Annotated in this window: 45 protein-coding genes and 1 pseudogene (1 of these 46 running past the window's edge); 13 read left to right on the top strand and 33 right to left on the bottom strand. The window is 45.7% G+C overall.

Annotated features, from left to right (window positions below; genetic code table 11):
* The 7 genes from ACU1JV_RS25095 to ACU1JV_RS25065 all read right to left on the bottom strand — a co-directional run.
* Positions 1-93, bottom strand: partial view of a hypothetical protein gene (locus tag ACU1JV_RS25095; protein ID WP_064963667.1) — the 5' end (the start) only. It extends 438 nt beyond the left edge of the window; 93 of the gene's 531 nt are visible here — the first part of the coding sequence; its start codon is at positions 91-93; its stop codon lies beyond the left edge, outside the window.
* A gap of 139 nt (positions 94-232) precedes the next feature.
* Positions 233-1,108 (bottom strand): N-carbamoylputrescine amidase, encoded by an 876-nt coding sequence (gene aguB, locus ACU1JV_RS25090; protein ID WP_013371044.1) that lies wholly within the window; start codon positions 1,106-1,108, stop codon positions 233-235.
* 29 nt (positions 1,109-1,137) lie between these two features.
* Positions 1,138-2,169 carry an agmatine deiminase family protein gene (locus tag ACU1JV_RS25085; protein ID WP_413986100.1) on the bottom strand — a complete coding sequence of 344 codons (1,032 nt, stop codon included), beginning with the start codon at positions 2,167-2,169 and terminating at the stop codon, positions 1,138-1,140.
* Positions 2,170-2,287: 118 nt separating this feature from the next.
* A complete protein-coding gene (yfcE, locus tag ACU1JV_RS25080; RefSeq protein WP_413986099.1) occupies positions 2,288-2,839 on the bottom strand; it encodes a phosphodiesterase in 552 nt (183 codons plus the stop codon).
* A 102-nt stretch (positions 2,840-2,941) separates the two neighbouring features.
* On the bottom strand, positions 2,942-3,160 hold the full coding sequence (locus ACU1JV_RS25075; RefSeq protein ID WP_413986098.1) for a maltose acetyltransferase domain-containing protein: 219 nt from the start codon (positions 3,158-3,160) through the stop codon (positions 2,942-2,944).
* A 152-nt stretch (positions 3,161-3,312) separates the two neighbouring features.
* Entirely contained in the window at positions 3,313-4,728 is a 1,416-nt protein-coding gene (locus ACU1JV_RS25070; RefSeq protein ID WP_025721091.1) for a glycoside hydrolase family 1 protein, read from the bottom strand.
* Between the two features lie 259 nt (positions 4,729-4,987).
* A complete protein-coding gene (locus ACU1JV_RS25065) occupies positions 4,988-5,896 on the bottom strand; it encodes an ROK family protein (RefSeq protein ID WP_013371039.1) in 909 nt (302 codons plus the stop codon).
* A gap of 320 nt (positions 5,897-6,216) precedes the next feature.
* Here ACU1JV_RS25065 and ACU1JV_RS25060 point away from each other — a divergent pair, with 320 nt between their 5' ends.
* From ACU1JV_RS25060 to ACU1JV_RS25050, 3 genes are all read left to right on the top strand, one after another.
* Entirely contained in the window at positions 6,217-6,552 is a 336-nt protein-coding gene (locus ACU1JV_RS25060) for a ribosomal protein L7/L12 (protein ID WP_413986097.1), read from the top strand.
* A gap of 15 nt (positions 6,553-6,567) precedes the next feature.
* Entirely contained in the window at positions 6,568-7,047 is a 480-nt protein-coding gene (gene ybaK, locus ACU1JV_RS25055; protein ID WP_025677847.1) for a Cys-tRNA(Pro) deacylase, read from the top strand.
* A gap of 89 nt (positions 7,048-7,136) precedes the next feature.
* Positions 7,137-8,327, top strand: a complete 1,191-nt coding sequence (locus ACU1JV_RS25050; RefSeq protein WP_040101399.1) for an oxalate decarboxylase family bicupin — start codon at positions 7,137-7,139, stop codon at positions 8,325-8,327.
* A gap of 13 nt (positions 8,328-8,340) precedes the next feature.
* Here ACU1JV_RS25050 and ACU1JV_RS25045 read toward each other — a convergent pair whose 3' ends face one another.
* From ACU1JV_RS25045 to ACU1JV_RS25030, 4 genes are all read right to left on the bottom strand, one after another.
* On the bottom strand, positions 8,341-9,201 hold the full coding sequence (locus tag ACU1JV_RS25045) for an NmrA family NAD(P)-binding protein (protein ID WP_013371035.1): 861 nt from the start codon (positions 9,199-9,201) through the stop codon (positions 8,341-8,343).
* Positions 9,202-9,273: 72 nt separating this feature from the next.
* Positions 9,274-9,702 (bottom strand): nuclear transport factor 2 family protein, encoded by a 429-nt coding sequence (locus tag ACU1JV_RS25040; RefSeq protein ID WP_013371034.1) that lies wholly within the window; start codon positions 9,700-9,702, stop codon positions 9,274-9,276.
* A 164-nt stretch (positions 9,703-9,866) separates the two neighbouring features.
* Positions 9,867-10,451, bottom strand: coding sequence for a TetR/AcrR family transcriptional regulator (locus ACU1JV_RS25035; RefSeq protein ID WP_013371033.1), 585 nt, complete (start codon positions 10,449-10,451; stop codon positions 9,867-9,869).
* Positions 10,452-10,621: 170 nt separating this feature from the next.
* On the bottom strand, positions 10,622-11,341 hold the full coding sequence (locus tag ACU1JV_RS25030; protein ID WP_014599726.1) for a YebC/PmpR family DNA-binding transcriptional regulator: 720 nt from the start codon (positions 11,339-11,341) through the stop codon (positions 10,622-10,624).
* Between the two features lie 218 nt (positions 11,342-11,559).
* Between ACU1JV_RS25030 and ACU1JV_RS25025 the strand changes: the two genes are divergently transcribed.
* Positions 11,560-12,324 carry a spermidine synthase gene (locus ACU1JV_RS25025; RefSeq protein WP_113050622.1) on the top strand — a complete coding sequence of 255 codons (765 nt, stop codon included), beginning with the start codon at positions 11,560-11,562 and terminating at the stop codon, positions 12,322-12,324.
* Here the strand turns inward: ACU1JV_RS25025 and ACU1JV_RS25020 are convergent.
* From ACU1JV_RS25020 to ACU1JV_RS25005, 4 genes are all read right to left on the bottom strand, one after another.
* A complete protein-coding gene (locus ACU1JV_RS25020; protein WP_413986096.1) occupies positions 12,321-14,066 on the bottom strand; it encodes a proline--tRNA ligase in 1,746 nt (581 codons plus the stop codon). The genes ACU1JV_RS25025 and ACU1JV_RS25020 overlap by 4 nt on opposite strands.
* 322 nt (positions 14,067-14,388) lie before the next feature.
* Entirely contained in the window at positions 14,389-15,084 is a 696-nt protein-coding gene (locus ACU1JV_RS25015) for an adenylate kinase (RefSeq protein ID WP_165083659.1), read from the bottom strand.
* 97 nt (positions 15,085-15,181) lie between these two features.
* Positions 15,182-16,225, bottom strand: coding sequence for a carbohydrate kinase family protein (locus ACU1JV_RS25010; protein ID WP_165083681.1), 1,044 nt, complete (start codon positions 16,223-16,225; stop codon positions 15,182-15,184).
* 234 nt (positions 16,226-16,459) lie between these two features.
* On the bottom strand, positions 16,460-17,749 hold the full coding sequence (locus ACU1JV_RS25005) for a glycoside hydrolase family 27 protein (protein ID WP_165083660.1): 1,290 nt from the start codon (positions 17,747-17,749) through the stop codon (positions 16,460-16,462).
* A gap of 210 nt (positions 17,750-17,959) precedes the next feature.
* Between ACU1JV_RS25005 and trhO the strand changes: the two genes are divergently transcribed.
* Together trhO and ACU1JV_RS24995 are read left to right on the top strand one after the other, a co-directional pair.
* Positions 17,960-18,853: an oxygen-dependent tRNA uridine(34) hydroxylase TrhO gene (gene trhO, locus ACU1JV_RS25000; protein WP_165083661.1), complete on the top strand. Its 894-nt coding sequence runs from the start codon at positions 17,960-17,962 to the stop codon at positions 18,851-18,853.
* A gap of 207 nt (positions 18,854-19,060) precedes the next feature.
* A complete protein-coding gene (locus tag ACU1JV_RS24995; protein WP_129549220.1) occupies positions 19,061-19,987 on the top strand; it encodes an AEC family transporter in 927 nt (308 codons plus the stop codon).
* A 16-nt stretch (positions 19,988-20,003) separates the two neighbouring features.
* On the opposite strand, the gene ACU1JV_RS24990 is transcribed toward ACU1JV_RS24995, so the two are convergent.
* The 4 genes and pseudogenes from ACU1JV_RS24990 to ACU1JV_RS24975 form a co-directional block, all read right to left on the bottom strand.
* Positions 20,004-20,783: an ABC transporter ATP-binding protein gene (locus ACU1JV_RS24990; RefSeq protein ID WP_058711079.1), complete on the bottom strand. Its 780-nt coding sequence runs from the start codon at positions 20,781-20,783 to the stop codon at positions 20,004-20,006.
* 384 nt (positions 20,784-21,167) lie between these two features.
* Complete coding sequence (locus tag ACU1JV_RS24985) at positions 21,168-21,518, bottom strand: cupin domain-containing protein (RefSeq protein WP_238791126.1); 351 nt, start codon at positions 21,516-21,518, stop codon at positions 21,168-21,170.
* Positions 21,519-21,551: 33 nt separating this feature from the next.
* Positions 21,552-21,638, bottom strand: a pseudogene (locus tag ACU1JV_RS24980) (hypothetical protein); the annotation flags it as partial.
* A gap of 146 nt (positions 21,639-21,784) precedes the next feature.
* Positions 21,785-22,660, bottom strand: coding sequence for a YheC/YheD family protein (locus ACU1JV_RS24975; RefSeq protein WP_413986095.1), 876 nt, complete (start codon positions 22,658-22,660; stop codon positions 21,785-21,787).
* Between the two features lie 209 nt (positions 22,661-22,869).
* Between ACU1JV_RS24975 and ACU1JV_RS24970 the strand changes: the two genes are divergently transcribed.
* Both ACU1JV_RS24970 and ACU1JV_RS24965 read left to right on the top strand, forming a co-directional pair.
* A complete protein-coding gene (locus ACU1JV_RS24970) occupies positions 22,870-23,706 on the top strand; it encodes a DUF6492 family protein (protein ID WP_413986094.1) in 837 nt (278 codons plus the stop codon).
* Between the two features lie 71 nt (positions 23,707-23,777).
* Positions 23,778-25,121 carry a sugar phosphate nucleotidyltransferase gene (locus ACU1JV_RS24965; protein ID WP_413986093.1) on the top strand — a complete coding sequence of 448 codons (1,344 nt, stop codon included), beginning with the start codon at positions 23,778-23,780 and terminating at the stop codon, positions 25,119-25,121.
* A gap of 127 nt (positions 25,122-25,248) precedes the next feature.
* On the opposite strand, the gene ACU1JV_RS24960 is transcribed toward ACU1JV_RS24965, so the two are convergent.
* Both ACU1JV_RS24960 and ACU1JV_RS24955 read right to left on the bottom strand, forming a co-directional pair.
* The gene (locus tag ACU1JV_RS24960; RefSeq protein ID WP_025677872.1) at positions 25,249-25,974 is read right to left on the bottom strand and encodes a succinylglutamate desuccinylase/aspartoacylase family protein; all 726 of its coding nucleotides are present in this window, start codon (positions 25,972-25,974) and stop codon (positions 25,249-25,251) included.
* Positions 25,975-25,979: 5 nt separating this feature from the next.
* On the bottom strand, positions 25,980-27,014 hold the full coding sequence (locus tag ACU1JV_RS24955) for a glycosyltransferase family 4 protein (protein WP_064963653.1): 1,035 nt from the start codon (positions 27,012-27,014) through the stop codon (positions 25,980-25,982).
* 353 nt (positions 27,015-27,367) lie between these two features.
* Between ACU1JV_RS24955 and ACU1JV_RS24950 the strand changes: the two genes are divergently transcribed.
* Complete coding sequence (locus tag ACU1JV_RS24950) at positions 27,368-27,841, top strand: C40 family peptidase (RefSeq protein ID WP_058711074.1); 474 nt, start codon at positions 27,368-27,370, stop codon at positions 27,839-27,841.
* Positions 27,842-27,922: 81 nt separating this feature from the next.
* On the opposite strand, the gene ACU1JV_RS24945 is transcribed toward ACU1JV_RS24950, so the two are convergent.
* Together ACU1JV_RS24945 and ACU1JV_RS24940 are read right to left on the bottom strand one after the other, a co-directional pair.
* Positions 27,923-29,299, bottom strand: coding sequence for a sensor histidine kinase (locus ACU1JV_RS24945; RefSeq protein WP_413986092.1), 1,377 nt, complete (start codon positions 29,297-29,299; stop codon positions 27,923-27,925).
* Positions 29,296-30,009 (bottom strand): response regulator transcription factor, encoded by a 714-nt coding sequence (locus ACU1JV_RS24940; protein WP_413986091.1) that lies wholly within the window; start codon positions 30,007-30,009, stop codon positions 29,296-29,298. Before ACU1JV_RS24940 ends, ACU1JV_RS24945 begins: the two co-directional genes overlap by 4 nt.
* Positions 30,010-30,156: 147 nt before the next feature.
* On the opposite strand from ACU1JV_RS24940, the gene ACU1JV_RS24935 reads away from it, so the two are divergent.
* Positions 30,157-30,807 carry an undecaprenyl-diphosphatase gene (locus ACU1JV_RS24935; RefSeq protein ID WP_413986090.1) on the top strand — a complete coding sequence of 217 codons (651 nt, stop codon included), beginning with the start codon at positions 30,157-30,159 and terminating at the stop codon, positions 30,805-30,807.
* A gap of 38 nt (positions 30,808-30,845) precedes the next feature.
* Here the strand turns inward: ACU1JV_RS24935 and ACU1JV_RS24930 are convergent, their stop codons facing one another.
* The 5 genes from ACU1JV_RS24930 to nadA all read right to left on the bottom strand — a co-directional run bounded on the left by ACU1JV_RS24930 (position 30,846) and on the right by nadA (position 34,948).
* Positions 30,846-31,517, bottom strand: a complete 672-nt coding sequence (locus ACU1JV_RS24930) for a phosphatase PAP2 family protein (protein WP_058712334.1) — start codon at positions 31,515-31,517, stop codon at positions 30,846-30,848.
* A 108-nt stretch (positions 31,518-31,625) separates the two neighbouring features.
* Positions 31,626-32,402, bottom strand: coding sequence for a GNAT family N-acetyltransferase (locus ACU1JV_RS24925; protein WP_137078440.1), 777 nt, complete (start codon positions 32,400-32,402; stop codon positions 31,626-31,628).
* A 195-nt stretch (positions 32,403-32,597) separates the two neighbouring features.
* Complete coding sequence (yidC, locus tag ACU1JV_RS24920) at positions 32,598-33,431, bottom strand: membrane protein insertase YidC (protein ID WP_040101411.1); 834 nt, start codon at positions 33,429-33,431, stop codon at positions 32,598-32,600.
* Complete coding sequence (locus tag ACU1JV_RS24915) at positions 33,397-33,726, bottom strand: hypothetical protein (RefSeq protein ID WP_240664155.1); 330 nt, start codon at positions 33,724-33,726, stop codon at positions 33,397-33,399. Before ACU1JV_RS24915 ends, yidC begins: the two co-directional genes overlap by 35 nt.
* A 115-nt stretch (positions 33,727-33,841) precedes the next feature.
* Positions 33,842-34,948, bottom strand: a complete 1,107-nt coding sequence (nadA, locus tag ACU1JV_RS24910; protein WP_413986088.1) for a quinolinate synthase NadA — start codon at positions 34,946-34,948, stop codon at positions 33,842-33,844.
* A 166-nt stretch (positions 34,949-35,114) separates the two neighbouring features.
* On the opposite strand from nadA, the gene ACU1JV_RS24905 reads away from it, so the two are divergent.
* Positions 35,115-36,269, top strand: a complete 1,155-nt coding sequence (locus ACU1JV_RS24905) for an IscS subfamily cysteine desulfurase (RefSeq protein WP_040101414.1) — start codon at positions 35,115-35,117, stop codon at positions 36,267-36,269.
* Positions 36,266-36,805 (top strand): transcription repressor NadR, encoded by a 540-nt coding sequence (locus ACU1JV_RS24900; RefSeq protein WP_013371006.1) that lies wholly within the window; start codon positions 36,266-36,268, stop codon positions 36,803-36,805. Before ACU1JV_RS24905 ends, ACU1JV_RS24900 begins: the two co-directional genes overlap by 4 nt.
* A 128-nt stretch (positions 36,806-36,933) precedes the next feature.
* Here ACU1JV_RS24900 and greA read toward each other — a convergent pair whose 3' ends face one another.
* Complete coding sequence (gene greA / locus ACU1JV_RS24895) at positions 36,934-37,413, bottom strand: transcription elongation factor GreA (RefSeq protein WP_013371005.1); 480 nt, start codon at positions 37,411-37,413, stop codon at positions 36,934-36,936.
* A gap of 370 nt (positions 37,414-37,783) precedes the next feature.
* Between greA and ACU1JV_RS24890 the strand changes: the two genes are divergently transcribed.
* Positions 37,784-38,131, top strand: coding sequence for a hypothetical protein (locus tag ACU1JV_RS24890; RefSeq protein WP_013371003.1), 348 nt, complete (start codon positions 37,784-37,786; stop codon positions 38,129-38,131).
* A gap of 250 nt (positions 38,132-38,381) precedes the next feature.
* Here the strand turns inward: ACU1JV_RS24890 and ACU1JV_RS24885 are convergent, their stop codons facing one another.
* The 4 genes from ACU1JV_RS24885 to ACU1JV_RS24870 all read right to left on the bottom strand — a co-directional run.
* Positions 38,382-41,417 (bottom strand): chitinase N-terminal domain-containing protein, encoded by a 3,036-nt coding sequence (locus ACU1JV_RS24885; protein ID WP_413986087.1) that lies wholly within the window; start codon positions 41,415-41,417, stop codon positions 38,382-38,384.
* A gap of 101 nt (positions 41,418-41,518) precedes the next feature.
* Complete coding sequence (locus ACU1JV_RS24880; RefSeq protein WP_025677894.1) at positions 41,519-43,420, bottom strand: serine hydrolase domain-containing protein; 1,902 nt, start codon at positions 43,418-43,420, stop codon at positions 41,519-41,521.
* A gap of 265 nt (positions 43,421-43,685) precedes the next feature.
* The gene (locus tag ACU1JV_RS24875; RefSeq protein ID WP_413986086.1) at positions 43,686-54,932 is read right to left on the bottom strand and encodes an amino acid adenylation domain-containing protein; all 11,247 of its coding nucleotides are present in this window, start codon (positions 54,930-54,932) and stop codon (positions 43,686-43,688) included.
* Positions 54,933-55,105: 173 nt separating this feature from the next.
* The coding region (locus ACU1JV_RS24870) for a condensation domain-containing protein (protein WP_446724696.1) at positions 55,106-57,671 on the bottom strand (2,566 nt) is incomplete at its 5' end.

The raw sequence follows: 57,671 nt of genomic DNA, 5'->3' as shown, positions 1-57,671 counted from the left end.
CATATCTCTTGCACGCGAGTCTCCCCACTCTTGATCTTCTTCGGCCGAAGTTTGTAAGTGTGTGAACGTTTGGTCTATCCGCTTATGCCTCATTGCTATTCTCCTTCCTCCTATTTATCACAAGATGTATTCCATTTAGAAACCAAAAATCCCTTGCTCGAAAAGCCGTGTGAGTTCAGAAAAGAAACATCACGGCTTGACGGCAAGGGAAATATACCTATCTGTATACAGATTATACTTTTAGATCACCATCATAGGTAGCAATCATTTTGTATAGTTCGGGACGCCGGTCACGGAAAATGCCCCATTCGATCCGCCCTACTTCGAGCTCGTCCAGATCAAATTCAGCAGTAAGCACTTCTTCATCAGTACGACTCGCTTCTGTGATTTTGTTCCCCTGAGGTCCGGCGATAAATGATGAGCCGTAGAAATTGATACTGGATTCTTCATCTGTTTCCATTCCGATGCGGTTGGAAGCAATGACTGGAATCAGATTGGATGCTGCATGACCTAGCATGCAGGTCTGCCAGTGGTCCTTGGAGTCAATGGAAGAATCCTGTGGCTCAGAACCAATCGCTGTCGGATAGAACAAAATCTCTGCGCCCATAAGCGCCATACAGCGGGCCGCCTCGGGATACCATTGATCCCAGCATACGCCTACCCCAATTTTGGCATAACGTGTATTCCACACTTTAAACCCAGTATCGCCCGGATTAAAATAAAACTTTTCCTCATACCCAGGACCGTCCGGAATGTGGCTTTTACGGTATTTACCCAACACTTCACCGTCTGCATCAATGACAGCAAGACTGTTGTAACGAGCATAGTTTTTCTTTTCGTAAAAGCTGATTGGCAGCACAACCTGCAATTCTTTGGCAATCTTCTTGAAATGATTAACCGCTTTGTTGTGCTCCAGCTCAGTTGCATATACATAATAGTCAGACTTTTCCTTCTGGCAGAAGTACGGAGTTTCGAACAATTCCTGCAGCAAAATAATTTGCGCGCCTTGGGCTGCCGCTTCACGTACCAGTTTCTCTGCTTTGCTGATATTTTCTTCAATATTGGTAGAACAGCTCATTTGAGTTGCTGCCACTTTTACTTTTCTCACCTTAGTCCTCCTTATGAATGTTGTATCGTTTAACGCTTTACAGCAGGCATCTGCTGGGTTGTACAGTGTACGTTACCGCCTTCACGGATAACTGCCATACCATCTACAGTGCGGATCTTGCGATTCGGAAATACTTTTGCTAGTACTTGCTGGGCTGCAAGATCGCTCTCAGCGGCAGTTCCGCCAAACACTGGCAAAATAATGCCGCCATTCACAAAGTAGAAGTTAATATAGCTCAGTGTCAGTCGGCTGTCTTCATAATCCACACGCGGAGGTTGGCCGATCTGAATCACTTCCAGCTTACGACCTTTGGCATCCGTTGCTTGCTCTAAGATGCGTAGATTTTCCTGCGTGATTTCGTAATTTTCATCCTCAGGATCATCACATACTTGCATAATGACCTTGCCCGGAGCAGCAAAGCAAGCAATATTGTCCACATGACCATCCGTTTCGTCGCCACTGAGTCCACGTTTTAGCCATATAATTTTCTCGGCACCTGTATATTCGCATACGTACCGTTCTATTTCTTCTCTGCTTAGTTCCGGATTGCGATTGGGATTAAGCAAGCACTCTTCGGTTGTAATCAGGGTGCCTTCGCCGTCTACGTGCAGTGAACCGCCTTCCATTACTAGTGGTGCATCTAACCGTGGAACTCCAAGTTGGTCCAGAATTTGCGGCGCAACCTGGTCATCCAGATCCCATGGAGCATATTTGCCGCCCCAGGCATTAAACTTCCAGTTTACACCTGCCAACTGACCATGTTCGTCTGTCAGAAAAGTTGGACCGTTGTCACGCAACCACGCATCGCTATGCTCTATCGGCAGCAGTTCTACCCGTTCCCCAAGTTCAAGCGCTTTAACGCTCTCCAGATCATCTGGATTTACGACTACGGTAACTGGTTCAAATTCCGCCATGGCACTTATAATTTCGGCATAACCCTTACATACCTCGGCATGCATCTCCGGGTAAACCATTGAAGATTGTACAGGCCAGGAAATATACGTACGTTCATGTGGCGCCCATTCAGGCGGCATCTTATAATGTGAATCCTTAATTTGCATGTATTGAAGCTCTCTTTCTTTTCAAAATGTAGACTCCGCTCCTATCATACAATAATATGATCTTTGTCTCAATCGAAGCGGAAAAGTTTTAATAATTCACATTGTAATTTAAAGAAAATTACTTTGAAAAGGTGATTGTTTTTACTGTACTGCCATCAAAATCCTTCACAGTAAATTGTGCTCCCTCCAGCACACCATAAGAGGATGGGTAGTTTTCTTTTGGCAATGCGATCGAACCAGGGTTCAGTACAAAGACCCCATTTTCCACATCTGCTACCGGAATATGAGTGTGTCCCTGGATGAACACATCCCCTGCTTCCAGTGGCGGCAAATTTCCGATACTAAAACCATGTCCGTGCGTGACAAAGATTCGCCGTCCTTCATGATACAGCAAAGCATAGTCACCCATCATTGGAAACTCTAGCAACATCTGATCCACTTCTGCATCGCAATTCCCGCGCACCGCCACTGCAATGTGGGATTTGTATTGGTTCAGCATAGCAGCCACTTCCGCCGGGTTATATCCTTCCGGTAACGGATTACGCGGTCCATGGTACATATAATCTCCAAGCAAGACAATACGGTCAGCTTTCTCCTCCTTGAATTTTTCCAGTGCTAATTGCAACCAGTACAGCGAACCGTGAATATCTGATATAAACATTAATTTCATATTTTTTCCTTCCTTTCTGAATAGACCATTGTAATTTAGAAATGTTCCTCTTACGTTCATTATTACACTATTCCCTGAACAAATCTGTGCTAAAATGTTTCTTTACCCATAGTCACACACAAAAGGTTGCTCAATCAAGAATCTGTCGGTTGTCTTTCCTAATAAAGTTTTGATGAGTGCTTCTCGTTCTTCAATATTTCTAGGATGGAGCTGATTGTACTCGTAGCAGAGACCTTTGGCGTATAAACGTTCCTCAATCAATTCTTCATCATAATTAGCATTGTATAGGAGCCCTAATTGTGATTTTTCTTTTTCTGTCATAGCTTGTCCGCACTCCGTTTATGTAGCTAGATACTTGTCGTAAATGACGCTCATGAAAAAAATTAGCGACCGCTTCCCCCGTAATAAAGCAGAAGCGGTCGCCACGTAAAACCATCATTATATTTTACAACTTAATTTAATTATATTATAAATTAACGCTTCAAGCTTTCACCGTTCGTAGCAATAACTTCTTTGTACCAGTGGAACGATTTCTTCGGATATCTTTCAAGTGTACCGCTGCCATCATCATGACGATCTACGTAAATGTAGCCATAACGTTTTTTGAGCTGAGCAGTCGACGCGCTGACAAGATCAATACAGCCCCAAGATGTATAGCCCAGAACCTCTACTCCATCTTCAATCGCTTCCCCAACTTGAACCAAATGATCATTCAGATAGTTGATCCGGTAGTCATCTTCAACCGTTTTTTCACCTTTTTCATTGGTGATAAGCTCGTCCACAGCGCCCAGACCATTTTCAACGATGAACAGTGGTTTTTGGAAGCGATCATAAAATGTATTCAGCACATAGCGCAGACCTTGCGGATCAATTTGCCAGCCCCACTCACTTGCCTCGAGATGCGGATTGCTAACCCCACCGAGGATGTTACCTTCACCTTTGACTTTTTTAGCTTCGTCAGCCGTCTCACAAGTACTCATATAATAGCTGAACGAGATAAAATCAACCGTATGCTTCAGATCTTCAGCATCACCTGGCTCAAAATGAATAGAGATTCCGTTTTCTTTGAAGAAACGTTTCATGTAACCTGGATACTGACCTCTTGCATGAATATCGGCAAATGCCATGTTTCTGTGATCAAATTCCATTGCTGCAATCACATCGTCTGGATTAGGTGTCAGCGGATAAGTAGGCATACTCAGTACCATACAACCAATTTTGAAATCAGGGTTAATCTGATGACCGATTTTTACTGCTCTTGCACTCGCTACCAGCTCATGGTGAATAGCTTGATAAAGGTCTTGTTCACTAAGTTGATCCTTTGGTGTGCTAATCCCGCCACTCATGAATGGTGCTTCAAGAATGGAGTTGATTTCATTGAACGTCAACCAGTATTTAACTTTATCTTTGTAGCGATTAAATACAGTTGTTGCATAGCGCTCATAGAAATCAACAAGCTTACGGTTCACCCAACCATCGTATTCTCTGGACAAATGTAAAGGTGTTTCATAGTGAGATAATGTAACGAGTGGCTCAATACCATATTTATGAAGTTCATCAAACAAATCATCATAAAATTGCAAGCCTTTTTCATTAGGCTCAAGTTCGTCACCTTTAGGGAAAATACGTGACCAAGCAATGGAAGTACGGAACACTTTAAAGCCCATTTCCGCAAAAAGTTTGATATCTTCTTTATAATGATGGTAAAAATCAATACCGATCAACTTCATATTATCTTCAGTTGGTACATCCGTAACCGGCCCCCAACCACCCCGAGGAGTTACATCCTGGATGGACCAGCCTTTTCCGTCTTCTTGATAAGCACCTTCGAGCTGATTAGCAGCAACTGCTCCACCCCACAGGAAATCTTTTGGAAACTGTGTACTCATATTTTCTCCGCCTTTGCTGATGTTTTTTCATTAACTAGGACATAAACACGTTACCTCTACGCTAATGTTTATAAAGTACTTCTAATTGAATCTTAAGGTTTGTAACGCGTTTCATGTCAAGTATTATTTTAAAAACTTGCAGAGTCTATAATCGTATTATCTCCAATACATACTTCCCTATTTATAACAACGTCCCCACCCATCCATCCGTTAATTACCAATTGTAACTTGGGTGAGCCCTTCTTCTATAAAATGGTCTCTATTTTCTTTTTTCCACCAATTGCAAATTGTAGGTCAGGCTTTCAAGGGTAACTGAAATCAACCCATACATGTATTCATCGTGCGTATCGTTTTTCACAAAAATCTCAGGCATATGTTCTTTGGGTACATCCTTTAGACAGCCGTTATAAATATCATCCAGCAGTGCTGGCTTAGATAACTCTCCTGTCAAAGCGATCGATACAGGGTCTATAATCGCAATAATGGATGTTATCGTTTTGATCGCCAAAAAAACAAATTCCTGTGTGCTATTTAACTGTTTAAGCTGTTCCTCTCTCGTTATGCCAAAGGGTAAAAAGGAAACTTCCCCGGCAAATTTGGTATTTCCTTTTAACAAATGTCCATCGACAATAAAACCCGCTCCCGGAAAATTATCCTTGGGAAACGTAACAATAGCGAAGGTTTTGTCCTCATCATAATTTTGCATGTTATAAAATCCATAGACGGTCAGATGCATATCATTTTCAATGGTGACTTCTACCCCGTATTTATCTTGAAGGCGTGGTCCTACAGGGACTCCTATCAGCAGATCAAGATCGCAGACATCAATAACCCCTTGATGAACAACCCCCGGGATGCCAATACCAATCGCTTTAACGTTTTCGTAGTTGTTAATCAGCTCTTCAATTTGGTGATCTATTACTTCATAATCAATATGAGGCACAACGGATGTGTTCTCTGCAATAATATCGCCAAGCATATTGGCAACAGCATAAGTAAGAGAATCTACTCCGCCTTCCGTTTTCACAGTTAAACAAATAATATAGGAATAATCAGCGTTATATTTGTAACGTCTAGCCGGACGCCCACCGTTCGATTCTTCCAATTCCATCTCTAATACTTCTCCGGTTTGAAGAAGCTCATTTAGAATATTTCCGCAGGTTGCCACACTAAGTCCTGTAATACTGGCTATAGACGACTTGGTTGCATATTCCTTGGATTTCAGTGTGTTTTTAACTAGCTCTACATTAATGTGTTTGACCCGAATGGTATTATTGGAAACTGGTTGTATTTGAATACACTCCTTTTGAAGTGATTATAAAAAGCTTAATAATAAGCTGTAATATAACGCTCGGTCTGCAATAAGTCAATTTGCACTACCCGTACGCAAAGAATATGATTCTCAATTCGATTAGTCAATCATCATGATATACTATGTTTAAGGGACAAAAATTTAGTGATAAAACTAACAAGAAAAGGGAGATTCTATTGGCAACTAGTGAATATGTAGCAATCATTGCATTGATCCTCTCCGTCATACTTTTGTTCAAGGTTTACCGCCTTCAATCTCGGCTTAATGACTTGAAATCCGATGTGGAGCGTCTTGAGAATCGTTCGGGACTAACGGGAACCTCGATGTCAAATACAATCGCTCCTCCTGCTCCACATATCCAACACGCAGAAGCTTCCGAAGAAATCAATGAAAGGCTGCTTCTACTAATCAGGGAAGGAAATAAGATTAAAGCCATAAAAGAGTTAAGAACCGCTAAGAATCTTTCACTTAAGGATGCAAAAGATTATGTAGATCACTTGGAAAAACGCTAGAAAGGAAGAATTAAAATGAGTATCAGTAAAACAAACGCTATGCGTATATTGGACGGGCAACACATCCACTACAATATTTTGAGTTATGACCATCAAGATGGAAAAATAGACGGTATGAACGTAGCCGAAAAGATCCAAAGAGCACCGGAATCAGTTTTCAAAACCTTGGTTGCACATAGCAAACAAAATCTGTTTGTTTTTGTCATTCCTGTACATAAAGAGCTCGATCTCAAAAAGGCTGCTAAATCTGCGGGAGAGAAGAAAATTGAAATGCTTCCAGTTAAGGATCTGCAAAAGCATACGGGATATATTCGCGGCGGCTGCTCTCCCATAGGGATGAAAAAGATCTATCCCACTTATATCGACCAGCCTGCAGTTGAGCTGGAAACGATCGTCGTAAGCGCTGGGAAAATTGGAACCCAAGTGGAGCTGAGTCCGCATGATTTAGCCCAAATCATTCAAGCACAGTTTACAGATCTAACGCACACGGCATAAAACTCATCACGTCCTCATAAAATCTTTATGCGTATTTTCTCTTAATCCTATGCTTCATCATGCTTCAACTTGGAGAGGAAGATCAAATAATGCATAATGATTGCTCGAAAAAAGTCGGAATCCCCCAGCCCATAAGAAGTGATGGCGCAGGGGGGATTGACAAGGGTCCACGTGATGTGATGAGGGATTTACAAAATCCAGATATGCTGGTTCCTCCCGTAACGGACAATGGTCTCATACCGAATATGAGGTTTTCTTTTTCAGACGCCCATATGCAGCTTAATCATGGTGGATGGTCAAGAGAAGTTACAGTAAGGGAATTACCCATTGCCACAACTCTTGCCGGCGTGAATATGAGTTTGACACCGGGCGGTGTCCGCGAACTTCACTGGCATCAGCAGGCAGAATGGTCTTATATGCTGTTAGGTAGTGCTCGCATTACGGCAGTTGACCAAGATGGACGTAATTTTATTGCTGATGTAGGCCCTGGCGATCTCTGGTACTTTCCACCTGGCATCCCGCATTCTATACAGGGCCTTGAAGAAGGCTGTGAATTTTTGCTGGTTTTCGACGATGGCAGTTTCTCCGATCTGAACACCTTATCCATCTCGGATTGGTTCGCACACACACCTAAAGAGGTGCTCTCTGCAAATTTCGGGATTCCAGAAGCCGATTTTGCAGAGATTCCTCAAGACCAAGTGTACATCTATCAGGACTCCGTTCCCGGTTCAATTCAAAGTCAAGCGGTTCCTTCTCCCTACGGGACGTTGCCCCAATCCTTTAAGCATGAGTTACTAGCTCAGCCCCCGATCAAAACACCAGGCGGAAGCGTACGGATCGTTGACTCCTCCAATTTTCCGATTTCCAAAACCATTGCAGCTGCCCTTGTTGAGATTGAGCCTGGAGCCATGCGAGAAATGCATTGGCACCCCAATAATGACGAATGGCAATACTATCTTGCCGGGCAAGGACGGATGACTGTCTTTGGCGGTAATGGTGCAGCTCGTACATTTGATTTCAGAGCCGGGGATGTTGGATATGTGCCCTTTGCTTACGGTCATTACATTCAAAATACAGGTTCTAGCACACTATGGTTTCTTGAGATGTTTAAAAGTGACCGTTTTGCAGATGTGTCCTTAAATCAATGGATGGCTCTTACGCCTAAAGAACTGATTCAAAGTAATTTACACGTTGGCGCTGATGTGATCTCTAATTTACGAAAGGTCAAATGGCCCGTCGTCAAGTATCCTGGTTACTCTTATGACCCTAAAAAGAAATAAAGGAAACACTTTGTCATGATGTCTTCCAGCTGTTTCCGTGGCTCAGAACAAACTGCTCAAATGAGACCGGACAGCGCCCAGTGACAAGCTTAACGGTATCGGTCACTTGGTCTTCACTTCCATTTTCACGTATCCTTCTATCTAATCCTGCCAGCATATCTGCATATTCCTCAGGCATTCCAGCGTGAACCATGCCCGCTTTCAACTCTTCATCAGACAACGAGATATGCTGGATCGGTTGGACTGTTGATTTCCCGATCAGTTCAGCCACTTCGTCATATGTTAGTGATTGAGGTCCAGTGATGACATGAGCCGTGTTGTGTGGTTTATCGTCAATAAGAGCCCTCACTCCCACTTCTGCAATGTCATCTGCACTTACGAAGCCTATTCTCCCGTTTCGGGTTGCACTATAAATGGCCTTGTTGTTTTTGATCGTGCCCACATGCTGGCCTTCTGTGAAATTCTCCATAAAGTAGGATGGCTGCAGTACAGCCCACTCTGGAGCTAATCTACGAAGTGCTTGATGCACAGGTCCAAATACTGGTCCGTCCTCAGGCACAGATGCGCTCCCTAACAGCACAAATCTTTGCACTCCGGCACTCAAGGCTTTTTCAATAAAAGGAATCATCACTTTGGCGGGATTGACGTCCAGCACAGGTACTACCAAATAAATTTTACCTACATTCATCAGCGCCTGTGCATGTGTTGATTCATCATACCAATCAAAAAATACATAATCAGCCCCTTCCGAATTGCCAGGTTTAGTACGCCCTGCCAAACGTACCGGATACTGAAGTTGCATAAGTCTGGCAGCTACACGGCTGCCTGTTTTGCCGTTTGCTCCTGTAATCAACGCTATATTTCTGTCTTTCATGAAATTCAACTCCTATTTTAATTTTTATTTTCGCCTAGATCTCTATATCCCTATGAGAATTGACTTTTTCATTCACGATTCTAGAGCTTCTAGAGCTACCAAAGGGTTCCAATAATCTTTGTAGTGACTAATTTTTCCGTTCTTCAGCTTAATAACAGAAATGTAGGTTTGATTATACGGTTTACCTGTGCTCACAGCCTGCGCCTCAGAGGCGAATTCGGCCACGAATAAACTCGGGTCCGTTGTCGTATGGATAGTTGGTGAAGAGAAATGCTGAATCCGAAGTATACTAGGAAACTCCTTAATATACTCGTAAATTGCTGCTTTACCCTGAAGCACTTGTACAAAATGTTTAGGTGCATAAGGGAACTCGAAAACAGCGTTATCATCAAATAATGAAATCCATTGCTCCATATTTTCTTCTAACAGGTTGCTCGTAAATTTATGCATGACTGCTTGTGCTTGCTGTTTTGCATCGTCAGTATTCGGATTGATATTCATGGTAGACACCTCGCATATTTATTTTAATTTCTGTTTAAAAAGTGAATTTAAGACGCGAAAATAAACATAATAATTCTAGACTGAATAGTCTATAATACTCAAAAAAATTTGACTAATCGGTCTGGAATGTTCAAAAAATAAACGCTATTAAGCGTTCATAAAGATCAATCCAAAACCGACAGCGTCGTACGTACAATATCTCTAAGCACCTCAGTGCTGGCGCCTGTCTTGGCGGTAAATGTCAACGATAGTCGGGCATGATTTAGAAATCTGGCGATTGACAATAGCTCAGATTCCGTAGCATGAATCTCCCCCTCTTTTTGGGCGCGGACTAGGGCGTTGTAAAAGGCAAGTTCAAGCTTTTCAGTATTTTCAGAAATAAAAGCTTTGATCTCATGATGATGCGGAGCCTGTTCAATAGCACTGTTCATAATAAAGCATTCCTTGGACAGTCTCTTATCCGTCAACACTCTAACAGATTCATTAAAAATCGTCGCTATTGCATCCTTAATGCTCCCAGGTTGACTGAGCAGATGAACTACGGCTTCAGTTTTGTCACGTATATAAAGCTGAATAGCCGAAAAAAATAAATCATATTTCGTTCCGTAGGTATCATAAAGACTCTGCCGCGCTATACCCAGCTGATCCAGTAAAATAGTCAGAGAAGTTCCCTCATAGCCATGCTCTCCAAATACAGCCATAGCTTTTCGCAGAACACTTTCAGTATCAAATTCTTTAGCTCTTCCCAAACCTCATGTTCACCTCCTTGACTATGATTATAATTTTTTCAGACTGATCAGTCAAGAAAATGAAATTGATTTTATATCATTTTATTCACAAAAAAACCATCGTACCGAAATACGATGGTTTAGGGATGTTTATTTTATCCAAACGCTCAGATGTAAATGATGCAATCCGATTATTCCTCAGAGTCTACGTTGTGGTACACCTGCTGAACATCTTCCAAGTCCTCTAATGCATCAATCAATTTATCAAATTGAACCTGTGCATCTTCCGGAAGAGTAATATCATTTTGGGCAAGCATGGTGAGCTCAGCCACAGTAAACTCAGTTACTCCTGCCTGCTTGAAAGCTTCCTGAACAGCATGGAATTGATCAGGCTCTGCATATACGATGACGGCTTCATCTTCTTCAATGATGTCACGAACCTCGACATCTGCCTCCATCAGCAGCTCCAGCACTTCATCTGCGGTTTTACCCACCAGACCAATAACTGCCGTGGAATCAAACATGTAGGCTACAGATCCGCTCACGCCCAAGCTACCGCCATTTTTAGTAAATGCAGAACGCACATCCGATGCTGTACGGTTTACGTTATTAGTCAGTGCATCTACAATGACCATGGAGCCGTTCGGTCCGAAACCTTCATAACGAAGCTCTACGTAGTTTTCATCGCCAGCACCTTTTGCTTTTTCAATAGCACGGTCAATGATCGCTTTCGGTACATTGTACGTTTTTGCACGTTCTAACACGACTCTTAGTACCCGATTGGATTCAGGATCAGGCTCGCCCTGTTTGGCTGCCACATAAATTTCCACGCCAAATTTAGCATATATACGACTCGTATTAGCATCCTTGGATGCCTTCTTTTCTTTAATGTTATTCCACTTACGTCCCATAATATCCCGCTCTCTTCCTGTATGAATATACACAACGAACTTCATTATATCCTTGTATATTATATCTCCTAAAGGACATACGAACAAGTTCAAACAACTCCGTTATGGAAAAATAAACAATTCTACCTAATTAGGGATGCTTCAAGAATGTGAACTTTCAATCCCCTCATCTATGGACAATAATCCTATGAATGTCTAAGATGAGGAGGAAGTCTGACTTGAAGGAGATTATTCACTTGGATGTCTTACATAAAAAGTTGAGCAATAACCATGAAATCACGGTATATGAAACCACGGAGCTATATGGTGAAAAGGGATTATTTCGCGTGATGCAATTCTCCAATGCAGCCATCCAAGGTGCGATGGATTTGAATCATCCGCAACGTATTCTGTTCGAATATCCCAGAGCAATCATCCATCTCATGGAGCTGAACGACCCGTCATTTGAAGACGTGTTTGTTATCGGACATGGTGTAGGCACGATTGCGGGTCATTTTGCAGACAAACGCTTTAAGATTGCCGAGCTGGACGCACAAGTGGTAGAATTCAGCCGAATATTCTTTGGATACGACCAGGACAATGTAGTTATTGGTGATGGACGCCGCATTCTGGAGAAGGAGAGCCCGGATGCTTATGACTATATTATTTTGGACGCCTTCACGGAGCAGGGCACGCCTTTGCATTTAATATCTTGGGAATTTTTCAAAATGGCCAAAGAAAAGCTGGATGCAGAAGGCTCGCTAATTATGAATTTGATAGGCAAAAGCGAACACGATCATCTGATCCATGCCATTCACACAACGCTGCGTGAAGAATTCGCCTATGTTACCACGTTCTCCCTACCCTCGGAAGGCATTGCTGACATCCAAAATATCATTATGATAGGTCGAGACAAGCCCATTCGTTTTCAGGCACGTCAGATGGCCGACTTTCATGAGATTACCCTTGGAGAAGGTCATGTTCTGCGGGATACAGATGCTTAGTGTTGAATGAGGTTCAGTATCCGTCTCTCTACATCATGGATATGAATTGACTCTTTGTGGCTGCTTCTTCGCTCTACGAACTCTACTTTTCCGTGTTCAGCATCTTTACCAACGACAATACGCACGGGAATACCTACTAAATCCGAATCTTTAAATTTAACCCCTGGGCGTTCCTCACGATCATCTAGCAACACCTCCACACCGCGATCCTGCAGTTGGCTGTATAAGTCCTCAGCTATTTGCATCTGAAGCCTGTCTTTCACAGAAATCGGAATGATATGAACCTGAAACGGGGCCAGCGCATGCGGCCATATCATTCCGTTCTGGTCATGATTTTGCTCTACAATGGCGGACAGGATTCGGGAAACACCAATACCATAACAGCCCATAATCATCGCTTGATCAGTTCCGGACGCATCTAGAAAAGTTGCACCCAGCTTTTCACTGTACTTGGTGCCCAGTTTAAATACGTGTCCAATCTCAATTCCTCGATGAAGTTCCAATTTCCCTTCGTCACACCGAGGACATCTATCCCCTTCTATAACATTGCGCAAGTCTGCCACATAGCGAAGATCTAGATCGCGTCCTGGATTCACATGCCGATAATGGTAATCCTGCTCGTTCGCGCCTGCAAAACCGCTAGACATTTGGACAACGGCGTAATCCACCCACACAGGGATTGTCAAGCCGCATGGACCTATGAACCCGGGTGGGGTTCCAGTCGCCTTTGTGACGGCATCTGCATTTGCTATTTCGAATTTTTCACTACCTAAAATTTGTTTAACTTTTACTTCGTTGACCTCATGAGCTCCTCTGACAACTATCGCAATCGGCTGATCGTCAGCCATATAAATCAGTGTTTTGATGATTTCCTTCGACTCTATGTGAAGCGTTTCAACAAGTTGATTTATGGTTCGCAAACCTGGAGTGTACAGTTTTTCCATTTTATCTGTATCAATTGAAGGATGGCTGTCATGTTCATCTTCATTGGAGACAGAAGATATTCCTATGCTCCCCGTCGTCCGTGGCTCCGCCTTTTCAAGATTGGCAGCATAATCACAGCAGGTACATGCCACAATGGTATCCTCTCCAATCTCAGCCAGTGCCATAAATTCATGAGTTTCACCCTCACCACCAATAGCGCCTGCATCTGCTTCGACTGCGCGAAAATTCAGACTGCAGCGGGTGAAAATACGTTGGTAGGCCTGGAACATCGTCCAATAAGTGTGATCTAGTCCTGCCCAATTGGCATCAAACGAATAGGCATCCTTCATCAAAAATTCTCTGCTGCGAAGCAGACCAAACCGAGGACGTCGTTCATCCCGAAACTTGGTTTGAATTTGGTACAGTGTTACCGGCAATTTCCGATAGGAATTTACTTCATTTCGTATTAAAGACGTAATGACCTCTTCATGTGTAGGACCTAATGCGAACTCCCGATCATGCCGATCTTGCAGACGCATCAGCTCAGGACCGTACACATCGTATCTCCCCGATTCTTGCCACAGCTCCGTTGGCTGTAATACAGGCATTAGCAGCTCTCCAGCCCCTGCACGATCCATCTCATCTCGTACAATTTGTTCCACTTTTCTGAGCACCCGTCTGCCCAGTGGCATATAGGTATACATTCCAGCCGCCAATTGACGGATAAATCCTGCCCGCAGCATCAGCTGATGGCTGATCACTTCGGCCTCTGCAGGTGCTTCACGTAAGGTTGTCAGTAATAATTGGCTTTGGCGCATGTGTGGCTTCCTCCTTGTAAGAACGTAAAATGTACGCAAAAAAGACACATCCGTCAGGGACGAATGTGTCGTGGTACCACCCTTCATTTGACCGTAACCATATACGGGACGGTCCTTCTTCAGATAACGGCATCTGGCCGGTAACGGTTTATCTTACGCACCGTTACAGCTCGCAAGGCAGGGAAACGTTCATTCGCGGCGAGAAACCTTTCAGCCCATGGGTTTCTTCTCTGTACAGCGGGTAATTGAACCTTTGATCCTTGGTCTACACTATTCCTATGTATTACAATTTTCACCACTTTACACGAAACGCAGATTCGAGTCAAGGAGATAATTGTCTATCTGGGCTCATCCAGGGACATGAACGATATTTAGATTTTAGGATAATCAAATTCCGTTCATTACCATATTGCAAAATGAGCGGCCAGATTTTAGGACGGATACGCCTGCGAAAACCCAGAACAAAGCGGACAAACCGAGGTGAAATATCCCAAATACGAACGGCTTCCCGCTCTATTCCTGTGGGTAACTCCTTGGAAAATAAAAAACGGTTAAGCGAACGTGTGATAACACCTGATATTGCCTCAATCGTGCTGACATCCATCACGATGATTGTGTCGGAACGCTGGAGTCGCTCGGTAAAATAACGCTCATGATAATTCCCTTCGATAATCCATTTTTCCCTTTGCAGGACTTCTCCCAGCTGTTTGTGAAATTGCTTGTCCGTACTCCGCTTCCACTCTGGCCCCCAATACAAATCATCCAACGAGGTATACGGCAAATGAGTCCACATCGATAGACGTTTGGCCAAAAAAGTCTTGCCGCTCCCCGGTGAGCCGATTACGATAATACGCTTAGCATGCTGCACAGCTAGAAGATCGTCACTTTGTCCTGCACGTAAGGTCGAAATGAAATAGATCAGTCGATATAGTAAACCTACTGCCAATGCCCCTCCCTTTAAAAGCAAATAAAGTAGGAACAGCGGCAGAAAAACAATAGCGTATTTCACACTGTCCATCAGACATCCTGCTCCTTTTATAAATTCAATAATTGAGACCATTACGTCCGTGAAGCTCCAAATACACGCTGCTGTAGGTTAGTATTCTCTTCTTTACTTATGTATTTTTCTTTTTAAAATACACACCCTTAAAAAAAACAAAATTTTGCGAATGTGTGCCATACAGCTCCTGGAATCTAGAATGAAGTTTATTCATAGAAATGGTGTCTGAGACTGTCCGATCCGTTTGTATGGTTAAATCGACACAACTGATTCCAAACTGGCACACTTGCTCCATAGGATAACCTTGGGTAATTCCATAAATCATCCCGGCAATAAAAGCGTCGTCTGCGCCTGTGACATCAATGACCTGTTGAACTGGGTGTATAGGGATTTGTCCATAAGTTCCATCTTGAGAAGCAAACAACACACGCTCAGCACCGCAGATAATAATGACATTTTGAACCCCAAGTTTGTGAAAAACTCGAGCTGCGTCCAATATCTGCTGATCATCTTTAAGTTCAAGTCCCAAATAAGCTTCAGCCTCTTCCGGTTGGCATACCAGCCATTCCACCCCATGCAAATTTCGTGGAAGCTTTCTCATCTTGGAAGCTGACACCGAAGAAACGACAAGCGGAACCTGATGTTCCAGACAGACATGTATGGTGGCCGCTATTACGTTCATAGAAAAATTAGTGTCCAGCAGAACGAGTCGAGACGAGGAAATTAAAGGAATATTTTCAAAAATTACGGAAGGGCGAATCTGATCATAAATCTCCATTTCTGCTGTCGCTACAATCATTTCACCATCCTCGTTCAGCAAGGCAGTATAGACACCGGTTGACGATTCACCTTTGACTTGGAGAGGAATCACGTGCATGTAACGGCTGGACTGTTCGATGATAAATTCACCTTCAGCATCGTCCCCAACTGCGGTCAGCAGGCTGACCCGTCGACTCAACCTCCCTAAATTTTCAGCCACATTCCGTGCTACCCCACCGCAAGATTGCAGACTAGTGCTGCTCGGGTTGGAGGTGTGAAGCTGAAATGTACCTTTAATCATGATTTTACGATCCAGATTGGCCCCTCCGATACACAGAATTTGTTCACTAGAGGGCCAAGGCTCGTCCTGCTCATTTTTGTGAATTTTTTTTAATTTCATCATTTGACTCCTTTCTCGACTCTATTCGCTAGAATGATTTAAATTTGTGCAGAAATAGGCACTCTATAAACCTAACATGTTCCAAATGTCAAATTCCCAAGAATCATGTCGAGTCCGTTAAAAATATCATAAAGTTACACATACAAAAAAATCACCTTATCGTAAAAACATCCTCCACTTTACAATAAGGTGACTAGAGCTGAACGTACAGCTTAGATCCTTCCTAACATCCTGTTATTTTATAATGAATAGTGCAGCTCCATGAGGGGGTAAATCTGCAGACAGTTCCTGCACTATATCACCTAAATCCACATGGTTCCATAAATCTCTGGCACTTGCCTGCCCTTCAATTCCAAGCTCCTGTAAGGACACACGGACTGTGGAAGCTTCATCTCCAGCATTAAATAAAGCCGCATATACGTGACCTTCCTCGTTGTGAGAAGTCCAAACGATATGTTCATCCTTTCTGTAGACCTGTCGCGCATTCACACCGTTGTGATGAACATCGAGCACTTCTTTGTTCGTCAGCAATGAAAGTGTCCATTCGTCATTATCACGCAGTTCTCCCCCAAACATCAGTGGAGACCGGAAAATGCTCCATAAAGTCATCATTGTCAGCTGCTCATCCTTCGTAAAGCGTGTCCATCGATCATGACTGCCGGAATCTACTGAATCTACCGAACGAATACCCAGATGGCCCAGTGGCAACATGTCGCAATCCGGCCAGTGACCTGGACCTACATGTTCCGCCCATTTCTCGCAGCGCTCAAACATACCATACAGTAAAGGCCATACATCCCAGAAGTCATCAGTCATACGCCACATATTCGCGTTTGCGATTAAATCAGATGCATGCTCCAGCGGTGCGGGACCAGGCGATAGACTCAACACCATCGGACGTCCGCACTGGGCGATAGCCCGCTTAATCAATTCAATTTCCGCCAAATGAATACCATAGAGACGTGATGCAGCAATGTCATCTACTTTGACAAAATCCACACCCCATTCCGCATACAGGTCAAATAACGAATTATAATACTCCTGTGCGCCTTCCTTGGAAGCATCTACCCCATACATATCTGTGTTCCAAGGACAAATAGAGTTAGGATGTGCAATTTGTCTGGCTGTAGCTGTAGTTCCTAAAATCGGAGTATCCTGATGAACCGCCTGGCGGGAGATGCCTCTCATAATATGTATCCCAAATTTTAATCCCAGACCGTGTACATATTCCGCAAGAGCTTGGAAGCCGCGTCCATCTGCTGCCGAAGGAAAACGATTCACCGCTGGAATCAGACGTGAATATGAATCCATTTCCAATGGGACAAACGGGCGATACTGTGAAGATACTGCTCCTGACTCATACCACTGAATATCCACCACAACATATTCCCAACCATATTCCTTCAGGTGCTCCGCCATATATTGAGCATTTCCTCGCACTTCCTCTTCCCGTACTGCTGCACCGTAGCAATCCCAGCTATTCCACCCCATAGGTGGTGTATGCGCTGTCAAATGATGTTTCATTGAATTCATCCTTTCATCTGCTAGACCTCAACCTGTTACTGTAAATCTCATCAACCCCACAATACCATTATAATGTAACCCCTTACTTTTGTCGCTCGTCATCTTTTCCGTTTCCACTTTTTATACATTTATGTTGACTAACTTAAAGAATGTGGTACATTTAAACTTGCTTGTTAAAAAACTTTGACTTGAATCAGAGGGTGATTTTACATGTGTGAACATGCTTATCGAATTTTGTTGTTTTACAAATATGTCAATATTGAAGATCCTGCCACCTTTACGGCAGAGCATCTGGCTTACTGCAAAGAGCTGGGCGTCAAGGGAAGAATCTTGATTGCTGAGGAAGGAATCAACGGAACACTGTCCGGTACAGTAGAGCAAACGGAGCAGTATATCCGTGATTTGCGCGCTAATCCGAAATTTCACGATATCGTTATTAAAATAGATGAGTCTGACGGTCATGCGTTCAAGAAAATATTTGTACGCCATCGTCAGGAGCTGGTTACGCTACGTCATGAGGACGAGCTGGACCCTAATGTAATTAGCGGCAAGCGTCTATCACCAAAGGAGTTTTATGAACAGCTCCAAAATGAAGATGTCGTGGTTCTGGACGGACGTAACGACTACGAATATGACATCGGTCATTTCCGCGGAGCTATTCGCCCCGAAGTTGAATCGTTCCGTGAATTTCCACAATGGATTCGCGATAATATGACTGGGTTCAAGGATAAAAAAATCCTGACATACTGTACCGGGGGTATTCGTTGCGAAAAGCTGTCTGGTCTGCTGATTAAAGAAGGCTTTAACGATGTAGCTCAGTTGGATGGCGGCATTGTGACTTACAGCAAGGACCCAGAAGTACAAGGACGTTTGTTTGACGGTAAGTGCTATGTATTTGACGAACGAATTTCGGTTCGAATCAACCATACAGATGAAGACGTTGTTGTTGGTAATTGCTACCACTGTGAAACAACAAACGATCATTATATTAACTGCCCCGTGTGCAATCTCCAACATATCGTGTGTCCAGATTGCGAAGAACAGCATCAACACTATTGCTCTGACGATTGCCGAACTAAAGCGGAAACTATGGCTTCTGCATAAACCTTCAGAATACTCGGTTTCATATAAAAGGGATGTTCTTATTAGCCGTTTAACATGGCTGTGGACATCCCTTTTGTTATTTTCAGAATAAGTGATCTAAGCTTCATAGCATATACCTATAACCTTAATTGTTTATCCATCTTGGACGGGTTCGAAAGTAGCGCCTTATAATGGAAAATGTCATTACAGAAAGGATGAGTGGAATTCATGGTTCAAATCGTACTTTCAACTCTTTTATCCGTTATCGTTCCGCTGTCCATTCCGGTGATTGCCGGATTTTTACTCGGCAAATTCATGAAGCTGGAAACAAAACCACTCTCGACTCTGTACTTATATTTTTTAAGTCCCGCCATGATTCTGGACACACTGCTCAAGGCACAGCTTTCCTGGCATGATGTGGCACTGACAGCCGCTTTTTCATTACTGAACCTGCTGCTTTTGTGGGGAATTGCACAATTAGCGGGGAAAATCTTCAGGCTGAGCCCCCCGGAAACGGCGGGACTCACCTTAATCTCCACACTGACTAATAGTGCAAATTATGGGTTGCCGCTTATTTTACTTGCTTTTGGACAGCTTGGCCTGGATAAAGCCTCCGTATATGTCGTCATCCAGATGATTATGGTCAATACCATTGGTGTATACTTTGCAGCCCGCTCTGAATTTTCTGTTCAAAGTGCCGTGAAGTCAGTATTTTCTCTCCCTGCGATCTATGCGGCTCTTCTCGCACTGGGACTTCGAGCATTGGATTGGCATCTACCCTCTGGCATTCAATCAGGTGTCTCGATGATTGCAGCCGCCTATTCTCCGGTCGTGCTGGCGATTCTCGGTACCCAGATGGCTTATGTAAAAATATTCAGGCTGGAGCCATCTATTAAAAAAGCCAGCTACGCAGGACTGATAATTCGACTTCTGCTCTCCCCGCTTGCGGCTTGTCTTGCCATGCTGATACTGGGAATTTCAGGACTTTTGTTCTCCGTTCTCTTCATTCTGGCCTCGATGCCAGTGGCTGTGAATGCAGTCATTTTAGCCGAAAAATTTAATGCATCGCCAAAACTGGTTTCTACCTGCATCTTGTGGAGCACGCTTGCCTCATTCCTGATTTTGCCCATTCTGATTATGCTGGTAGCAGGTTAGACAGACAAAAGGCTCTCTATACCATAGAGAGCCATGCACGATCCTGTCTCCAGTCTACTTGCACAGGTGTTTCAAAAAAAGCACTGAGCGTTTCACTACTCAGGATATCTGTCGTTTTACCTTTGGCAAACACCGTACCCCGGCGAATCAGAATCGTATGTGTGTACATGGGTAGAATTTCTTCGATATGGTGTGTAACATACAATAAATTTGGAGCACCCGGCGTCTCGGACAGCTGACGAACGCTATCCAGTAATGCTTCTCTAGAAAAAAAATCCAACCCATTACACGCCTCGTCCAAAATCAGCAGCTTGGGCGAGGCCATTAACGCGCGAGCAATAAGCACTTTTTGCTTTTCTCCCTGTGAGCATCCCTGATACAACCGATCCACGAGATGAGCACAGCCCAGTTGGGTCATAAGCTGAACAGCCTGTTTATCATCTGTATCCGTCGTCTGATCATACAGTCCAATGGAAGCAAATTTGCCGCTGATGACAACATCCTGCGTGCGCTGGCTTCCATTAATTCTTTCCTGTAAAGAGGAACTGACCCAACCAATAGATTTGCGTAATTCCCTCAAATCTACATCCCCAAAAGTATGGCCCAATACACCGACACTACCTGTGGTTGGCCATATGTAACCATTAATCATATTGAGCATCGTTGTTTTGCCTGATCCATTCAAGCCGAGTACAGCCCAGTGCTCTCCCTCAGCTACCTGCCAATTGATTTGATCCAGTATGGTACGGTTATCTCTCTTCCAGCTTACATTGTTAAGTTCAATGACAGAATTCATGGCTGCACATCCCTTCTATTCATCGTATCATCAGATGTTTATAAGCATAATAAAATATAACTTTTACTACATTAATCTTCACTTTCGTATAAGAATAGCACAGGGTTGCAGGTTGTTCAATTTTAAATTCACTCTTCTACAAAAGTAATATAAACAGAATCAAGTTCAATAGCCCGCTTAGGCTAACTGGAATAAGGTAGCCTAAGCGGGCATTTTAGTTGCTTTATGATTTAAGATTTAAGAATTAAGATTTAAGATTTAAGATTTAAGATTTAAGATTTTGGGGCGATGAAGACTGATTTATGAGGCAGTTATGCGCTATTTCCCGAGGCAGGCTCAGATTTATTGCCAATACATCAACAGGGTTGCCAGCCATCCACTCACTCAAATCAATGGCCTCGTAATGACCACTCCGTCCAAATAATATTGCCATTCATCCGCATTGGGATGCCTGTGCATTTCTCGCAATCCGCCTGGCTCTAATTCAATCACAGATCCTGCCATCGTCGAAGAAATAGGGAAATCTTCTACTGTAACAGTCCGCTGAGTCCCTCCACCCGGTGCCAATCTGGGCTGTTTGGCCATTAAAGGATAGCGGTGTTTAGTAATTAGATCGGAAGAAGCGCGCGGATATGCATCATAAGATGCGATAGATGGGACAGGTCTTTTTGCAAAATAAGCTTCCTTCTTTGGCAAAAGAGCCAGCTCGTCGGCTGCAAGTCCGAGATTTTGCATGACAACATCCGCGGGAGTCTGAGCGATAAAATCAGTAATGCTGAGCGTATGGTCCTCCGAAAAATCACCATTATCGAAAATCAGGATAAAATGACACTCTCCAGGACCAAGACCTTGAATGGAGTGACCATAACCACGGGGGAAATACCATACATCACCGGGGTTAAAAATATCGACATAGGAAATACCGTGAATGTCCGAGTCACCACCTCGCGGTTAGGATTAGGATAAACAGGCAAGAAAAAAAAGGATGAATCATAAACAATTCATTCTTTTTTTGATTTAGGTTCTTTATTTGTATGATCAACTTTATTTGTAACTTTATTCGCATTTTTATCTTTATTCTTGTTGTTATTCTTCTTATCCTTGCTTGGGACTGTAACCTTCTTTTTTTCATTAGCCAGTCGCCAATAGCTTATTACTTTTCGGTACATAGACTTATCTGTCAATTGGTTAAATATATATGGGTCTGGCTTCGTGTTCACCTCAATGATCCACGGGATAAAGCGATGATCCAATCCAATGTCCACACCAATTTGCCGGAATTTCGGATATGTTTTTTGTAGTTGTGTGGCGATGGTAATCCCTAGTTCATTGAGCTTCTTGACCAGCTCAGCCTGCTTACTTTGCGATAAATGGGATTTCAATAGTTGTTCTAAGGCCATCGGCTTACCACCACTATGATAATTGGTCACGATTTTACGGGGATGACCCAAGCGTCCAATAATTCCGGTAGATTCCCATGACCCTTTTGCATTACGCTGCACCATGATCCGGATATCAAAATAACGATTTTGATGGCGCAGTAAATGGATTCCCTTTTGAATGAGATAACTTTTTTTCCCCGTGTGTTTCGATAAGCTGGTGATTAGTGCATCCAAATGTTTAAATTCCAGACGCTTTTCCTCATATTGGTAGGCAAAACGCTGACCTGCCTCTTGTTCGACTTTCATCACACCTTTGCCAAAGGTACCTCGCTCAGGCTTTACATAGACCATACCATATTTTTCGAGCATTGATTTTACATTTGCTTTGCTGTATTTACGAGTTTCAGGTACAAAAGGCTTGATGCTGCCATGCTGGAGCAGCAATTGGGTTTTATGCCATTTGCTGCGCAACGCCTGCGCTTGTGAAGAATTCACTTGCCCCTCTCCTCTCTACTCTCAGGGTAGAACGCTCCTGTTAAAAAAGATCAATCTATCGTATGCGCCAAATCCCCATTCGAAGCTCCATTCGCCCTCTTCTACATAGAATTAGACAGTTGGCCTTGCCCGGTCGAAAGCGCCTGTCCAGGCATACAATAATATAAGGTACCGGTAGCGTATATTTACACGTATAGGGAGTGAATAACATGTCTGCGCAATCCGATGAGCCACAAAAGGGTTCCCTCTCAATCGATGTTCTGATCCCCGCAATTGAAAAAGATCTGGCGACACTACCACTAGTAATTGACAGTCTGCGCCGTCACGTGCAGCACCGAATTGCAACCATTTATATCGTTTCACCGCAAAGCACCAAACTTCGCCGTCTATGTGCCAACAAGAAGTGTACATTTATAGACGAAAAAACGGTGTTGCCCATCACTAAAAAGCATATTCGTTACGGAACAACGCGCTGGGATCGATCAGGCTGGCTGTATCAGCAATTGCTCAAAATGAATGGCGACAAAATCAGTAAATCGTCTTTTTTTCTCGTCATAGACGCGGACACCATTTTGATTCGTCCACATACGTTCCGTAAAGACGGGAAAACAATTTTTTACTATCGCAGCTGGAGTCAACCTGAGTACTTTCGCACTTACCGTAAGCTGATGGGTGCTAAAGCTCCCTCACCAAAGTCCTTTGTCACTCACTATATGCTTTTTGAAAAAACACGGCTCGCCCAGCTCAAGCAAGTTATTGAGACCAGACATGGGGAACCTTGGTACAACGCCATTATTCAAAGTATAGATCGGAGAAAACAGTTTGGATTTTCCGAATATGAAACGTATGCCAACTATCTATACAGCAATCAGCCCTCTCGGATGATTTTGCGCAAGTCATTGAATAAAGCGCTTCATAGTCGTGCTTCTTCGCTGTCACCAAAACAATTGGATCTCTACGCTCAAAGCTACCGCTCCTTATCTTTTCATCAACGCAAAGTATACCAGCTAGCTCCAAAAACAAAGATTCCATCTGTATTGAAATAAGTTCCTAAAATAGAAAATCCCGCAATTGTTGATGCAATCCAAATGGATCTGCATTGAAGGAGGAAACGTCCGTGCGCATCGTATTGTTATGCGGTGGTGCCGGAAAACGGCTGTGGCCATTGTCCAACGATATTCGGTCAAAGCTGTTTCTCCGGTTGTTACCCGCTCCTGATGGGCAGCAGGAATCTATGCTTGGCCGGGTGTATCGTCAGCTTACCTTAGCCGGGCTAGATTCCTCTGCCCTGCTTCTGGCTCATCGGAGTCAGGTAAATCTAGCATTTCGCCATACTGAAGGTCGTCTGCCCGTTCTTGGCGAGCCTGCCAAACGGGGAACCTTCACAGCTGCCGCACTCGCTGCTGCTTATTTTCACACAAGAGGCATGGGGCTGGATGAAGTTCTCTGTATTGCTCCAGCAGATATGTTCGCAGGCGACGACTTCTTCCACAGCATAGCAGCGCTCTCCGGTCTATTGCTCGAGAGCGGAGCCGATCTGGCTATGCTTGGGACAAGGCCTACCCATGCCTCCGACCAATATGGATATATTGTTCCAGATCTGCAAATGAGGCAGGAAGGGAAATCGGCTTATGCACAAGTTGCTCGCTTCACTGAAAAGCCGGCTCTCTCTAGGGCGCAGCAGCTTATTAACCAAGGCGCGCTGTGGAACTGCGGTATTTACGCTTTTACGTTACGGTATATGCTGTCCTGCATGGAGCAAATTCAATTGCCGCTGAACGATGAAGAACTGTACACAATATATGATAGCCTCCCGGTTCGCAGTTTCGATGAGGAGATTGCGGAGCGTACTGAACGGGCCGTTGTCCTGCCTTACGAGGGCGAATGGCACGACATCGGCAACTGGCAGGCCTTAACAGAGCAGCTAGGAAGCCGAGTGATCGGACGTGGACAAATCAGTGGTCAGACTCACGGTACACACATCGTGAATGAGCTGCCCTATCCACTTCATGTCATTGGCGTGGAGGATATTATTGCTGCTGCAAGCCCTGACGGTATTCTCATTGCGTCCAAAAGCCATGCTCACGCGATCAAGGAGCAGCTAGGCAACCTCCAACTTCACCCCATGCATGGTGAAACCTCTTGGGGCAGTTACCGGGTGCTGGACGAGTTTGATCACCGAAGTCCGAACGACATCTTAGCCATACGACTGACGGTGTTGCCAGATCATCGCTTGAATGGACGTATTCACGGCAGCGGACTTAAAGTATGGACGATCGTGTCCGGCCGGGGAGAGATTATGCTGAACGGAGAACGCTTTGCTGCGGCAAGCGGCTCTGTATTTAGCATCCCAGTGGATACGTATCACACGATTCGAGCAGATCTGGATACCGCACTGGAACTGATCGAGGTGCGCCTGGGTCACAGTTTGGTGAGCGCCTTCTATAAATCCGATTCCTGACAACACAGAATTATAGCATCTAAACAGATAGGATTTCTGCATGAAGATCACACATCAAAAAAATCGCTTCTTGAGCAAGGTGAGTAAAATCCTTTGCTCATGAAGCGATTTTTTTTAATATTACATCTCATAAGGAAACCGTTCTAACCTTGCCAGATAAATAAACCTTGTTGGCCTTAATCATCCCGGCTTCTCTTAAAAAGTGCTGCATAATCTTCATCTGATAGTGTATGCGTTCCTTCTCGGGCAGGCTCCACCCCGTTTCCACGGTTACTGCACGTGCCCCTAAAATACGGGCGGCAGCGGTACGAGAGGAACCTGGGAGCTCATGCAACCGCATGTTGAAATGGCGGCCTTTCACCTTGATCGAGCGATTCATTCGCTTAATAATCCGGCGCGTCGTGGGAATTACCGGGTTGCCCTTATTGGAGATCAGCGTTTGACCAAGCACTCTGGCATCCTTTTGTGATAATCCATTCGCCTCATGCAAGTCGAGATACCATTCAGGGTGATGCTTTTGTGTTAGTTTAAATAGAGCAGCGGAAAGTGGTTGTGTTGCCGCCTGCTTTTTCTGGCGCGGAAAGGTTCGATTCAGATCAGGTTTTCCTCTGATCCGCTTGCGGTAAGCCTCTTGATTCACAATTGGCACAATAATAAGTTTGCCATGGCTGAATCTCAGTTTTTGCTCATTCAAAAGCTTTACCAGTTTCTCAGCCGCACGTATACTTGCTATTTCATTACCATGTATGCCTGCAACCACCATCGCACACGGGCCTTTCTGTCCCTCTATGGCTACATAATAAGGAGTCGCCCAAGAAGAGCCCTTTCCAAGCATATATCGTTTGACCTGCATCCTCTTCACCTCCGTATAGGCTTTCGGTGTCCTCTCTTCTGTTCTCGCCGACGGATGATTTCACGGTATAGTCTCAAATAGTTGCTGGTCATCTGTTTGTTGGTAAATCTTTGGTTAACATACAATCGAAGCTGCGCGGGTGACGGGTAATTTTTTTGCTGTGCCTTACGTGCCATTTGGCCAACTGATTTGCAAATCAACTGTGGAAAGCCTGATAGCACCTCGGGAACGGAGCCATTTTTTAGTGCCAGCACCGGTGTTCCACAAGCCATGGCTTCTACCATTACGAGTCCGAACGGCTCTTCCCACAGTGATGGAAACAACAGACACTCTGCATGTTTCAGCAGCTTCTGTTTCCGATCACCCCCAACTGGTCCCACATAACGTATATTCGGATTGCGCTGAATTCGCTTTTGAATCTCTCGGCGAAAAAATACAGGGGCTTTGATAGGACCCGCAATAAGCAGTCTTTTTCCTGTTCGCTCTGCAACCTGAATGGCCTGCAGTACACCTTTATCCGGTATGATTCTGCCCATAAACAGCAAGTAGCCGCGCTTCTCACTGCTGAACTCGTATTCATGGGTGTTGATGCCGTTATAGATATAAAATCCTTTGCCCCCGCCCATCAGTTGGCGTGCTCTTTTACTGACATATACGGGGTTTTTACCGTGCCTCTTCACTGGTAGATGAACGGTACACAATGATGAGCAAGGCAGCTTCCTACGCGCCACCGCAGAACGAAAGGTATGGTCATGAATGATATGTGTACCGGAAGGCATATGCCGAAGTACATATTGGGGGATCTGACTATGTTTCAAACCCTTGGGATAAGTAATCAATCGCGCGCTGCTCCTGCTCCCACGGGCGGCAAAAAGAGATACATGATGCCCTCGTCTCACTAATTCCTCTGTTAATTCATGCACAACCTTTTCCGTTCCGCCCTTGATGGAGGGTACAGGCTGTGCATCGGGATAGTTGGATATGACCTGCACAATGGTTAAAGGTCGGTTTTTGAGTGCTTTACTCTGCCTTGAAGCCATATGAATTCCCCTTCCTGACCGGAGATACGGTGTAATCTTTACGATGTCAACGGGAATCTGAGCATACTCCCGTACAGGTTATAAATTGTAGTATATAGGTATGTATATTTTGCATGATTGCTTGTGCCAATCGTCTGCAAGTCGCTTTTTGTCATACGAGCCTAGCCATAAGGGGGGCTTATTTAATTTGTCAAGTCAAAGTTAAGGAGAAAATTCTCATCGTTTTCTAATAAAGCAGGGCAAAACGTTGGGGTAACAGGATTGTAACCACGAGTGGTAAATTCCGGATATTTTATTTGTGTTATTGTCATTTCAGGACATCAACACAATACGAATAACGGAGGAAATTATATATGAAACGTACTTCTAAAAAATTGTGGATGGGTATTTGCTTTACGATGACTTTGGCACTGAGCGCTGGGAGCTTCGTCGTTGGACCAGACACCACTCATGCCGCTTCGACAAGTAAAGCTGATCGGATTATTTCAAAAGGATCCCAGTATATGGGCGTCCGTTATGAACATGGAGCTCCAGCAGGCAGTACAAGCTCTTTTGATTGCTCTTCGTTCACTCAGTATGTTTTTGCACAAAATGGAATCAAGCTTCCACGTTCGTCCAAACAGCAGTCAACTGTAGGCACTTATGTACCGCGTAGTCAGCTTAAAAAAGGCGATTTGGTCTTTTTCTATGCCCCAATTCATCATGTAGCCATTTACATGGGAGACGGGAAAATACTGCACACGTATGGTAAAGGTGGCGTAACGGTTACAAAACTGAATTCGGGATGGTGGAACTCCCATTACACAACAGCACGTCGTGTCCTTTAGGATCATTTTGGATGATTCCCATCCACCGAATGCTTAACTTACAATTAACATTAAAAAGGCTGTTCCTCTGAGTAGAGATGTCTACTGGAGGGACAGCCTTTTCTGTTGTTTTTGAGGCAGCGTAACGATGACCTCCGTCCCTTCTCCTTCTACGCTTTCCATGCGTATCGTACCCTGGTGAGCATCTGTTATTGTCTTAGCAATCGGCAACCCCAGTCCGGTTCCTCCGGTTTTACGATGTCTGGAGCTGTCTACCCGATAAAATCGTTCAAAGACACGCTTGATCTCGCCCTCAGGAATGCCAATTCCGTAATCCTTAACCCGAAGGTGGACATCTTTTTCATCTGTAGATATCCATATTTCGATTTCATCCGAGCTATACTTTAAGGCATTATCCAGCAGGATGACTAGTAACTGCTTGATTTTTGCAAGATTAGCATCCAGCCAAATTTCCTTTTCTTCTGTAAAAATAGAAATTTGACGTTCATGTACAGGCTTGAGATGTGCTACTACCTGTTGACAACAACCAACCAGCTCTACCGGCTCATACGGTTCGGGGGCTTGCTGCTGCGAGGAGGCCAATGTCAGTAATTGCTGCGTCATCGTACGCATTCGCTGAGTTTCTTCATAGATCGATTCAATCGATTCCTTACGTATGTCCTCGTCACGCGTACCCCACCGCCGCAACATGTTGGCATAGCCCTCAATAATCATCAATGTCGTATTCAGCTCATGTGAGGCATCGGAAACAAACTGCTGCTGTCTCTGAAAGCTTTCTTCCAATCTCTCCACCATTCGGTTAAAAGTTGCGGTCATTTGGGACAATTCATCTTGATTTTGGCTGCCGACAGGAATTTTTTTGAATTTCAAGCTTCTTTCGATTTCCTGCATTGTTTGAATACTACTGGCAATTGGCAGCAATATCGCATTCGCCAAAATCGTGCTACCCACCAGACTGAGCAACATAGCTCCTACAGTCGACGTGATAAGAATTGTATTTAAGATATCGAGATTGTTTTCGAGCGCATCCCATTTTTCTACAATCTCCAGTGTCCCCTTTTGACTACCTTCTGGGGAAAGCACCGGAAGGTGAATGATCAGAATTTTATGATTCTGTAGATCCGTCAGTTGAGAGCTCTGAGAAAGGTTAAAACGTATATCGTCTAGCTTAAAGCGCGACTGACGGCTTACTTCATACAGAAGGCGAGATTGCTGATCAAATACCCTCAGAATGGTATCCCCCGAAAGTTCATCTTTCAGCTTGGGCCCCCATGCATTTTTCAGAATCATCGTAGGTCCTGTTTCGGAAATAATTTCAGTCCACTTATTTTGTAACACTTCTCTTTCATTACGAGTAGCGATTTTGACAAATAATAGATGAACCGTGACATCCACAAACAGGAGAATCGTCATCACTAAAATAGAACTAAGCAGGGTAATTTGGGTCCGCAGCTTCAATGGTTTTCCTCCCGGATACAGTACCCAACGCCGCGCACGGTTTTAATCAGTTTCTTTTTGTATCCATGATCAATTTTTTTGCGAACATATCGGATATAAACATCTACCACATTCGTATCACCAACAAAATCAAATCCCCACACGTCCTGAATCATTTGGTCCCGATGCAATACCTGATTTTTGTGCTCCATCAGATAAAGAAGCAGATCAAATTCTTTGGGCGTAAGTTCGATACGTTTTCCTTCCCTCACCACAGATCGCGTCTTGGGTTCCAACACCAGGCTATCGACCTGAAGTTTGGATTGCTGCTTGTCCTCTTTTGGTGGAGCGGTAGCTGCCGGCTCCAATTGATTCCTCATACTAGCCCGCATCCGCGCTAATAACTCCTCAATTTCAAAAGGCTTTGTAATGTAATCATTAGCTCCTTCATCCAGACCTGAGACCTTGTCAGGAGTCGTGTTACGTGCAGTGACCATAATTATCGGGGTATGATGGTCCACTTTTCGAATCTGCTTCAGCACCTCAACTCCGTTTATCTCCGGCAGCATCACATCCAGGATAATAATATCCCATGTATGGGCTAATGCTTTTTCCAACCCTTCCCTTCCCGTTTGTGCGATTTCAACCACATATCCTTCATGGGATAACTCCAACTGAAGCAATCTGGATATCTTCTCTTCATCATCAATAACCAGCACCGACTTATCCATCGCAAAACCACCTATTTTCTATAGAAAAAACTAATAAGCAATGCACATAACATTCATTTTTTATTTGATTTTAAGCTTTTATCCGTATAGTCGCTCTATAATATAATTTTGTAATTCAATTTTTTGAGGTTAAGGAGTAATTTATTCATGTTAATTAATGTAGACTTTGCTTTGTTTCACTGGATCAATGAACTGGCTGATCACCTCGCCTTTTTGAATGGAACCATGCGCTTCTTGACGCAATATGCACCGTATTTATTCGGAGTGGCCTTACTGATGTACTGGTTCACCTTTAAAATGCCGCATCGGATGATGGTTTTAGAAGCCGTTATAACGGTTTGTATCGGTTTTATAATCAGTTGGGGGCTTGGACATTTGTTTTACAGAGACCGGCCTTTTGTTGGACATTCTGTCATTCAGCTTATTCACCATGATCCAAATGCTTCATTTCCGAGTAATCATGCACTTGGAGCTTTTGCTCTGGCTGCAATTCTATGGCTTCATCATCAAAAATATCGTGTTCTGTGGGTTATCTTGGCTGTGCTTATTGCAATATCCCGCGTATGGACCGGGGTGCATTATCCTTCAGATATTTTGGCAGGCGCACTTATTGGGGCAGGTTGCGCAGTTGGTGTTCATAAATTCATTCGCAGTCGGAAGTTTCCAGGCATCTTTATGCAGGCGGCTATTATTTTGTATGAAAAATGGGAGCAGAAGCTGGGACTTAAGCCTAGATCACAAACGAGAACTAAGATGACCGAATCCACTTCCTCTGTCCAAATCAAAAGCAGACGCTAATGCGTCTGCTTTTTTAACCTCTTCATCTATGCCACTCATTATGCAGTCGATTTGGTACGAAGGGATAGTATTCGTTCTTCATAACGTTGGTAGAACCAAATGCAAGCTGCCATCCAGCACCCACTCATGAAATAGCCACCCACAACATCACTTGGATAATGTACGCCCAAATAAATACGGCTTGCCCCGATCGTTAGGATTAGCAGGCTACTGAGCACAACAAGAAGGATACGCCCTCTTCTGGAAGGAACATGCTTCCACAATAAAAACGTCAGCGCCGCATACATGCTAAAAGCAGTCATAGAATGTCCGCTGGGAAAGCTGTATCCATTCGCTTCAATAATACGGTTAATTTCAGGTCTCGCACGCTGAAATAGCATTTTTAACACCATATTCAGCAGCACCGATCCCAGCACAGCAACCGCTAAAAAAAACAATTCTCGGCGGTGTCCTAATACGCTATATAGCACGAACATGGCAATTAAAATGATAATCACTACTGGAATCCCGCTGCCGATCATAGTGAAACATTTCATAAGACGTGTCATGGCAGGCGACTCCAGTTGCCCAATAGCTGTAATGATCTTGTGGTCAAAATGCCGTACTTGATGGTCGCTGACCCATAGTGCAATTAAGCCAAAACCGAGGGCACATACTATACATGTGAGCAGAGCCACGGAAATTGGCAGCTTTGTAGGTAGTTGCTTCATTTTTTAAAGGTCCTCCATAATCTTCATCCCCTGATCAAGCAAAATGTAGCATTCGTATCGTCTATGTATTTACTTTACCCACTTTTCTTGTATCATTTCATAAAAAGATTAGCTTTTAGAATAAAGCATGGTTAGCTTTTTGGCAAAAGAACGAGGAGTCATCCTGTGATATGAAATCAATTCTCCATTACAGATCACATGAAATACGCCATACGGTGTCGGGGACAGTTCCATCAATTGTGAACGATCTCGTATATCAATGATTTCAGGTTGTATCCCCACAGTCTCAGCTGCTTCAATCACATTGTGCGTGGCTATTTCCAGATAAGGGCATTGATGAGTTCGTAAAATGGTTAAGCCCTCACTAAAACGATCCAGGCGTAAAACCCAATTATCAGGAAAATAAGGGTCTGAATGCTCTTGATTAAGCTTGTAAATATACAACTGAAAAGAATATGGAGCATCCTCCACATGCCGAAATCCGTTTTTCAGAAAAATCTCGGGACCTGGTGCCCAGGAGGTATCTATGTTGGTAACAACTGCCACTCCCTTCTTCCCCAACGTAATAGCATCTTGAATGCAGCGTTGAATAAGCTGTGAACCTAGCCCCAAACCAGTTACAGCGATCCAGATGCAATGAATTACTAGATATCCATCCGCATGAACAGCTCTCCATGCTTGTTCACCCAATGCATACTCAATGAATCCTACTGGTTTATTGTCTTTTCTTAATTGTATGTAAGTCAAACCTTGAGTGAATTCTTTTTCTGTCCAATTCAGCTTTTGTACATATCCCGGTGCTTTTTGCATGCTTCTCATGCAAAAACAGCCGTCTTCTCTTATTTGATTTTCATACCATTCAGTGGTTGTTGTTGAATTTTCCATATAGTCTCTCCTAACTTTTAAGAATATTTATGATATAAGGATTTCATAATGATTACAAAACCGCAAGCAAAATAATAGTGAAAAAAGCTACAAAAAAAGGACACTATTTAAGCCTTATAGGCTCGAATAGTACCCTGTCATTACACATGAAACACTGCAAACGCAATTCTATGTCAAACAAATAGCATCTTCTTATTAAGTTGGCGTGACTTCACCAAGTTTAATCTTGTTCTCTGCTTCCTCGATTGGATAGCGTTTGCGGAACCACAACGATTGAAGCAGCAAAAAGGTGCCGCTTACGGTCCAATATAAAGGCATGGCCGCAGGAGCATTGAAGGAAAAGACCGCCATCATAATCGGTGAAAGATAACCCATGATAGCAAATTGCTTGCGCTGGTCAGCCGTCATCTGTAGCTGAGAAAGCTTGGCCTGTGCCAAGTATACAACTGCGACGACAATTGCCAGAATCCAGTCCGGCTGTCCAAGCCGGAACCATAAGAAGGAGTGAGACGCCAGCTCCGGCGTGAGTCGGATGGCAGTATACATCCCGCTTAAAATCGGTAGCTGAATGAGAATAGGCAGACAACCGATATTGAGTGGATTGAATTGATGCTCTTTGTATAGTGACATCATTTCCTGCTGCATACTTTGCTGACTGTTGGCGTCTTTCTTATTCTCATACTTCTTCTTAATTCGGTCCAAGTCGGGCTGCATAGCGCTCATCTTGCGCTTCATCCCCTGCTGGGCACGCGTTTGACGCATCATTAGCGGCAGTAAGGCCAGACGGACAATGAATGTCAAAGTCATGATCGCCAGCCCAAAGCTTCCACCAAACCATTGCGCCAAATGCTGAATCAGCCAAGAAAGTGGGAACACCACGTAATGATTAAAAAAACCAGGTGTCTGTGCATTAATCTCCGCAGCATTCGCACCACAACCAGACAACAGCATGACCACCGCCAACGCTACGATTAAACCCAATATCCGTTCTTGTTTACCCCAAAAAGTGAATCCCTTGAATCGTTTCATATGTTCCTCCTCGTTGATTGACTGTGCCATCATTCAACAAGGGGGAACAATCGGATGCATCTTCATCTGGCGCTTCTTTCCGCCGAATGTGACGTGCTAGCCGTACAGGCATGTCCTGTCCGCGGGCAGATATCGGCATCAGCGGAGAAGCATGCGAGCGAACGGGCCCGCCTTCGACCCAGCATTCAGCTACACTGCCATGCAAATGAGCAAGATACGTATAAGTCACTGTGCACAGCAAGCCGATCGTAAGCAAATAGGGGAGTAGGTCCTGAAGCTCAAACAAGGGATTCACCTCCTTCGGTATGTTGCTACAATTATAGCACGAAACCGAACAATCGACTAATCTTTAATTAGAGATAGAAGTCGGATCACAAACAAGAAAGTACGCTCTACGTAACGGTAAAAACTTAACGTATAGCAAGCATACGATTCAGTGCCTGTTCAGCGTCCTGTCTGATCTGAGCATCCACACGAATGACCCCCACAGGCTCTCCCCGATCAATCTGTTCCATTGCCCACAGCAAATGCGGAAGATCGATCCGGTTCATGGTCAGACAAGGACACATATCGGGATTGAGCGATTCAATCTGCTGTTCAGGGTACTGCTGTCTAATCCGTTGCACGAGATTCATCTCTGTGCCAACGGCCCATTGGGTCCCCGGCTCTGCCGCACGGATCGTATCGATGATGAATTTGGTGGAGCCAGCACAATCTGCGAGCTGTACAACCTCGTGAGAGCATTCGGGATGAACGATGACCCGGATATTCTTATCACGTTCACGGACGTTGCGAATGTGATCTACCGTAAATTTTTCATGAACTGAACAGTGCCCTTTCCATAAAATGATTTTCACAGTTTCCGGGTTTCGTTCAGTCTCCAACTGATCGGTCATAGGATTCCATACAGCCATTTCATCCAGCGGAATTCCAAGATCATGGGCTGTATTGCGTCCCAAATGTTGATCCGGCAAAAATAAAATACGTTCCTTTTGTTTCAGCGCCCAAGCCAGCACCTGCTTCGCATTCGAAGAAGTCACAGTAGCCCCGCCATGCCGTCCTACAAAGGCTTTGATCTCTGCGGTGGAATTTACATACGTTAACGGAATGATCGTATCGCCTACCAACTCCTGCAAATGCTTCCACGCTCGTTCCGTCTGCTCCATGTTAGCCATATCTGCCATCGAGCAGCCTGCGCGCATATCCGGCAGAACAACGGTTTGCTGGTCGGTAGTCAGCATATCCGCTGTCTCCGCCATAAAATGAACCCCACAAAACACAATAAACTCCGCTTCCTGATTTTGTGCCGCCATTTGAGCGAGCTGTAGCGAATCTCCTGTGATATCAGCAAATTGGATAACCTCGTCTTTCTGATAGTGATGGCCCGGAATGAGCAGCTTTGAGCCCCATTTTTGTTTCAGCTCAGCTACACGTTGCTCCATGTCAGCAACCGTCTGTGTTTTATAATGCTCTGGCATAAGTCCACGATTTCCTTGTAAAACGTCTAGCATAGACATTAGATTCCCTCCATATCGTTGCGGCTGACTGTCCCTCGCTCACGAATAGATAACCGCTATGTGTACAAACATATTTACATGTGTCTTGACACTTATATTTACACATGCCTACAATAATCTCAAGGGTTTTTGGAATGGAATTATTTTTAAGTGGGGAGGATTTGCTGTGATTTACTTGGACTATGCCGCTTCCACACCCATGTGTGACGAAGCTTTGCATATATATAGCGTAATGAATAAGGAAATGTTCGGAAATGCCAGCAGTCTCCATGATGCAGGCGGTCAAGCAGCCTACACACTAGATTACAGCAGGCAACGAATGGCAAATATGATTGGCGGGCATAAGGAAGGCATCTATTTTACAACAGGGGGCACAGAATCCAATATGTTGGTCGTGCAATCGATCCTGAACGGGTTGCCGCCGCACAAAAAGCATTGGATTATGAGCGCTTTGGAACATCACTCGATGTATAATCTTGCTACTTTTCTAGAACATCAGGGCTATGAGCTGACCATTGTACAACCGGATCGGGAAGGAAGAATAACCCGTGAAGTTCTTATCCCCCACCTTAGAGACAATACCGGGCTTGTATCGGTACAACACGCCAATTCGGAAACAGGGCTGATTCAGGATCTTGCTGCCTTGTCTCCCCTGCTCCACGAACGCGGTATTATGCTGCATAGTGATGCGGTACAAACATTTGGGAATGTTCACATAGATGTAGAAGCCATGGGAGTGGATGCACTCTCTATATCAAGCCATAAAGTGTATGGCCCCAAAGGTGTCGGTGCTGCATATCTCAAACCCGGAACCCCATGGCGTCCGGTATATCCTGATACACTGCATGAAAAGGGATTTCGTCCCGGAACGATTAATGTTCCAGGGATTGCAGCCTTTGTCGCAGCGGCAGAAATGATGACCGAACAGATGGAGATGCATCAGGAGCGGTATGCTACCCTGCGAAGATACTTTATTACGAAAATTCAGGAAAGATCGATTCCATTACGTTGGGTCGTAGAGGAAAGCGAAAAAAAAGCGGTGCTGCATCATATTGTAGGATGTTTTTTTCACGGTTACGAGGGACAATATGTTATGCTGGAATGTAATCGCAGCGGTGTCTGTATATCTACCGGAAGCGCATGTGCCGCCGGACATCACGATCCTTCCCCTGCCATACAAGCCCTTGGAGCATCCGGCCGTGAAGCCTTACAATTTATCCGTATTTCTTTCGGCAGGACAACCACCATCGAGGAATTGAATGTACTGGTAGATATTTTGACAGACCTGACGCATCAACAAGAAAGGAGCTTATCCCGTTGACTGAATCTTCAAAACGGTCAGGTACGGATCGCCGCGAACAGCTGCTATTGTGGCTCAAAAGCGAATCACCGCTGACCGGGAGCGAACTGGCACGCAGGTCCTCCGTTTCCAGACAAGTAATTGTACAGGATATTTCCCTGTTAAAAGCAAGCCAAGAGCCTATCCTTGCAACGAGTCAAGGATACATTTATATGGAGCCTACGGCTCAAGTCGCTCCCTTAGCCTCTCGTATTATTGTGTGTAATCACCGACCTGAACAAACAGAAGAAGAATTAAAACTGATTGTGGACTACGGTGTCAGTGTGCAGGATGTTATAGTTGAACATCCAGTATATGGAGACCTGACTGCTCCAATACGGGTCGGAACTCGCAAAGAAGTGGACGATTTTATACGTAAGATCAGTTCCACCCAAGCCACTTATTTGTCCCAGCTGACCGGAGGCATTCACCTGCATACCTTGCATGCCTCGGATGAAAATAAAATTAATGATGCCTGTGCTGCACTGGAACAAGCCGGCTTCCTGATGACAGATTAATCTTAATACGATACAAAGTAATGAAAATCCTGTCCAGTTTGTGGAGTGCAAATGCACTCCGCAGGGATGGTATGTAAATAGCAAGAATGAAAAATCCCGGCCCCCTTATAAAGGGAATCGGGAATGGACTAAGTGAGCTTAATTTCTAGCAGCTCATATTTGATTACAGCCATGGGTGCATCGACATGAATGATACTGCCCACTTCTTTCCCCAAAAGTGCCTTACCTAAAGGACTCTCATAGGAAATTTTGTTGTCCAGAACATCTGCCTCCGCAGGACTTACAACTTTGTATTCCACCTTCTCCGAAAATTCGATGTCATTCAGAATAACAGTAGATCCGATACTGACCGTTTTAAGGTCCAGATTACTTTCATCCACTATCCGAGCTTTGGTTAACATTTTTTCCAAGACCATGATCCGTGTTTCCATAAACGCCTGATCGTCCTTGGCTGAGTGATATTCACTATTTTCCTTCAGATCTCCATAGCTGATGGCCAACTTGAGGCGTTCGGCTAGCTCCTTGCGTTTTACCGTCTTCAGTTCCTTAAGCTCTTCCTCCAGCTTGGCTAATCCCTCTTTAGTTAACAATACTTCTTCGTTCGACATGGACTTATTTCAACTCCTATTTCAGCACTTTGCATAATTCAAGTTCAATACTCGAAGGTACAATATATACGAGCTAAACCGTTAGGGTCCATCTATTGCTGATTGGATAAAGCTCCTGGAATTGATGCAAAATGCTCATTTAGCTTTCTTTATTGTAGTTTACTCTAAATTGGACCAACATGCGAAAAGAAATTCAGGAATTTAGCAGTCAGCTACCTTCGGCCACAGTGATTCATATGGTAACCAAAGCTTTCTTGCTCGCATATCGTATGATCATAACGTATTTTAATGAGCACGTGCAGTGCCACTGCCCTTGTCCCAAATTTCATGAAAACCAGGCAGGAGCAGTGTATGGCGGGAGGAAGATTCAATGGCTTCCTTAGGAAAGAATGGCAACGGGAACGGGAATCGCAAATCCAAATCCCCCCCTAACGGTCAAAAGAAAAATGGATTAAACAGTAATTCGGCTATCTTTTCAGCACTTCAAGGAAAAAATGTGGAGGTCCTAGTCGCAGCCCTCCTACTAACAGGAAAACTAAACGTCGATTCCGTGACTTTATACAGACAAGCAACTTTATTTTTAGGACTCACAGGAAAATACAAAACATTAGCATCTGCCCCTACTAATGTCGATAATATGGTGAAATTTTTAAATGATAACGGCAATATGACGTTGGATCAGGTAATACAAGCCTTTTCACAGAAAATAAATAAATAAATAAATAAATAAATACTTAAGAGGTGGCGAAAGGAGATATTTGTAGTGAGTGAGTTTGATGGAGAATATTTTGCAGAGGTTATCATCATTGTGATTCTAGTTGCCATGATCTTCTATGGCTCCTCAGATATAGAGGGACTTTCCGCTTCGCCAACCCAATCCTAAAATGATAATTCCCGCAAAAAAAAACATCTACAGACTCTCGCGAGGTCAATAGATGCTCTTCTTTTTAACAGCCCATCATTTCGATTTAACGTTCCTTTACTTCTACACTTATGGTTTGACTGGAAACCTCTCCGGCAGCATTGACTAACTCGGCCCGATACTCATATGTACCCGGCTTTTGATTTTGGATATTGGTCGCAGCACTTTGAGCCTGCGGGCTTTGGCTCGACAGATCCTGCGTGTCGATCAGCTTTCCATTTTCATACAGGTTGTATTGGGTAGCATTCGTGCCCCACCACATGTTCATTGTCAGGGTATAGTCGCCGTCACCATCCCAATTATTATGAGACAACACCGGAATGCCAGGAGAAGCATCGGTCACTTCGACAGTTAACGGGTCGCTAACCGTTTTACCGGAAGCGTTGATCAGTTCGGCAGTATACGTGTAGGTTCCATTGCTCTTGCCTGTAACGGAAATGACTGCATGCTGTGCCCCAGGGGAAGCTGCATGCAATGATTGGGTTTCGATCAGCTTATCATTTTCATACAACTTGAGTTCATCACCATTCGTGCCCCACCACAGATTCATGGTGATGTTGTAATCTCCATCCTTCAGTCCGGTGTCCTGACCGTTATCATGAGACAGCACCGGTTTACCCGGCACCTCACCTGCAACGGTTTTCTCGACTCTAACGGTTACAGGATTGGATACGACCGTTTTACCGTCCAAGGTGACGCTGGCTGTAATCTCGGCGCTCCCCTCTTTTAGGGCCCGAAGTTCTCCATACGTATCCAGTGCAACGGATTCATGACTGCTGCTATACTGAACAGAGGCATTACTTAAATCAGCTTGGCTGCCATCTGTCAGCGTACCCTTGAGATGTGTGACTGTTGTATCGCCAACGTTAAATGTTGTTTGATCCAGTGAAAGCTCTACTCCCTGCAAAGTTGCGTCTGTCTGAGCTGAAAAGTCATCTAGCCCGCGCGGCTTTAACTGATAATTCCCTTTAAAAACCGCCGAAATTCCCTTCAGCTTCACTTGCTGTCCTTCTTGATACGGAAAAGATGTCCGTGTTAAGCCTGTACGTGCATCAATTCGCACATGATGGCTAACCTCACCCGCGACTGCATCAAATTCAAACGAACCTACAGGAGTTGCATCTATCACATTACGAATAATGGCAGTAGGAAGCTCAACCAGCTGTCCTTGGTTTGCATCGTTGAGTTCGGTGACCTGCACAGCTTGCGGAAGTTGTCCTTCTCCCGTTTTTTCAATAGCCACTGGATCGGTCAACTCCACTTCACTATTGTACAGTGCCAAACTTGCTGTAATCTTTACTCGATCACCTGGGTGAAATCCGCTTTGGTTTTGATATACATAAATGCCGCCACTTTCATCCTGCATGTAAAAGGCTTGAACGCCAAAAGCCCCTGGTTCTGTCGTCACAACACCCTCCAAGGTCACAACTTTGCCAGCCGAAAGAGTCCGTGCTTCTGCGACACTAATACGAGCTGGAATCGTGTTGCCATCCTCAGGCAAAGGCTGAGCCGGGACATCAGCCAACACGACGGATTGGGTCAGCAGGTTGCTGCCGTTTTGTCTCATCCTAAGATTAGCCGAACCACTGGTTCCCGGCTTGATCCGCACCGTCAGGTCTCTATAGGCATGCCCCTTGCTGTCAGATTCCAGACTAAATGTTCCGCTATAACCGTAAGAGGTCGGCCAGCTTCCATCCGGATTCTGAATCTGGGCTACTTGGTTGCCGCCCGCTACATAAATACCTGCGCTGAATCCGCTAATCGTGCTATTGGGAGCCAGTTGGTCGGCAACAATGCGAATTTGAAAAGGCTGTGCATTCGGCAGCTGCTCCTGACGAACGATGCTGTACACAGGCTGCGCGCTGGCTGTAGATCCGCCATAGGAGCCGGCCTTGAACGTTCGTTGATCCCACCATTTGTAGCCGGCTGCAGGAGCGGACCAAGGCTCTGCTTGCGGTTCCGTGGAAGCCTGAGGATCTTCAAAAGACAGCAATGCCGTCGGCTGATCAAGATGTAAGTTCTTTACATCCGACAGGCTGGTATAGTCCTCCTTCTTGGACAACCAGTCTACCATATTGACCAGTAACACGGCGTCATCCTGCTCCTTAAATCCGTCATACGTTGTCTTCTTGGTTCCTGTCTCTTCACGCAAATATTTTGGCGTTGCATCTTCAACAGGAGATGAATCCCCAATGAAGGCAGCTTTGCCTAGACCTACTTTTGCTACAGCAGCATAAGGTCCTTCCGCTATACCGCCACCGTTATAAACGCCCTGATCTACTGCATTCCCCCAAGCCTGATTGGTTTTAGGGAGATATACGATCCCCTTGGCTTTGGTCGGGTCAATAATCGCCAATGTAGATCCTGCGTGCATCGCCACATTACTCACTCCTGCTGTAATGCCGAACGCCTGCGCAGGCTCAACAATCTGATTAGCCGTGATATCGCCTAATGCATTATAGCGAAAGCGTATACCAAACTGGCTGCCTAGCCAATCTAAGCTAACCACGCCCTGCATCGCTGTCGAGCTTTTTTCTTCCTCACTCATTCCCTTCGCAGGGTCTTCCCATGCACCTCGACGGTACCCATTGATACTTTCCGACCCGTCCCAGCGATTCTTGTTGCGGTCGGCGTTATAATGATCTCCAATGAAAAAAATGCTATTGCCTGCTTTAACATACTGTTCCATTGCGGCCTGTTCGCTTTGTTTAAAAGGGATATTGGGCTCTGCTGTCACAAATACATCATAATTCTTTAAATCATTATAAGTAATAGGTGTAGATTGGCGAAGTTCATGAACATCGTAGCCATTGTTTGCAAGGGCTTGTCCGAAATCTGAGAATCCACCATCAATCACCCAATCTGCTGCGCCGGCTGTCTGTCCATGTGTATTATCGAACAATACTTTTTTACCAGCGTTTTCATTGACCACTTTGGCTGCAATGAAAGGGGCAGGGTCTGCCGGACCTTCTGCACGTGCCGGTTGTATGCCGCCTACAACACCAGCGTACAACGATAAAGTGAAAACCATTGCTGTTGCGTATTTGAAGCTACGGGATGTAAAACGACGAAAGATTCCCATTCTATTCCTCCTGTTAATTGGTTTAAGGCCCCTCTCAGAGGGGCACTAAATATAAATGTTAGCATTCATTTATGTGCGGACATGCGTTATTTTGTAAATCTTTAGGAATAATGAAAGGGAAGGAAGTTCCAATAATAAAGATAGGCTGTATGCAGCAATGTGAGTACCGCAAATACAATTTTCCCGGCAGCCCGAGTTCTTTTTTCCCCTGTAATCAGATTTGCGCCATTCACGATCAATACCCACACGGCAAGAAGTGCTGAAAGAAGCGGCAGCGTGCAAATTCCCCAGATAAACCAGGCGGAATAGCCATAGACCATCTGATTGTTAGCATAGACGACCTGTACCCCGAGAAAAATCGTATTTAGTAACGCGATGTATGCCAGATTGGATGAAATGTGATTATTCGTTTTACGGATAGCTCTGAGCACATACCTTATCATCCATATCAGCAGGGTTGTGATGAAAAATAATGAGGATGCGGCGTAGCTGACAAGCAGCGTCCAGGTACGATGCCAAAATGTCGTCTGCTTCATGGTCTCACTATCCGGGGCAATCATCATCCATGTACTGTTTTCCTGATACAGCAATATTTTAAGCTGTCCTCCCTTCTCCACAAACAGTCCATCACCTGCTGCTTGAAAAACTTTGTCTGATGCTTCATTTTGATCCGGAAATTTCCCTTTAACAATTAACGTATGATCATCTTGAATTCGAACGGTGTATTTAACACTTCCCAGCATCCGAAGCCATTTTCCCCACCCATGAATAGGATTCAAATTCAGCTGATATACACCCTCGATTTCTGGTAAAAGCTTTATTTCCTTGACAGAACGAACCGGTGACTGAGAAGCGGCCTGCGGCTCGGCGGGCAGTATTTGGGCGATCGCATTGATGACTTTTCCATGAAGCAGGGTGTCCGTATCCGCTGAGTTGCTGATTACAAAAATACCGATCTTTTGGGAGGGAACCAGTACCATTTTGGAAATAAAACCATCAATTTTCCCGGTAGCCCACAACATGTGCACTCCCGTCTCCAGTTGACCGCGGAAAAATCCGTAACCTATGCCATCAAGACGAGCGTCAGCTGCAAATTGCTGTGCATGCATCGTTTTTACCGTTTGTGGCTGGAGCACCGCTTTGCCCTTATACTTGCCTTGATTCAAATGAGTGATCAGATAATGGGAAAATTCGTTGGGTGTGACGTTCAACGCTCCTGATCCCGGCAGATTGATATACGAAAAAGGCTGTTTTAGATACGCTTCACGCTTCCACTGATAGGATTGGGCCAGTGCCGGATTATTTAGTGGCAATTCCAATGTCGCACTCGGCATATTCGTCGGCCGGAACAGATGTGTGCTAAGGTAATCATTCAGTCCCTGACCGCTTACTTGCTCCACAATGTTACCGATCAGACCAAAGGCAACATTACTGTATTCATACCGAATTCCAGGTTTGCGGATAGGAGGTTGCTTTTGAAAATACGTGCTGAGATACTGCTCTGTAGGTAAAACACCTGCCCGAGTCGAGCTGTTGATGTCGTATATCGCTTCATCTAATCCTGCAGTATGTGTCAGAAGCTGATGTAGATTAAAAGGATGATTTTGGTATTGCGAAGCTTTATAGCTGTGGAGATAGCGGTTTACGTCTTGATTCAAATCAAGTTTGTTTTGCTCGACCAGTTGCATTGCGGCGCTTGCGCTAAATGATTTGGTTAGAGAGCCGACACGAACAATAGTCTTCGCTGGGTCGAATGCCACTTTCTGCTCCAGGTCTGCATATCCATAGCCTTTACTAAAAAGAATGTGGTCTTCCTGGGTCACAACGACCGCAGCACCCGGAGTATGCAATTTTTCCAATTCTGTACTCATGATGTCGTCCACTGCTTTTTCCACTGAATTAGGTGTTATACTATCTGCTGCCCATACCGAAGCAATGAGTAGATTCCAGAGATACAACGCTGCTAAAAATGCGGATAGGTAGTAAAAGCCTCTATTCTTCATATTCAAGTACTCTCCTTACGTATGAGTTTGATTTAATAATTTGAACCGTGCGGTGATTGCATAGCGAGCAGATCTTTATACTCCGCATGGAAGCCATCAGCATGGCGCTATGAAATCATCGCACTTCCCATCGTGGGAGTGCACATGATAAAGCGAATCCTGATCGAATCGCGTAAGTGGAAGGCTTCTTACTTGTTCGATCAGGATTCATGGGTTACAGATTAAAATTGGTGATAACTTCTAATCATTCGTCAAGACTAGATTTTCAAGAATTATGATGTGTTAAACCTTGTGCCATGCCTTTGTCCATGTTCCGGGTAATCTTTTGTATCGCGGCACGGATCCCTTTTACATTTTCTTCGATAAATCCGGGTTCCAGCAGTTCATAATGATTCCCAATCAAGCTATGTTCTTCATAGCTTCCTTGTGTAGCGTCTTTCCATAAAAGTCGATTATCTCCTGTGCCCTTCACCGTTTCCGATCCAACGGCGTCAAAACCATGAATATTCGCCTGAACCTTTTCAGTGTTCACAAGCTGATTGCCATACACCGCATAAGCGATCATTTTACGCTGGTACGTTTCATTCAGCAGCTCGCGGTAAGATTCAGGAACCTGTTCCAGCATCGCATGAATTTCCTGCTCTGTTTCTTCGTCTGTGAAAGGCAGGGCTTCCGTTCTTTTGACTGAATCAAGCATAAAAATGTCGGATACAGCATGACCTTGACGCTCCAGTGTAGAGGCAACCTTATGCGCTAGATTCCCACCTATGGAATAACCAAGTAGTACATACGGACCTTGCGCTTGCGTGCTGACGATAAGATCAACATAACGTGCCAACATTGCCTGCTCATCCGCAGCATCATCTACGAACTCTAACCCGTACACGACTGCGTCTTGATCCAGTTGTTTCGCAAGCTCTGCAAACGACAGCCCGTATCCAAGCATCGGCGGAAAGCAGAAGATGGAGACCGGACCGTGTTCATTCAACCGAATGATTGGACTATCAGCCTTGTATTCCAGATCAGCTTTCAATAATGTGAGCGCCTGCTCTTCTATGGTCGGGAACTCCAGCACACTACGTATAGGAAGCTCAATGCCTGTGGCAAGGTGAACTTTGCGTATAAGCTCCAGTACTTTCAAGGAATGTCCACCCAACGTGAAAAAGTCATCGTGGATACCCACTTGTGGAATATCAAGCACTTCCTGCCAAATGGCTGCCAGTAACTGCTCCACGTCGGTTCGCGGTGCAACATATTCTATACCCGTGCGCAGCGCTGTGTCCGGCGTAGGTAACGCTTTTCGGTCGATTTTGCCGTTGGCCGTCAGCGGAATACGCTCCATCTGTACGAATACGGATGGAATCATATAGCTTGGTAGACTGCCCAATAGTACAGCTCGAATCTCACGGACAGTCAGCTGCTCATCAGCCGTGAAGTAAGCACATAATTGCTGCTGACCTATTCCATCCTGCAAAGCAATAACAACGCTGTCCCGCACGAGCGGCACACTTGCCAACCGTGCCTCCACTTCGCCCAGTTCAATTCGATAACCGCGAATTTTCACCTGATGGTCAATCCGGCCCAGATATTCAATGTTGCCGTCCGGCATCCATCTTGCCAAATCGCCTGTACGGTACATCCGCTCATAGCCTGCTTTGCCTCCAGCAAACGGATCTTTCACAAATTTCTCGGCCGTCAGCTCTGGACGGTTCAGATAACCTCGGGCTACACCTACACCGCCGATGCACAGCTCACCCGCGACCCCGATCGGCTGCAATTGCTCTGTGCCTTCCTTCACGATGTACAGACGAATGTTCTGAATCGGTTTCCCGATCGGAATAACCGCATATTCCTCATCCGGCTCGCAATCGAAGTACGATACGTCCACCGTCGCTTCGGTTGGACCATACAGGTTGATCAGCTTCGCTCCGGCCAAGCTCGACACGAGCCGCTGGAACCGGGCCACATGCTGTGGCGGTAAGGCTTCACCACTGGCAAAAACATGGCGCAGCGTGCCTAGCTTCGCTTGCATCGCTTCTCGTGGTTGCTGCTCCACATACTCCAGGAACGCATGCAGCATGGCCGGTACAAAGTGCATCGTGCTCACGCCATCACGAGCAATCGTGTCCACAATCTCTTCCGGGTTCTTTTCCCCGCCGACCGACAGCAGACTCACCTTCGAGCCGACCATCGACCACCAGAACAGCTCCCACACCGACACGTCAAAGGTGAAGGCGGTCTTTTGCAGGATCGTATCTTCCGCACTTAAGCCGTAACGATCATGCATCCACAAAATCCGGTTCAGCACGGAATGGTGCTCCACCATTACGCCCTTCGGTTTTCCGGTGGAACCGGAGGTATAGATCACATAGGCGACATGGTGCGGTCCGGGCAGTGGCTCCAGATTCGAGCCATCTTCGTGATAGATGTCCTCGTGATCCAGCACAAGCACCTGGCCATCGAAGCTCAGCGATACTTGCTCCGCTAAATGCGATTGCGTCAACACCAGCTTCGCTCCGGAGTCCTCCAGCATAAAGCAGATGCGGTCGGCCGGAAATTCCGGATCAATTGGCACATAGGCTCCGCCGGCCTTGAGGATCGCATAGATGCCTACGATCATGTCTAGCGAGCGATATACCATAATACCTACCGACTGATCTGGTTTAACCCCCTTCGCGCGTAAAGTCCGTGCAAGGCGGTTGGCTCGCTCGTTCAGTTCACGGTAAGTTAAAGATTGTTGACCCCAGACGACGGCGATATGATCCGGCGTGCGTTCCACCTGCTCCTCAAACCGTTTTTGGATCGTCTGATTGTAGGAATATGCTAAGGCCGTGTCATTAAATTCTCCTATAATCTGTTGTTTTTCTGAGGCTGTAACCAATTCCAGCTCTTCAACGCAAACATTCGGGTTAAGCAAAATTTGCTCTAGCAGATGCACAAAATGTCCGTGCAGACGTTCAATATCTGCTTGATCAAAGCAGAGTGCGTTATACATAAAACGAATTTTTATGCCTTCTCCCGGCATAACGACGATGCTCAAATCATAGTTAGTCTGTTCTGTAGCCGTCACGTTGGAAACCGATAATAACTCCTGCCCGTCACTACCCATTTCTTCAATCTGCTCATCCACCGGATAATTTTCAAACACCATAATATGGTTAATTAAATTCTGTTTCTGGTCGGTCAGTGCCTGAATTTCAAACAACGGATACGTATCATACGCATGAGAAGCCAGCGCTTGCTCCTGCATTTTCTTCATAACTTCCGCAAAAGTTTCCCCTGCTTCACTACGGATGCGAACAGGAATGGTATTAATGAACAAGCCAATAATATCCTCGACCCCGATAATATCCGATGGACGACCTGAGACGACACTGCCAAATACAACATCACTATGGTTGTTGTACTTTTGCAGCAGAATCCCCCATGTGGTTTGCAATAATGTATTCATGGTCACCTGATACCGCTTGGCCGTCTCCTCCACCCGGAGAGCCAGCTCATGCTCCCAATCCGTCATCCAGTCACTGGCCATATAGCCTTCACTCTTGCGACCGGATTTTACAGCTGGCAGTGCTGTTTGCTGCTCATACCCGGACAAATAGCTTCTCCAGTAGTCGGTTGCTGCGTTGCGATCCTGTGCTTCCAGCCATTCAATAAAGCGGCTGTAGGGCACCGCCGGTGCCAACTCCGGTACTCTGCGCTCCCGAAGTGCTGCATAGCTCTCAAACACTTCTTTGTTTACAAGGGACAGACACCAACCGTCCATCACAATATGATGGAAGCTCCACACAAAATGATAACGATCTTCCCCAGTGCGCAAAATCGCTACACGCAGTAGGACATCCCGACGCAGATCAAAGCCTCGTGCTTTATCTTGCAACTTGAAATTGGTCAGCTGTGTATCCCTTGTATCGCTATCCAGCTCTCGTAAATCTTCGTAATAGAAGCCACAATCTTGGTTTCGATACACTACCTGCAAAGGCTCCGTATCCCGTCCAAAATAAAAGTGTGTACGCAGCGCCTCATGTCGCCGAACTAGAGTATTCAGGCTTTCTGCAAAAGCATGAATGTCCAGCTGACCTTGCATATCATAAGAAACCTGCTCAAAATACGCGTCATTGGCAGCTGCTTGACTATCGAGTTGGCTGTGAAACAGCATCCCTTTTTGCATTGGGGTCAGGGTATAGACATTGTCGATCTCACCCGTAGCACCCATCTCAGACAACAAGCTGTCCAACTCCTCAACACGCATTCCTTTATAGGAAATATCGCTTGGGGTTAGCTCTGGATGTTGTTTATGAATGCAATGCTTCAAAATTTCACGCAGGCTCGATTCCAATAAACTGGCCAATCGCTCGATCGTCTCTGGTCGATAGCTGGTACGACTATAGCTAATTGTCAGCCCCAGTTGGCCTCCTGAAATGATGCCGCCAAAATCCAGCGTATACGTCCGAGCCATAGTCGGGCTAAGTGGCATACCTCCACTATAAGGAGACGACTGCAGGTCATTTCCCTTCATATCCTGATCAAATTGTCCTAAATAGTTAAAGCTGATCTCAGGATCTACCTCACATAGGGCTGGAGATACTTCGGCTAAATATTTCAGTATCCCGTAACCTATTCCTTTTTGCGGAATACTGCGCAATCCTTCTTTCGCATGCTTGATTCGCTGCGAAAGAGCCGTTTCTTTTGGCATATCGAGTAAAACAGGATATTGGCTTGTAAACCACCCAATCGTCCGGGTAATGTCCACCTCTGGTAAAATGGCTTCACGACCATGTCCCTCTAGATTAATTAGGAAACGATCATGACCACTCCATGCTTGCAATGCCATTCCTACTGCCGTCAGCAACAGGTCATTAATTTCTGTACGGTAGGCACGATTGGCCTGCTTGAGCAATTGCTCTGTCTCTTCGTGTGTCCACAAAGCAGTAACCGACTCACTATCGCCAATCAATGGCTTGTCGTGCTCGTTATGTCCATAATCTTGCGGCAGAGGTGCCGGTTTCGCTTGTGCAATCCCCTCCCAATACGCCCGCTCACGTTCCATCGCTGGGCTGTTGGCATAGGCGTGCAGCTTCTCGGCCCATGTTTGAAACGAATCCGTCTTGTGCGGTAACTGAATCACCTGTTCGCCCTTGGCGGCTTGCTCATATGCTGTCGCCAAATCCTCGAATAGGATGCGCCAGGATACCCCATCCACTGTCAAATGGTGAATCACGACCAACAGATGATCTCCATCCGGGCAACGGAATAGGCCGAGCCTCATCAATGGCCCTTCGCTCAAGGAAATACTGGATTGAATTTCATTGCATTTAGCCTCAATCATTTTCTCCAAATTCTCTTCAATTACTTCGCTATCCCTATAGTCAAAGCACTCCAAATGGTACGGTTCGCCTTCCCCTACACCTCGGTTCCATGCCGTATATCCGTTCTCCGACGAACGAAAAGTCATTCGCAAGGCGTCATGGTGCGCTGTAATCTGATGGAGTGCCAGCCGAAGTGCCCGTTCGTTATAGCCTTCCTGCCGATAGAGCATGACAGATTGGTTGAAATAATGTGGTTCATCCGTTGACTGTTCAAAGAACCAGCGCTGAATCGGTGTAAGCACAACATGTCCCGTAACCTCACCCTGCTCGGCTACTCGTTTAACTGGCTGAATATATGTGCTCAATCCTGCAATCGTTGGATATTTGAACAAATCCTTCATTTCCAGCTTGTATCCAGCCTGAAACAAGCGGGACGATACTTGGATAGCCTTGATGGAGTCACCACCCAAATGGAAAAAGTTATCTTGTGTGCCTACCTTCTGTATACCCAGAATGGCTCCCCAAGCCGCAGCCAAGGCCAGTTGGACATCTGTCTCAGGTGCCACATAATCCATACCTGTATCGACATTAGGCTCAGGTGCAGACAGTGCCCTACGGTCTACTTTGCCATTCAGTGTCAAAGGCAGTTTCGACAGCTGCACAAAGTAGGAAGGCACCATATAGCTCGGCAGATCCTGTGATAACACACTACGTAAGTCGCTAGCGCTCAATTCGCTGTCTGTTACAAAATATGCACACAGCTGTTTTTGCCCGCTATCGTCCTGCCGCACAGTAACAACAGATTCCTTCACACCTGCAATCGTGGACAAACGGGTTTCAACTTCACCCAGTTCGATGCGGTAGCCGCGAATTTTGACCTGCTCATCCATTCTTCCCTTGTACTCCAGTACGCCATCAGCACGCCAACGCACCAAATCCCCTGTACGATAGCAATATTCTTCAGGCCGGAATGGACTTTCAATAAACTTTTCTGCCGTAAGCTCAGGCCGGTTCAGATACCCGAGTGCCACGCCATCGCCACCGAGAAGGAGCTCGCCCCACGCCCCGACAGGCTGCAATTTTAACGAACGATTGACCACATAAATGGTGGAATGATCAATCGGACGTCCAATGGGAACACCTTGAGTTTGCGGTTCTGTAATTTCATAGGTGGTGGAAAAGGTCGTGTTCTCTGTCGGCCCATAAACATTACTCAACCGAAGCTGCGGGTACTCCTTCAGCACGCGGTTAACATGTGGTACGGACATCACATCCCCACCCACGAGCAATTCCTTTAGGGATGCAAACACTTCAATGTCTTGCTGTGAATGCTGATTGAATAAAGCCGTGGTCATGAACATGGTGTTAATACGATACTTGTTCATCACTTGTTTGAACTTGGCAGCATCCAAAATAGTGTCATGATTTACTACATATAATTGACCACCGTTCAGCAGCGTTCCCCAGATTTCAAACGTGGAGGCATCGAATACAACTGCGCCCATTTGCAGCATACGCGTATTTTCGTCAAGCGTGGCGTAGCTATTGCCTTTCACCAACCGTGCGACATTACGGTGATTGACCATAACGCCTTTCGGCTTGCCTGTCGTACCAGAGGTGTATATGACATGCGAAAGATCTAAGGCAGACCCCCCATTTGTAATGGAAGCTGATTCATGAGTATGAGTGTATCCTTCAAATTCGCTGCTCCATAGTTGCGCATCACTCAAATCGATAACCGGAATACCTGGTTCAAAAGAAATCTGTTCCCGTCGCTGTGACAGTAACAGCTCGGCACCGGAATCCTCCAGTAAATAACGGATACGCTCTTCCGGATACTCGGGATCAATAGGAACGTAAGCCCCGCCTGCCTTCATAATAGCCAGCATGCCCACGACCATTTCAATGGAACGCTCAGCTACTATCCCTACTCGCTGTATCTGAGCCCCGGACCCACGCCGTATCCCATGGGAAGTAAGGACACATGCCAGACGATCGGAACGCTCATTCAGCTCGCGATAAGTGAGCTGTGTGTCCGCAAAGGTGATCGCTAGTCGATCTGGCGATTGTGCAACCTGTTCCTCGAACAGCACATGCAGTAATTGATCCCGTGGATACGGAGAGTCTGCTGCTGTAGTGCTGAATTGCTCCACCAGCTGCTCTTTTTCTTGGGCCGAAACCATTTCTATAGCCGCAAGAGCGATCTCCGGCTGTTCTATAACCACATTGATTAGCTGCTGTAAATGTACAGCCAGTCGTTCGATGGTTTCGCGTTTGTACAGCCGGGTTCCGTATTGAAAACCGCAGGCAATTTGTTCCCCATCCTCCTGCGCGAACAGACTTAGATCAAATTTGGCCGTTGTTTGTTCACTCGGATAGGGCGCTAATTGCAGCTCTGCCAGCTGCTGCTCTGTTTGCTCCAGGTTTTGTAAAGCAAACATGGTATCAAATAATGGATTGCGGCTTAAATCCCGATCCACGCCCAGCTTTTCTACCAGCTCTTCGAAAGGATAATCCTGATGTTCAAAAGCCTTTAACGCGTTATCCTTGACCTCCAGCACATAATCGCGGAATGTTTTCCCGCCTTCCGGATAATTGCGGATCGCCAGTGTATTGACGAACATCCCAATCAGACTGCTAAGATCAGCATGTGGCCGCCCCGCAATCGGCGAGCCGACAATAATATCCTCCTGCCCGCTGTATTGGCTAAGCAAAGTCGTATAGGCAGCCAACAGCACCATATATAAGGTCGATTCGGTCTGCATCGCAATGCCTTTTAATCCTTCGCTTTGCCGTTGATCGAGCGTAAATTCCAGTACATCTCCTTCAAAGCTTCTCACCGCCGGACGTGGATAATCCGTCGGGATATCCAGCACTGGCAGCTCTCCTGCGAAGGTATTGAGCCAGTAATTTTCCTGTTCCTGATAGCGTTCACTTTGCTGCTGTTCCTGCTGCCATGCAGCATAGTCCTTATACTGAATGCGCAGCGACGGCAGCGTGTCCCCCGCATATAAGTGGATGAAGTCCTGAATCAATACATTTATAGAGGTGCCGTCCGAAATGATGTGATGCATATCCAGCAGCAAAATATGATGCTCTGGCCCAGTTTCAATCAGACCCGCCCGGAACAGCGGAGCATGCGCAAGATCAAACGGCTGAACAAAGCCATGCACCAGCTCATCCGTTTCCTTTTGGTCAGCTCCGTGGGCATGAATCAACTCCACGCGAAAAGGAACCTCGTCATGTACTCGCTGGACAGGTTCACCGTTCATGCTCTCAAAGCTTGTGCGCAATGTTTCATGGCGATTAATAAGCTGACGGAACGCGTTATCCAGTGCCTTGTAATCAAGTGAACCGGTCAATGTCAAGGCGCCTGGTATGTTATAGCTAGTTCCCGCTCCATCAAGCTGATTGAGAATATACATCCGTTTTTGAGCCGAGGATACCGCATAAAATGGCTTATTTCCCGAAACAGGAATGGATTCATAGGTGGTTTGCTCCAGTGCTTCAATAACCTGCGCAAGCTGTTCGATGGTTGGGTGCTGGAACAGGTCCTTTAGCTGCACATTTTTATGCAATTCCTTATGGATGAGCGAGATGACATTTGTCGCCCGTAAGGAATGACCTCCTGCTTCAAAAAAGTTATCCTTAATCCCAATGCACTCAAGTTCCAGCACATCTTTCCAAATGCTGACCAGTTGTGCTTGTAACTGATTTTGAGGAGCTACATATTCTGCACCTGAGCTTATGCTTCCCTGCGGCTGAGGCAAAGCTCGACGATCCACCTTGCCATTAGGCGTCAATGGCAACTGCTCCAACTGCACAAAATACGACGGCACCATATAGCCCGGCAGTTCCCGGCTCAAAGCGCTGCGGAGCTCACTTAACTGTGCATTCGCATGAGTTACTACATAAGCGCAGAGCTGCTTTTGCCCCTGCTCATCCTCATGTGCAGTCACAACAGCTTCTCGCACCACCTCCAGCTTCAACAGCTGCGCTTCCACCTCGCCCAGCTCGATCCGGTAACCCCGGATTTTCACTTGCGCATCGATCCGTCCCTTGTATTCCAGCGCCCCATCTGCATTCCAACGTACCAGGTCCCCGGTGCGATAGCAGCGTTCGCCGTTACGGAACGGACTATCGATGAACTTTTCAGCCGTTAAGTCCGGACGGTTGCGGTATCCACGTGCCACCCCATCACCGCCCACTAGCAACTCACCCCATACCCCGACGGGCTGAAGCTGCATCGAACGGTCCACGACATATGCTGTCGAATTATGGATCGGTCTGCCAATTGGCACAGATTCCGATTGCACACCGTTGATCGCATGCACTGTGGAAAAGGTCGTATTTTCAGTTGGGCCATAGATATTACTGATTCGCAGGGACGGATGAGCCTTCAGCACCCGAGTCATATGTGGTACGGACATCACATCACCGCCGACCAGCAGTTCCCGTATCCCCTCGAACAGCGCCAGATCCTGCTGAGACAGCTGGTTAAAGAGCGGTGTGGTCAGAAACATCGTGGTAATGCCGTGGCTGCGTACAGCTTCCTTAAGCTTAAGCACGTCCAAAATGACATCCTGACTCACTAGCACAAGCTGTCCACCATTTAGCAACGCCCCCCAAATTTCAAAGGTGGACGCATCAAAGACAACAGACCCAGTCTGCAAAATGCGCGTGTCCGCATCCAAACGTGCATAGTTTGCATGTTTCACCAAACGAACGACATTGCGATGTTCCACCATTACCCCTTTGGGCTGGCCTGTTGTCCCTGAGGTGTACATAATATAGGCCAATCGATCAGCTGCGGTCGCCTTCGGTTGTTCTTCAGCTGCATAAACCTGCTGTATTGGTTTAGCTTGTTCTGATTGCGTAGCTTCTGTTGGGATAGTTGTAGTAGAAGCAAGTTCGGGACTAGCAGAAATAGAATAGAGTGGGTTTAGGCAGTCCACATATCCCATATTACCCGTATCTGTACTCATCCCGTTATCATACGACAAAACGGAATTGCAGCGATCAGCATCATCTGTTTCATAGATCGCATCATCACTCAGGTCAAGTACTATTCCCTTAAAATCTGTGGGCCGATGCTCCATTTTTTGTACAAGTAGTATCTTGGTCTCGGAATCCTCCAGCAAATAACGCACGCGCTCGTCCGGGTAATCAGAGTCAATCGGAACATACACCCCGCCTGCTTTAAGAATCGCGAGCATGCCTACAATCATCTCAATCGAGCGCTCAGCTACAATGCCGACTGTCTGTTCAGTACGGATTCCCTGCTTACGTAAAAAATGAGCCAGTCGGTTGGCCTTTTCATTTAATTTTTCATAGGTTAGGCTATTGGGTCCAGACACTACTGCCACCTGCTGTGGTACCTGCTTCGCCTGTATCTCGAACAATTCATGAATGGAAGCATCACGTGGATAATCTACAGCTGTATCGTTGAAAGTATGAACCAGCTGCTCTACTTCTTGTTCTGACAGCACTTGTGCTGTGCAAATCTCCAACTCTGGCTGATGTAAAACAACGGTATACAGCCGTAATAGCTGCTCAACAAAGCGTTCAATCGTCACCTGGTCGTAACGGTCGCTACTGTATTTCACGTTTAGAGAAACTGCAGCATTTTCCCATTGAAATTGAAAATCCAGCTCAGATTGCACGTGATGTAGAAAGTCAGAAATGTGAATATTTTGCAAGGAGGCCGTGGTGTGGATAAGAGGCTTGTCGTCCTTGTTACGTAGGATTTCAAGCCCCTCGGTATAGTTCCAAAAAGGAATATTTTGGTGTCCAATAGCTTCACTGACAGAGGTTTTGATCTGAGACAGCAAGGTTTTGAAGGTCGTTGAAGAATCCAGCGTATTTTTCAATAAAAGCAGATGGTTGATTGGCTTGGTAGCACCGTTGCCAGACTTGGCTACAGGAATGCCCAGCAGCACACTTTCTTCACCTGTGTATTTATGCAATAAACTTTCTACTCCAGCAAGCAGAACCATAAATACAGCCCATGGAGCCCCACCTGTTATAGATGATATTCTTTGGGAAATTTCTGATGGAAATGTCAGCGTGTACGTATGACAATTAGAATCTGTTGCAGCTGTATCCCTGGACACATGGTTGGTATATGGCAAGCAGATGATACGATCCTCGGATTCCAGCTTATGACTCCAGTAATTTTTCTCTTTCTCAAATAAGGCTTTCAATGACATCCCTCCTGCTTTATGGGGTCTGTACCCCGGTTGGAATGGTGCGTTGTTACGTAGATGAGCGTTGTATCGGAAAAAGAATACTTTGCAGGCAAGGGCAGTCGGACGAAGCCGCTGCCCTTTGCACATGCAAAGTGAAATCATTGCCTTTTAGAAACCTGAAAACTGATCTAGAAAACAAAGTCGATGGAATCCGGTGAGAAGCCTTCTGCTTGTTCACCCAAGTTCACCTGAATATCGCTTAATTGCAAATCTGGATTGGCCGCAACCTGTGACAGGATCGCTATCAAATCTCCGGTTAATCGTTCAATAACATCTGCGCTAAACAGCTTCGTGCAATATTCAAAGGAACCCTTGATCTGCCCGTCTTCATCACTCATGGACAAGGTAAAATCAAATTTGGAAATACGATGCTCCTGCACATAAGGACTGAAGGACAACGTTTCAAGCTTCGCTTCCTGCGACTCCGTATTTTGCAGTACAAACATAGTATCAAACAACGGATTACGGCTTGCATCCCGTACTATATCCAGCTTTTCCACCAGCTCTTCCAGCGGATAATCCTGATGCTCGAAGGCTTGCAGCGTACGATCTCGGGCTTCCAGTAGGTAGTTATGGAACGTTGAGTTGCCCTGCGGCTGGTGCCGGATGGCTAGTGTATTGACGAACATGCCGATCAGCGGCTCCAGTTCAGGTAACAAACGACCTGCTACCGGCGTACCGATGATCAAATCATCCTGACCGCTATATTTGGACAACAGAACGGTGTAGGCGCTCATCAGCACCATGTACAGCGTACTTCCGGTCTGTGCTGCCACTTGGTGCAATTGCTCAGATACATTCGGGTCCACGGTAAACTCATACGTTGCTCCCTCGAAGCTGCGAACAGCAGGTCTAGGATAAGCAATCGGCAAATCCAGCACCGGTAATTCCCCGGCTAAATGCTCCAGCCAGAACTGTTCCCGGCGCTGGTAGGACTCACGCTGCATTTCCTGCTGCTGCCACACCGCATAGTCCTTGTACTGAATTGGCAGCGGCTTCAAGGCCTGTCCCTCGTACAGTTGTCCTAGCTCCTGCACGATATTGTTAGACGATACACCGTCTGAAATAATATGGTGCATGTCGTACATCAGGAGATGGCGCTCGGGTCCGGTTTGAATAAGACGGACACGCAGCAGCGGTGCCTGCCGAAGATCGAAGCTGCGTACAAAGGACTCGATATACACTTCCGCTTCGGACTCACTGGCCTGCAGGCGCTCTACTGCAAACTCAACCTGATCGTAAACCCGCTGAACGACCTCGCCGTCCACCATTTCGAAGGAAGTCCGCAGTGTTTCATGGCGGGCTACTAACTGTCGGAACGCATCCTCCAGTCGATCTGCCTGAAGCGGCCCCTCTACTACTAATACACCCGGCATATTATAGCTGACATCCCCACCTTCCAGATGGCTCAAAATGTACAGTCGTTTTTGCGCCGAGGAGACAGGATAGTAAGACTGTTTCGCGGCTGCAGGGATCACCGTATAGGTGTCTGTCCCGTGCGTTGCGATGAGCTGGGCTTGCTGCTCAATCGTAAAGTGCTGGAACACCTCACGCAGTGTCATTCGGCTGTCCAGTTCCTGATGGATTTTGGCCACCAGCGACGTTGCCCGCAGGGAGTGCCCCCCCACATCGAAGAATGAGTCGGTGACGCCTACGCTGGACAGCTTCAATACCTCCTGCCAGATTTGCGCTAACTTGGCCTCCAGCGGCGTCCGCGGCGCAACATACTCCAGACCTCCTTCAAGGCGTGCTTCCGGTGCTGGCAACGCCTTCCGGTCGATTTTCCCGTTTGGCGTCAGCGGGAAACGATCCAGCTGTACCACATACGTCGGGATCATGTAATCCGGCAGCTTCGGCTGCAGCGCATTCCGCAGTTCCGGTAGACTCAGCGACTCCGAAGCTACGATATAGGCACACAGATCCTTGTGTCCGTCTTCGTTTTCCCATGCCGTAACCACGGCTTTTTGGATACCGTCCACAGTCAGCAGCTGTGCTTCCACCTCGCCCAGCTCGATCCGGTAGCCGCGGATTTTCACCTGGTGGTCGATCCGGCCCAAATACTCGATGCTGCCATCCGGCAGCCACCGTGCCAGGTCGCCCGTTCGGTACATCAGGTTGCTGTGGGCATTTGGAGCTTGTTCGACTTCCAGTGGAGCCGAGGCAAACGGATTCGGAATAAACTTCTCAGCCGTCAGTTCCGGCAGGTTGAGGTATCCTCGTGCGATACCTGCACCTCCAATATAGAGCTCACCCGCGATCCCGATCGGTACCAGCTGTTGTCGAGTGTTCAAGATGTACACAGCCTGGTTCGCTATCGGCGTTCCAATGGATACTGTATGCTCCCCTTTTTCCAGCAGTACATTCAGTGACTCTACATCTTCAATCGTATAGGCTGTTGCATCTACCGTCGCTTCGGTCGGACCATACACGTTCGTAATGACCGGGCGATACCCCGACCATTTGTGTAGGAACCCCTGTACCAGCTGCACGGATAAGGCCTCGCCCCCGATCAGGTAATGCTTCACATCCGGCGCTTCGGTCACATTGACGCTTTCGTTCAAAATATGCAGATGCGCTGGTGTGCCGTCCGACAGATCGATTCGGTGCGTGCGATAGTAGGCGATCAAATGCTCTCCGCTCAGGCTGACGTCACGGGACACCACATGCAGGGTGTGGCCTAGCAGCAAGCTGGCA

It is taken from the genome of Paenibacillus sp. T2-29 (assembly GCF_052921365.1).
The sequence above is the reverse complement of the archived record's forward strand: the minus strand, read 5'-3'. Positions and strand labels throughout refer to the sequence as shown.

What these genes read in the sequence shown, in the direction of transcription:
- ACU1JV_RS24885 (WP_413986087.1), bottom strand. Translation starts at nt 41,417, where the DNA reads ATGGGAATCTTTCGTCGTTTTACATCCCGTAGCTTCAAATACGCAACA.
- ACU1JV_RS25070 (WP_025721091.1), bottom strand. Translation starts at nt 4,728, where the DNA reads ATGAGTACACAGTTTCCAAAAGATTTCCTGTGGGGTGGAGCAGTTGCT.
- ybaK (WP_025677847.1), top strand. Translation starts at nt 6,568, where the DNA reads ATGAGTATCAGTAAAACAAACGCTATGCGTATATTGGACGGGCAACAC.
- ACU1JV_RS24985 (WP_238791126.1), bottom strand. Translation starts at nt 21,518, where the DNA reads ATGCAAAATCTCGGACTTGCAGCCGACGAGCTGGCTCTTTTGCCAAAG.
- ACU1JV_RS24955 (WP_064963653.1), bottom strand. Translation starts at nt 27,014, where the DNA reads ATGGCTTCAAGGCAGAGTAAAGCACTCAAAAACCGACCTTTAACCATT.
- ACU1JV_RS25085 (WP_413986100.1), bottom strand. Translation starts at nt 2,169, where the DNA reads ATGCAAATTAAGGATTCACATTATAAGATGCCGCCTGAATGGGCGCCA.
- ACU1JV_RS25040 (WP_013371034.1), bottom strand. Translation starts at nt 9,702, where the DNA reads ATGAATATCAATCCGAATACTGACGATGCAAAACAGCAAGCACAAGCA.
- ACU1JV_RS25010 (WP_165083681.1), bottom strand. Translation starts at nt 16,225, where the DNA reads ATGAAATTAAAAAAAATTCACAAAAATGAGCAGGACGAGCCTTGGCCC.
- greA (WP_013371005.1), bottom strand. Translation starts at nt 37,413, where the DNA reads ATGTCGAACGAAGAAGTATTGTTAACTAAAGAGGGATTAGCCAAGCTG.
- ACU1JV_RS24940 (WP_413986091.1), bottom strand. Translation starts at nt 30,009, where the DNA reads ATGGATAAGTCGGTGCTGGTTATTGATGATGAAGAGAAGATATCCAGA.
- ACU1JV_RS24880 (WP_025677894.1), bottom strand. Translation starts at nt 43,420, where the DNA reads ATGAAGAATAGAGGCTTTTACTACCTATCCGCATTTTTAGCAGCGTTG.
- yfcE (WP_413986099.1), bottom strand. Translation starts at nt 2,839, where the DNA reads ATGAAATTAATGTTTATATCAGATATTCACGGTTCGCTGTACTGGTTG.
- ACU1JV_RS25045 (WP_013371035.1), bottom strand. Translation starts at nt 9,201, where the DNA reads ATGAAAGACAGAAATATAGCGTTGATTACAGGAGCAAACGGCAAAACA.
- ACU1JV_RS24995 (WP_129549220.1), top strand. Translation starts at nt 19,061, where the DNA reads ATGGTTCAAATCGTACTTTCAACTCTTTTATCCGTTATCGTTCCGCTG.
- ACU1JV_RS25030 (WP_014599726.1), bottom strand. Translation starts at nt 11,341, where the DNA reads ATGGGACGTAAGTGGAATAACATTAAAGAAAAGAAGGCATCCAAGGAT.
- ACU1JV_RS24990 (WP_058711079.1), bottom strand. Translation starts at nt 20,783, where the DNA reads ATGAATTCTGTCATTGAACTTAACAATGTAAGCTGGAAGAGAGATAAC.
- ACU1JV_RS24890 (WP_013371003.1), top strand. Translation starts at nt 37,784, where the DNA reads ATGGCTTCCTTAGGAAAGAATGGCAACGGGAACGGGAATCGCAAATCC.
- ACU1JV_RS24960 (WP_025677872.1), bottom strand. Translation starts at nt 25,974, where the DNA reads ATGCAGGTCAAACGATATATGCTTGGAAAGGGCTCTTCTTGGGCGACT.
- ACU1JV_RS24935 (WP_413986090.1), top strand. Translation starts at nt 30,157, where the DNA reads ATGTTAATTAATGTAGACTTTGCTTTGTTTCACTGGATCAATGAACTG.
- ACU1JV_RS24930 (WP_058712334.1), bottom strand. Translation starts at nt 31,517, where the DNA reads ATGAAGCAACTACCTACAAAGCTGCCAATTTCCGTGGCTCTGCTCACA.
- yidC (WP_040101411.1), bottom strand. Translation starts at nt 33,431, where the DNA reads ATGAAACGATTCAAGGGATTCACTTTTTGGGGTAAACAAGAACGGATA.
- ACU1JV_RS24950 (WP_058711074.1), top strand. Translation starts at nt 27,368, where the DNA reads ATGAAACGTACTTCTAAAAAATTGTGGATGGGTATTTGCTTTACGATG.
- ACU1JV_RS25075 (WP_413986098.1), bottom strand. Translation starts at nt 3,160, where the DNA reads ATGACAGAAAAAGAAAAATCACAATTAGGGCTCCTATACAATGCTAAT.
- ACU1JV_RS25020 (WP_413986096.1), bottom strand. Translation starts at nt 14,066, where the DNA reads ATGCGCCAAAGCCAATTATTACTGACAACCTTACGTGAAGCACCTGCA.
- trhO (WP_165083661.1), top strand. Translation starts at nt 17,960, where the DNA reads ATGTGTGAACATGCTTATCGAATTTTGTTGTTTTACAAATATGTCAAT.
- ACU1JV_RS24970 (WP_413986094.1), top strand. Translation starts at nt 22,870, where the DNA reads ATGTCTGCGCAATCCGATGAGCCACAAAAGGGTTCCCTCTCAATCGAT.
- ACU1JV_RS25050 (WP_040101399.1), top strand. Translation starts at nt 7,137, where the DNA reads ATGCATAATGATTGCTCGAAAAAAGTCGGAATCCCCCAGCCCATAAGA.
- nadA (WP_413986088.1), bottom strand. Translation starts at nt 34,948, where the DNA reads ATGTCTATGCTAGACGTTTTACAAGGAAATCGTGGACTTATGCCAGAG.
- ACU1JV_RS25015 (WP_165083659.1), bottom strand. Translation starts at nt 15,084, where the DNA reads ATGGACAGTGTGAAATACGCTATTGTTTTTCTGCCGCTGTTCCTACTT.
- ACU1JV_RS24925 (WP_137078440.1), bottom strand. Translation starts at nt 32,402, where the DNA reads ATGGAAAATTCAACAACAACCACTGAATGGTATGAAAATCAAATAAGA.
- ACU1JV_RS25005 (WP_165083660.1), bottom strand. Translation starts at nt 17,749, where the DNA reads ATGAAACATCATTTGACAGCGCATACACCACCTATGGGGTGGAATAGC.